Origin of the sequence: Clostridium guangxiense, assembly GCF_021043395.1 — a bacterium.
Lineage (GTDB): Bacteria > Bacillota > Clostridia > Clostridiales > Clostridiaceae > Clostridium_S > Clostridium_S guangxiense.
The window spans coordinates 1-45,694 of the sequence record NZ_JAJNKE010000035.1 but is presented as its reverse complement, the minus strand read 5'-3'; the positions used below and the strand labels follow the sequence as shown (position 1 = coordinate 45,694).

The window sequence follows — 45,694 nt, the reverse complement described above, 5'->3', positions numbered from 1 at the left end:
AGTAAAAATATTATTATAAACATCCGTTAGTAGATTTGGTCTAATCTTTATTGGTGGGTACAACTATATTATACGAGGTGAAGGGTTTTACCTTCGGTAAAAAGTTAATGTTGATTTTCCTCCGTTTTACTACGGAAAATCTTTAATTTAAATTTATAATTTTTCTGTAGCAAAGCGGAGGAAAAATAACCTTAACTTTCGGATTTATACGAAAAGTTCACCTTTAACGTGCGTAGCATCGTTAAACCCTTCACTTTTCGCGTAAGTGAAAAAGTTAGTCTTTTAAACAAGCAGGGCGAAGTTAAAACCCTCCACTTGATTTTGTTCGCAATATTTATATTATCTAATTACTATTTCTCCATTTATAAATTCCGGCACTACCTTTATAATGTCTTTTTTGCAGCAGTATTCAAAATCCTCTTCAAGATTTAATTCCATTATTCTTTTGTAGTGCTTTGCAAACTTTGCAAAACTTTTTATATCCTTGTTGTTTTCATATACATAATTTGCAGTAATGGCAACATCGGATAACTCTACAGCTGTCATTTCCTTTAGGCAACTTATTATGTATCCACTGCATATAAAGTCATCAATTGAAAACTGACCATATGTACCAGCATTTACTATAACAACATCATTTTTTAGTTCTATAAGCCTTTCTGCCACTGCGCTTGCATTTAGAACCGAACCTACGAGTACATTATTAGCCCCTATACTTCCTCTTATTGCTTTAGTACCATTTGTGGTTGTCATAACAAGAGTTTTTCTTTCTATTACATCCCTGCTATATTCAAGTGGAGAATTAGAAAAATCGAAACCATCTATTTTTAAGCCCTTTCTTTCTCCACCAAGAATAACATCCTCTTTAATATTTTTTGCTGTTTCAAGTGCTTCATCTATGGTAAGTACGGGAATAACCCTTTTACAGCCATTATTCATAGCTGTAGTTATTACTGAAGTAGCTCTAAGCATGTCTATTACAACAGCAGATTTATGAAGTACCTTGTCCTTTTTTATATCATCAGCAGATATTATTATATCTATTTTCATTATACACACCCTCTTATATATGGATAGACTACTTGAAATCTGAAAATTACAAGTGCCAAGTTTATCCTGTTAAATTGGAAGTTAACTCAATGCACAGTTCACAATGCTAGCGGAGAAAAATCATCCTTCATTGTGAATTGTGCACTGATGTGAGTATTATTGTGCTATGGATTGTTCATCAGTTCCATCTTTCCTTACCTTAAACATAGTCTTGTCTGTAGCATTGCAATAAACATAATCTCCAGCTGAAATTATAAGTGCTACAGGTATATCTGATATTTTTTGCTTATTATTACCGTCTAAATCAATACTGTATAATTTGCTGTTATCAGATCTATTTCTATAGAAAATTTTATTTCCATTAACATTAAAAGTTCCAAATTCATCATCGCATATCTTTATTTTATTGCTGCCATCATTTTTCATCTTGTAAAGTTTATTTTGAGAACTATCTGTAAAATACACTGTATTATCTTGTACAACAATAGTTGATATAGTATCCCCTATCTTTATTTCATCACCTGTTTTTAAATTTTTTCTTTTTAATATACCATCTTTAAGATAATATAAAAAATTAGAATCAATATTAAATAAATTGCACGGTCCAGAAACCTTTTCCTTAGCTGTTCCATCTTCCTTGATTTTGTATACCAGGCTTCCATCACTTTCATTTCTATAGTATATGTATCCATCAGCATATTCCAGGTATGAGCTCTTATCTTCACATATTTTTTTCCTACCAGAACCATTTGTGCTTATACTATATATCTTACCACCATCTGAATCATTAGTATAATATATATAATCTCCATTTTGAGTAAAATATCCACTGTCGTCATTGTTTAATTGTATTGGATTTGAGCTATCATAATTCATCTCATAAAGCTTGTACTGTTTTGTAAAATTAGAATAGTAAATAGCGCCATTTTTTTCAAAAACAAAACTACAATTTGTAAGATTACCAGATGTAGTACCTAACTTTATATTGTCCTCTTTATCGGTATCAACTTTTTTATTATTAGTCTTATTAACCTTTTTTGTACTAACTTTATTTTTAACCTTTACTGGCTGACTAGAAGAACTTGATCCAAAAGATAAAAAGCTAAATACACTACCTGGTTTAGCAAAAAATACACCATATACGATTATAACTGCAACTATAAATGCTATACATCCTAGTATAACTATAATAGAATTTTTATTTTTAGATTTCTTTATAGCATTATTTTCTTCTTCATAATGCTGCTCTATTATTTTATTATCATCTTGTACTTCGCTTTTTAATTGTACTGGAGTCCCGCACTTGTCACAAAATTTTGCTCCATCTTTCAACTTATTACCACACTTTGTACAAAACATAACCTACGCTTCCTTTAAATGATTTTCATTGTGCATTTGCTATACTTGTAAGTTGATAACTATTAATACTATCATTGTATTTAAAAGCATATTTATAGTTAAATGATTTTGTAGTAATATTACCACTATTATCCTCGATATCATAAACCTCATTTGTAATAACTGTTCCTGAATCATTATCATCATTTACATTTACAGATACAACATTGCAATTTCTAAGATACTCTTTTATTCCCTTTTCATATGTACTAGGAATATACTTCGTTTGTTCGTTATACAAGTCACTTCCAGGATATACGTATGATTGTATTTGGGAAATATCGTTTGAATTAACAGCTTGAGTAAATGCATTAGTATACCAATAGGCAAGATTCTTAACCTTATCTTGTACATCATTAAGTTTGTTTTCAGCATCACCAAAATCTAAATAAATTCTATCATCATCAGAAACATTATAATTATTGCTTCTTAATTTTGCGCCATCTTTTTGAACAACTCCATAAATTTGCGTATTTTTGCCAACAGGTCCGAAATTATTAGCCTCTGCTACCTTAACTCCGGTATCTTTATTGTTTACAAATATTTCAGCTTCTGGCCTATCACTATCAATACTTATGTATTTTAAATCATTTAAAGCCTCTATGCTCTCTTCATGGCTTGCCTTATCAAGATTAACATCATAGGCTTTGCTTAAAGACACATATTTTCCCTTATAGTCAGCCAAAAGAGTATACCCTATTGGCATAAAAGGTCCATATTTTTTCTTAAAGCTATCGCTATCACTTTTTCCTATTTCTTTATTATCTAATATAAATTTTATACCTTTAGTTGACGCCTTTATTTCTATAAATGCTGGCTGCATATTTATTTTATACTTTGGAAAAAATAAATATTTTTTTCCTACACGTTCAATATTAAAAGCCATACTTGAATCTTTCTGAAAGTTTTTTATTTCTGATGCTACTGCTGCTTGTTTATTTAAATTTGCCACAATACTATTTAAATTAGATGGATTTTTTTTAAAATATTTTAAAAGCATTGATACATTTTCGTCATTTATATTTAATTCACTATCATCACAAAATAATAAGCTTTTAAGTTCTTTCTTATCATTAGATGTAACTGCACTTTTAAATTTATCAACAACTACATCTGGCTTTGTAACATTGCTGCCTACAATATAAAGGAATATAGATAATATAACTAAAACTAGTACAACACAAGAAATAATTTTTTTTCTAAAACCAAACTTAAAATTGTGGTCTTGAAATTTAGATGACCCATCCTGTATAATTTCAATTTCACGTGTAGTATCATTCTTATGGTTATTGTCAATATCTTGGGAACCTACTTTACTACCGCACTTAGAACAAAATGTTTGTCCATCTTTCAATTCAGCACCACATTTAGGGCAAAACTTCAAATTAATCCTCTCCTATCTTATGTTAAAAATTAATACCTTTAAATGATGTTATTACTTGCTGCAAATCAGAATATATAAAATTTGATAAGCAAACCAAATAAGCAATGCATATAACTACAAAACAAATTGAAACAATAAATAAACTACAATCTTCTTTAACTCCCAATACATCCTTAATTAATATAAATAAGCACCCTATTGATACTATAATTCCAATTAATTGAATTCCAATTCCAACATAATTTGATCCATATGATATTAATATAGAAAGTGTTTTAAAATATAAAAATGGAATTAACACGATAAGAGAAATTTTATAGGTTTCTAATGCTGAAGTTTGTTTATGATTTGTAATATTGGTTGCAACACTTATAAATGCAAATATAATTATCAGTAACATTATAAAAACAATGCAGTTTTGAAAAAATATTTTTCCATAAGGTATAACAATAGACTGCCTTACTTTATTAATTGCAATCATAGCTTGATTAATATCCGATGTATCAGTACTTGAACCAATATTACCGAATAACCTATATATACTTTCTATTTTTTTCAACCCATTTATCATAATATTTTCTGCACTATAAAATAATTGCTTAATTCTCCAAATTCCTAAAATTCCATAAAATAAAATTGAGAATATACTTACTGCTATAACGGTATTATTATCTCTGTCCTCTATAAATCTTTTACTAGTACTTATTGGTTTCGTAAACATCTTTAACAAATTATCTATTATATAAGACAAATTTACGTTACTGCTTCTTCTATAGTTACTTAAATTCTCATGTTCTGTAGTTTTTTTCTTCATATCATTTTTATTATGGTCAAAATTTTCACCATTTGCACTATTATCTTGCATTTGCTTTTCTCCACAGTTGCCACAAAATAAATCATCATCTTCAAGTTGATATCCACACTTGTAACAATATTTCATAATTATCATCCTCCGTTTATAACCCTGTAGTTCACAAAAAAGGCATATTTTATTAATATAAAATTCATATACTAAACATTTTACCACTTACTAATAAAATTTTCATACAAAATTAATATAATATCTAATATTATTAAATTTTTTATTATTTTCGATAAAATTCGTAAAAAAAAAACAGCCCATATGCTGTTTTTTTATTTAACTTCTCTCCACACAAGAAATGCGGTTATAAATACTGTCGCCTCTTTAAAATTTCTTATATCAAAACCCGTTTCTTTTTTTATTTTATCAAGTCTGTATATCAAAGTATTTCTATGTATATACAGTTTTCTAGCGGATTCGCTTATATTAAGACCAGTTTTAACAAACTCATCTATAGTGTTTATCATTTCTGCATCAAATTGATTAAACTTTTCTTTGAATTTATCTAAGAATTCCTTTTTTAATTTAGGTTCAATGTTATAAACTATTTTCTCAAACAGTAATTTATTGTAGTCAAGAACCCCTTCCTTTAGGGAAAATTTCTTACCAAGTATTAATGCTTCTCTTGCCTCATCATAAGCTTCTTTTAATTCATATTTATCATGTATAGTTTTACTATAGCTTACAGTACATTCGCAAAATAAATTAGAAACTATAGCGTCTCTAATACTTACGGCATGTTCATATGGGTCCTCAAAGTATCCTATTACAATGATATTGCCCTTATATATTATACTTATAATATTTTCATCGTTGTACATTTGCTCTATTACGTTTATTCCCTCATACCTACTAGAACTTATATTTACAATAAAAAGACTAGAACCCTTAGATATAAAAAACTCTTCACTTTCAAATTTATCCTTATCAATTTCACTAGCTTCTAATAAATTAATTATAGATTGTTCCTTTACAGAATAAAGTTCTTTATATTTATTTTCTATAGTATACCTCAAGAGCTTTAAACAAGACTCATTTCCTTTATGTATACTTACAACATGCTTATTTTTTCCTAAATACACAGGAAAATAAATCTTATCACAGTTTTCTACGTAAGAATTACTAGTATATATTACTTTTCCATTTTCTCCAGTAAGCTTAAATGATATATTTGTATTTCCACTTAATTCTTGTAGAAAATCCTTAAATTCGTACATTTTTATTCCTCCTATGTTAACTTATATTTGTAAGTATAATTATATCATTATATATTGAAAAAGCTCCTATAAAACAGGAGCTTTTTCAATATATTTAAAATATATTTATTGGGAAACAAATTTTATTAAACTAAAGTTTGTTCAGTTTCTTTATCGAATATATGAATCTTAGATGTGTTCATACCTATCTTTAAAGCGTCTCCAGCTTTAGCTTGTGAAGTTCCAGCAACTCTTGCAGTAAAGTTAGATTTACCCTTTGTAAGATATATATATGTTTCTGAACCCATAAGTTCTGTTACTTCTACCTTAGCTTCTATTACTGCATCCTTATGTTTCTCTAGGAATTCTGGATCTTCATCTATATTTTCAGGTCTTATACCCATAATAACTTCTTTTCCAATATATCCACCTTTTTTAAGTACTTCTGCTTTATCTTGTGGAAGTGGAATAGTATCGCCTTCTACTATTAAAGTTATCTTACCATTACTTTCTGTTACTTTGGCATCTACAAAGTTCATTTGAGGACTTCCAATAAATCCTGCAACAAATATATTTATAGGATGCTCATATATTTTCTGAGGAGTATCAACTTGTTGAACTATACCATCTTTCATAACAACAAGTTTTGTTCCTAATGTCATAGCTTCTGTCTGGTCATGTGTAACGTATATAAATGTTGTCTGTAATTTAGTATGAAGTTTTGATATTTCAGTTCTCATTTGAACTCTAAGTTTAGCATCCAAGTTTGACAAAGGTTCATCAAGAAGGAATACCTTTGGATTTCTTACTATAGCTCTTCCCATGGCAACTCTTTGTCTTTGTCCACCAGAAAGTGCCTTTGGTTTTCTATCTAATAAGTGATCTATGTCAAGTATTTTTGCCGCTTCCTTAACTTTTTGATCTATTTCTGCTTTAGGTATTTTTCTAAGTTTCAATCCAAAAGCCATATTATCATAAACGGTCATGTGCGGATATAATGCATAGTTCTGGAAAACCATTGCTATATCTCTGTCTTTTGGTGAAACATCGTTAACTAACTTGTCTCCTATGTAAAGCTCTCCTTGGGAAATTTCTTCAAGTCCAGCAATCATTCTAAGTGTTGTTGATTTACCACATCCAGAAGGTCCTACAAATACTACGAATTCCTTATCTTCTATTTCAAGATTAAAATCTTTAACTGCTGTTACGTTTCCTTCATAAACTTTATAGATATGTCTTAATGATAAATTTGACATTGCTAACTCCTCCTCAACTTTTTTTCTCTCATTGCTTATATATTATCTTATTGAAAACCTTTTATCTATACATAAAAAACACAAAACTATTTTATCTTATTTGTGTAAAAGTACAAACCTTGATACAAGCCTTCTCGTACCATTTTGTTGTTTATTGCATTTAATACCTCCCACTTTTTAAGACTCCACATCGGTCCTATGAGTAAATTTCTAGGAGCATCCCCTGTAAGTCTGTGAACAACTATATCTTGGCGCAGCATCGCTATTGATGTACAAACTATATCTACATATTCTTCCTTGTCCATAAACTTAAACTTATTCTGTTCATATAAATTAGCTAAAGGAGTATCATAAAGTAAATGAAGCAAGTGAAATTTTACACCTTGGATATCAATTTGTGATATATATCTTACTGTGTCTAGCATATTTTCTCTATTTTCATAAGGCAGCCCAAATATAGTGTGAACTACAACATCTATATTTCTTTTTCTAAGCCTTTCTACTGCATCTTCAAAAACTCCCAAATCATAACCCCTGTTTATTATTTTTGCAGTTTCATCATTTACAGTTTGCAAACCCAATTCTACCCAGACATAAGTTTTTTTACTAAACTCTTCTATTAAATCAAGTACATCTTCTTCCAAACAATCTGGACGTGTAGCAATAGCAAGTCCAACTACTCCTTTCTGCTGAAGTGCCTCACTGTATTTTTGTCTAAGAATGCTGCAGGGTGCATAGGTATTGGTGTATGCCTGAAAGTAAGCTATATATTCTCCATTCTTCCACTTTTTATTCATCATAACTTTTATATCTTCAAACTGCTTTGATATGGAATAATTTCTGTTTCCGGCGAAATCACCAGAACCTCTCTCGCTGCAAAATATACATCCACCGCTGCTTATAGTGCCATCTCTATTAGGGCAAGAAAAGCCTGCATCCAGTGATATCTTAAAAACTTTTTCTCCAAACTTATTTCTTAGGAAATAGTTTAAATTGTAATAAGGCTTATCTCCCCACATATTTCTATTATTAACGTTATCCAACTTAGTTTACCTCCTCTAAAAAGCAACAATATAATTATACCACCTGTATTGCAAAAATTAAGGCGTTATTTATTGCACTAATAATTATTTCAGCTACAATTTATAAACACCAGGAACCTTAAATCAGAGTAGAGAGTAAAGAGTACAATGCTGAAGGAACGATTTAAAAAAGCCATAATAAATCTTAGATTTATATGACTTTTTTAACGTGACGAAGCATTGTTACTTCGCATTATTTTACTCATTTTGTCTTTCTACTTTTTGAGTTTTTATGTTCCATTTCCACATTCCTGCTAATTTCTTCACAGAATAGTCATTTGCATACTTATCCTTAGGAGAACTTTCAAATATAAGATTTTCATCATCAAACATATTTACTTTTAAATCAACTTTTTCCTTTTGAAACCTTTTTTCTATATTCTCTGATAAAGGTTTCCCAGTCTGTATAGCATATATTTTAAAATTAGTACCATCACCACTTTTATATTGAACAGCAATATTTTTTTCATCTCTTGAAAATGCCATTTTTTGTACTTCTGAATCCTTATATACATCAATAGCCGTCAAAGCTTGTGCGGATACCTTCAATGGCTGCAAATCATCTTGAGTACTTCCCATTCCTTCAATTTGACTCACACCACTGGTTCCACCTTGACCTCCGCCACCTCCTTGATCTGAGCCACCAGACTGCTGCTGCAAATCAGTTATTGGACATACTGCTACAAATGCATTTGCTCCCTGCGTAGATATGGCTATATTATCACCTGTATATGATAGATTTATATTTTTAAAACCATCTTTAGATACCTTTAACTTATCTATATTAGCAATATCGCTTTTTTGAAAATAATATTCTGGAATACCTCTTAAATTAATAAGAACATTGCTCATTGCCTCATCTCTTGCTCTTACCATCAAGCTTCTTTTATATATATATACTTCTTTCTCATTATTTGTCTCTATGCTATCTATAACATAAGCACCTTTTTCTTTTTTTACTTTAAAAGTATAAACATCTGTGCTGGAATATGGTGATGTTTCATCAACACTAATCACATTGGCCTTTATATTTGCCTTTGTTCCCATTTCAGTCGAATCCATAATCTTATATCCAGTTATCTTAAGGCTAGGTTCATTTTGCTTTTTAACCTTGCTTTTAAAATCCTTACTATACATATAATCCATACTTGTAAAATCATTTTTCATGTAATACTTAATATAACTCTCAACCAATTTATTGGCTTTTGTAATTTCAAATTCATTTACGTTTGTAATTTTATCTTTTTTCTTAACACATCCTGTGAGATTGAAGATAAAAAACAAAGATATAAAAAAACAAATTATTTTTTTCATATATACTGCCTCCAATATATATTTTTAAATTCCATTAATGACATAAATTTTTATCAATATTTCTTTAATTACGGTTATATTTTTATATATAGTTTGTCACAAAGTTTATAATCGTAATCATTATTTTCTTTTAAATCTATATACATATATAGAAACATTTTCTTTGGAGGATATATTGGGTTATGAACAGCCTAAAAAGTAATTTAAAAGTAATTTTCCAAATTGCAGCTGTCTTTATAGGTACAATCGTTGGAGCTGGACTAGCTTCTGGACAAGAAATCTCTCAATTTTTTACCATATACGGAAACAAAAGTTTTTTAGGTCTTGTAATATGTACATTACTATACATAGTTTTAGGAAATATAATAATAAAGTTAAGTAAAAATTTTAAGCTTAATTCCTATAAAGAACTGATAAGTCTTGTTAGTCCTGGAATATTAGGAAATATAATTACTATCATTGTAAGTTTTTTCATGCTTAGCAGTGCAGCTATAATTCTAGCCGGAAGCGGATCTTTATTAGCCGAATTTTTTAAAATTCCAAAACTATTTGGAACTATTATAATGATAACTTGTACTCTATTTGTTCTATTTAGAAATACTGCAGGAATTATTGAAATAAATTCAATAATAGTTCCTATATTAATTACAGTTATATCATTAGTATTTATACTCTATTTTCTATTTTCAAACAATATAGAGCCCATTCATGCCTCTCAATTTATTGTTTACAAAAAAAACTGGCTTATTTCTAGTATTCTATATTCAGCCTTCAATATACTATGTTGTTCTGGTGTTCTTGTACCTTTAAGTACAGAAAAAGAATACAGCAGTTTTATTCATTTAATTTTAGGCATAGCTTTAGGTTCTTTGGCACTTTTACTCATTTCTTCAATGATAAATCTAATGTTAATACTAAATTTGCCTTACACTTTAAAATATGAAATACCTTTGCTGTACATCTCAAGCAGGTTTGGCAAAATGATTCAATTCATACTCCTTATTACAATATGGTGTGAAATGCTGTCCACTGAAATTTCAGATATATATAGTATTGCCAAAAGCATAGAAAATAGTTTTTTAAAATTTTCATATAAAAAATCTATAATAATAGTAATAATCATTGCACTCCCTATTTCACAAATAGGTTTTAAAAATTTAATTTCAGTTTTATATCCTGCTTTTGGCGTCGTAAGTGTATTTTTTATGATACAATGTAGTTATTTCTATGTTAAGCATAAATAAAAATTTACTACCTATAAGCTTTAAATATGATAAATTTTTTAAGCATTTAAATTTGTCAATTATAGAGTAGAGAGCAAAGAGTAGAGTTTAAAGCTTTCATGTAGTTTACTATATACCATAAAAAGAGGAGTTGTTTTAAATTGACCGATTTACTTTCAGAATGTAACTTATGTCCTAGAAAGTGTGATGTTAATAGATTAGATGATAAATTAGGCTTTTGCTTATCGGGAAAAAACATAAAAATTTCAAGAGTTTCTCTTCATAACTGGGAAGAGCCTTGTATTTCTGGAACAAAAGGATCAGGCACCGTATTTTTTTCAAACTGTAACCTTAGATGTGTATTTTGCCAAAATCATACTATAAGTCAGGAAGGCTTTGGAAAAGAAGTTTCAATAGAAAGACTTAGCGAAATTTTTTTGGAACAGCAAGCAAGAGGTGCTCATAATATAAATCTTGTAACACCAACTCATTATGCTTATCAAATAATTAAAGCAATAAAATTATCAAAGAAAAATGGTTTATCAATACCTATTTTATATAATTCAAATGGATACGAAAATGTTGAAACACTAAAAATGCTCAAAGGCTATATAGACGTTTATCTTCCTGATTTGAAATACTTTAATGACAAGTATGCTATTAAATATTCAAAGGCACCAAATTATTTTAAAATAGCTTCTAAAGCTATAAACGAAATGGTATCTCAAGTTGGTACTCCTGTATTCGATGAGAACAACTTAATAAAAAAAGGCGTTATTATAAGGCATTTAATGCTTCCCGGTCTTCTTTTTGATTCAAAAAAAGTAATTGACTATATTTATAATACCTTTGGGGATTCCGTTTATATAAGCATAATGAATCAATATACGCCTATGTTTAATGCTGAAAAATATCCAGAAATAAATAAGCCACTTAACCCAAAACACTACGATGCACTTATAGATTACAGTTTATCTATTGGTGTTAAAAATGGCTTTATACAAGAAACAGGAACAAACTCAAAAGACTTTGTACCTGAGTTTGATCTCCGCGGATGTTAATTTGATCAAATTAAGTTAATACTACACGAACACAAGTGAAGGGTTTTAACTTGCTTCGCTTGCCAAAGATGAATTTTTCGGCTAAAGCCAAAAGTGAAGGTAATTTTTCCTACGTTTCTCTACGGAAAAATAAATAAATTAAAAATTTTCCGTAGAGAAACGTAGGAAAATCAACCTTCACTCTACTCTTTACTCTATATTTTATATTTTTTAAGGTCTCCCTTAAAGTTTTCTGCAATCTTTTTAAACTCATCTATACCCTCAGTAAGCTTTCCTATCTGAGACATATATTCTGTAACACTAGCACTTACCTCTTCTGAAGAAGCTGAATTTTCTTCTGATATAGCTGCAATGGCCTCTATATTTTCATAGATTTTTGATATTGAATTTGCTTCATTGTTTAACTTTTCAACAGTTTCAATCATTGAATCTGCAACTGACTTAGCTGAAGCATTTGCATCCTGGCTTAATTTTCTTACATTTTCTAAGTTTGAAGTTTCATTTTCAAGTACATCATATTGTGTTTCTATTTTTCCAACAAGTTCACCGATGTCAGTTACAAAGCTTTCAAGATTAGAGTTTATCTTTTGAACTGCGTCTTTGGTCTCTTCTGCAAGTTTTCTTACTTCTTCTGCTACAACTGAAAATCCTTTGCCCATTTCCCCTGCTCTTGCTGCCTCTATAGATGCATTAAGTGCTAAAAGATTTGTTTGATCTGATATTTCAGCTACTATAAGCACAATATTATTTATATCTTTAGCTTTGCTTGAAAGTTCTAAACCTTTGCTTTTTACTTCTTGGAATTTTGTAAGACTTTCAAGAATATTTTTACTTGTAGTATCAACACTCTTATAACTATTATTTATCTTATCTATTGTTTCCTCAAGCTGCCTCTTGTTTGTATTTTCATTTTCAACTACTTGATTTAATGATTCAATATTGCCGTTAAGAACTGTTACACTATCCTGAGTATTTTCAGCTTGACTTACAAATGATTCTGATACCTGTTCAACAACTGTGGATATTTGACCTGAAGTTTCTTTCATAGAATCAGATATGCCGCTAACATTGCCTACAAATGCATTCATTTCATCTGTTAATCCTTTAAAGCCAACAAAATTAGCAGTCATAGCTTTTATGTAATTTCCTAATTCATCATATAGCTGTTCCCAAAAATCACCGGTGACTATGTTACCATTAACAGTAAAATTATTATTTTTTAAGTCTTGTATAGTTTCGCTTATAATTTTTTTAGGCCCTGTCATAATTTCAGCAGCAACAAATGCTGATACTGAAGATATTAAAGCTGCTATAATTGCCTTTATGTAATTATTCAGCCCCATTATAGGAATAAACGTTACTATGGATACAATAAATGTAAATATTCCAACCTTAGCACCAAAACTTTTTATAAATCCAAATGATAAAAGTTTATTAAATCTAAAAGTTTTCTTATAGTAAATATCTTTATCAAAAGTTATTTTTATTTTTACAAAATCATCACCTTGCTCCAAGATATCGCATTTAATTTCCTCATTAAAAAATTTAGCGCTTCCTTTTAGCATTCCTTGAAGGTAGTCAAACATTCCGCGTTTTGATTTATACAAAAAAACTGCTTTTCTTTTTGATATTGGATTTATAGTTATTAAAGGTGGCTTCGCACCAGGAAACTTTTTTGTCATGACAACATGGACATCAAACATGGATTTTAAAAATGAAAACAAATTTTCATGCTCAAAGAAAGCAGGAAAGCTATCAAAAAAAGCATTTATATTATCTTCTCCTATGCTTTCCCATATTTCCTTTTTATCTTTATCAACCCTGCTAGATATAATTTCAATTAATTTATAAACCGTACTATCCTGTACATCCTCCATTGGAGAAAATATCTTGTCTCTTCCAAGTCCACACTCCTCAAGTGCATTCTTAGCAATATCTTCACCATACAGTTTTTTACATGTATTAACCCATGTACCAACTACAGTACCTTTCATTAAATTCCCCCCAATCAATTTCTTCTTACTTAAATTATACATATAATCACTTGTTTTTTGAAGCCTTTTATTTCCAAGTAAACGTTTCCTTCAAATAATTAATAATTTTTTTTATCTAATAATAAATCTCAAAAGCAAAGAGCAAAGTACAGAGTACAATGAAGGTTAATTTTCTACTACTGCACAAGATTTTTAAACTTAATGCTGCAGCCTGTTTATAAGTATGGCTAAATAATTACATTTGAAGATTTCCACAGTAAAACGAAGAAAAATCATCCTTCACTCTACCCTGTACTCTTAATATAAATTACTTGTAAGACCTTGTTAAATAGATTTTAAAACTTTCAATCAGTTTCCCCATAATATAATTAGTCTTCTGGATACTTCATAGTTGGTACACGACCGTTTCTATATATATACGGTGGGACAAAAATTTTTTCATGATATTCTTCAAGTTTTTCACTTCTTCTAAGTTCCCCTATTTTTGTAACTGCAACATATATATCTGAAATTCTATACCAAGTAGGATAATCAACAACGCCAATTGCAGGCATTGAAAATATCTTTTGAAATTGTGTTACTGCATTCTTAGTTGCTTCATTATAATATGCGCTAACTGCAACTTTAGGAATGGCTGGATAATTTACAGAAATCCTATTTAAATAGGTTTGAATGGTTCTTACCGGCTGCCCTGTTGATCCAATTTTCAAAACATATCCAGGATAAGATTCTGGTATTCCTGTTACCTTTTTAGCAGTAACAAACTGGACATCCGAGCCATAAAAGTTTCTAATTATTTCTGGAGCCTTTTTACCTTGATCACCTAAATACTTACTTCCCCATTGAGTGAGCCATCCAGGACAACTTACATTTTTGCCATCACAAAACTGAGTTAAAAGTGGCTGCTTTGCCCCAGGTCGTTTTATATAAGTTGAAAATATCTCATCGACTACGTTGCTAATGCTTTTATATATGTTTCTTCCATAATTAAAAGCCTGATCAAAAGCTGTTGAATTAGTTATTGTAAAATTCTTACCTTTGCCTCTATACCATTCTGTATACACTCTATTTAGAACAAAAGATATTATACAAAGCACGTTAGCTCTTATTGTGCTTTCTGGCCAGGTTGAAAATATCTCACAAGATGCAACATTTTTTATATAATCCATAAACCGTAATGTATAATTAGGTGCTGCCTCATCTGGTCCCCCAGTATGCACTACAATATACTGTGGAACAACAGGCTCTGGCAATACAACAAAACCACTTGGTGGAGGTGGCAGCGGCTTATTAGGATCTTCCGGTATCTTTGGAGGATACTTTCCAACCAATGTATTAGGTTTTATATCTATAATTTCTTCCTGCCTACTTTGCATAGGCGTTTGAGGTGTTAAATTACAATTTTGAATTGCTAAACTGTCTGGCATGATTTGACAGCCCTTTACAAATAATGTTTTAAAATTTGGCGCATCTACCCTTATGTCACAAAAACTATATGGCACTTTATCGGTTGGATTCATTGAATATTCTAAAGGCGGTGTAGTAAGTTCAACATTCCCTGTAAGTCCTGAGCTATCCGTATTTGCAACCTGCTGCTTTGTTGGTTTTGCAACGCCATCTGTTTGTGTTATAGTAACTTTAGCCTTATCTATAGGTACATAATTATCTCCTCTAAATACTTGTATTTGAAGTTGACCATTAGCCATTTATTTACATCCTTAATATTATTTATATTAATAGTATACACAGGTATCATATTATATGTCACATTACTTTTTTCGGATATCTTATAAATACACCTCTTGATATTCTTCCTCTTTGGCTTTGAAAAACGCCATTTAAATCTAAAATTCCATAGCCTATATCCCTATTAGGATATGTTTGCCCTGGCATTTGATATGCACCTCTTATAATATAGGTTCTAATTTCTGCCGCATGCATATTTCTATTATTTCCATCTACTATTCCCCATTGTAAAATTAGTGCTACTGCACCAGCTAAAACAGCAGAAGCCGCACTACTTCCACTTAAAGTTTGAGTGTTCCCTTCAGTTCCAACACATGGAACCTCATATCCTCCAGTAGCAACATCTGGTTTTATTCTGTCATCCCTTGTATACCCCCTACCTGACGCTGCCATAAGTGTTTTATTATCTTGATTATAATAACTGCAGGTTATTACTTGATTACTAGTCGATGGAAGAGTAAGTGTAGTATACTGAGATGGATTTAAAAATCTAGTGTCTTGCTCAATCAAAGGTCTTTGTGGTATCCATGCATCATATCTCCCATCAGTTATAACATCTCCTATAAGATTTAATTTCCATATACCAGGTTTTATATCTCCTATAAATATTCGTATTAATTCATCCCCTGTAAGAGATTCTGGAAAATAATATCTAACATTGATAGTGCTTCCTTCATAAACTAATTTATTTATGATATCTCCTTTTGACTTTGCTGGTATTTTTTCTATGATTTCTCCCGATGGAGATACAATGCTAATTGATAATTTATCTGGTTTATGTCCCCATATTTGAACTACTATTGAATTTTCATTATTAGCTACTTTAAGTTCAATTGTTTTTTGATCTCCAGTTTTAGCTATTGTCCCTGAAGTATGAGTATCAGCATCCCCTTCATTTCCTGTACCTGTAACAACTGCTACTCCTTTAATTTTAGATATTTCATCTATATACCTTTCAATAATTGAATTTCCATCATGTCCTCCCATATTAGCGCCTAGAGGTATATATATAACTAGTGGTTTATTAAGCTTTGAAGCTCTTTCAAATAAATATCTTATTGCTTGAATTAAATCGGTACTGCTAAACACTTGACACTTTGGATTTGTAACTCCTTCTCTAGCTAACGTGCTTGCTTTTGCAGTTTTAAGTTTTACAACCATAAAAGCACACTCTGGAGCTGCTCCTATATATTTTCCTCTTCCGCCTATTATACTTGCTGTACATGTACCATGGCCTATATCATCCTTCATTGGAACTTTACTGTATGGATCACCTTTATTTTTACTTAATTGTATAGCAGCATTCATATCCTCATAACTATATTCTGTGCCAAAATTAAATCCCTGTGGCTTATTTCCTGAAGTTCCTGTTTGATCCCATGCATTTAAAATTCTTGTAGTTCCATCTTCATTTATAAATTCCTCATTTAAATAATCTATGCCTGTATCTATTATTCCTGCTACAACTTCTCTTCCTGTAAGCATTAGGTATGGATTATTGTGAAATGAACTTATATTCGAGGTATCCAAAGGTGAAATTGCACATAATGTATACAGCACAGCTCTTTCTGCATACGTTATTTCAGTAACAGTGTTTAAAAGATCACTTATTTTATCTTGCCTAACAGTAATAACTGCATAATTATTACCAAGTGGAAATTGACATGCATAGTCTATCCTTGAAAATTCAGATGCTAAATCTCCTTCGTATTCAACTATAAAACTTTCGTAGTTTTCCGCAAGGTACAGTGCTCCGCAGTCAATCCTTGTAAGGCTTCTTTCACGTCTACTTCCAGAAGCTAATGCAAGACTTCTGCCCAAACACAAATTTCCATATCCAAAGGTTGGGTCTGGATACTTAACATCATTTCTATTTCTTGCTGAACCTTTTAACATATAATATTTCAGCCTATCGCCATACATGTATGGATCATTTTTAAGTACGATTCCCCACTGCATTAAAAGAGCTGATGCCCCAGATACTGAAGGTGTAGCCATAGAAGTTCCCGATAATTTATCATATCCACCACCCGGAATTGATGATTCTATTTTTTCACCAGGAGCCAATAAATCTGGTTTTGTAAAGCATCCTACTTGGCTTCCTCTTCCAGAAAAACTTGAAACAGCTCCAGTTAAATAATCATAGCTTCCAACAGTAAGTGCATTTTGAACAGTTCCTGGTATCCCTAAAGTATTATATACATCTGGTCTTAAAAATTTAGTTTGGGAGCTAAGCCCCTCTGATATGGGCATCCACATGTCATATCTATTTCCAATTCCAGAGGAAGTATATATAGTAATACTCCAGGTACCTGAAAGAAGATAATTGCCACTAGATATTAAGCTTATTAAAATTTCACCGTTCATGCTAAAAGGTTTTGGTCCACTATTATATATAAAGTAATTATCTGCCTGAAGCTTTCCATCTTTATATCCTTCCCTAACTTCAAAAACTCCCGTTGTATTTCCAGCAGGATTTTTCACTTCAATACTTATATCGGATATGAAGCTTTTATAAAGCTGCACTAATATATTTCTTTCTTCAGAAGCAACACTCATGGATATGGTCTGTCTATCTCTTAAAGTACCTCCAACATGATGAGCTCTATCTCCCTCATTTCCTGCTGCTATAACAAAGGTTATCCTTTCCAAATTGCATATAGTCTGTACATACTGTTCAAGAAGACTTGCTCCATCATGAGCTCCATCATTAGTGCTAAAACTAAGATTTATAACAAGAGGCAGGTTTTTTTCATTTGCTCTATCAACTAAAAATTTTACTCCCCTCATAAGTTGAGTACTCTTACCATAGTTTACCTTACCTTCTCCTGTCATTTTAACCATGGCTATTCTACTTTCATAGGCAACTCCATAATATCTTTCATTTATATTTCCATTACCACAAGCGATTCCAGCAACATGAGTTCCATGTCCTACGTCATCTCTTTCCGTGACTATAGTATAAGGATTTGGCGATGCTATAGCTTTATTTATATCATTATTATTCCACACTTTTCCTCCAGAACTTAAATCATAAATATAATCTATTCTGCTTTTTTTATTTTTATCTATAAAGGCTGGATGTGTATAATCTATTCCCGAATCTATAAAGCCAACAAGAACCCCACTGCCAGACAATTTATATACTTTCCATGCTTCATCTATGCAGCTAGCTCTATTGCTTTCTGAAAAACCCGTATACAAATTTTTAGGAAGCTCTGCATATTCTATTTGTGTTATTGTATTAACACTCTTAAGTTTATCTATTGGTATTGTTATTATCCCAAAGCTAAAACCTAAGTCTTCAAATGTTCCTCCAATGTTATTCACAGCTGAGTTCAATTTTGTTGGGTTATCCACATATTTTATTATTAATTCTACATTTTGTGGATTATTTTCATTTTTAAGCGAAAATAACTGGTTTCGTATTGGCGCAGGTACGTTTAAAAATAGGTCTAGAAAGGCATCATTATTTCTCACAACAACACTTCCTTAAAGTATTATAGATATACAACTTAAAAGGTTAAAATGACTAATACCAAATTTACCCTGCTAAACTGGAATTTATAAAGCAGAGTAGAAAGTAGAGAGTACAGAGAATGTACTCTTATGTTACATATATAATTTCTAGTTAAGCCAGTTTCACTATAATAAAATATATGAATTATAAATGAAAAAAAAGACTGTGCATAGGTACTTTTTTCAATACATATGCACAATCAATTTCTACTTTATTGCATACCCAATCAAATATAGCGCTGTCATTTTCTAACAGTTTAAAATCATTTATTTCTCTTCTCAAGTAAACTGAAATCCTTTGTAACGAGAAACTTCCAAGGCTCAAAACCAAAGGAATTAAGAGATAATCTTAGCACATAATGATATACTCTTTAAGTAGGCACATTATTGATATATAATATATATGATTGTATATAAGTATAAAATTTTATACCTGGATGTGATATTATGAGTAAAGATAAAAATATACGTATTTGCGTTGAATACGAACTTACTGAACTCGGCATGTCAATGGAAAAAATTGTTCAAGCTATGTATGATTGGTGAAAGATATATAAGGAGAATAATCTTATTACTTAAATTATAGTAAAAAAATAAGATTTCAGATAGTATTATAAATAAACCTTCTGAAATCTTAAATGAATTTTTAATAAGATTTTAGTTTTAATATAAATTATAGATTAAATTCAACCTTCTCTAACTTGCCTATAACTTTAATTTCCTTTATGTTTACAGTTTGTGTTTGAACATTTCCATTGTTACTTATTAAAAGTGCCTTAGTGTTATCTAATTTTTTAATTTGTCTTATAAATCTTTCTCCATTAAATTCCAAAAGGCATATTGAATTATTTTCAATTTCATGTATTATATGACCAAAGGCTATATCGTCCTTCATCATTCTAAATCCAGCCATATCATTATTTTCTATTTTAACAAAGAACACCTTATCGTGATTATAACCTTCAATTTTATTTGACACTACCGGAAGCTGCTTTGAACCAAGCTTTTTATTAAAATTATAATCATATATTGAAACTTCCTTCAATATTGAACTCATAGCATTTGTCCAAGTTTCATTAGCTTCAGTGCTTTTATTACTAAACGCAGTGTTTTTCTTCTCTTCTACTATTTCATCATTTAAGTCGTTCATGTTAATATCATTTATATCTTTTCCAAATACCTTTTTTATTCTTGCTATCAAGCTGTCATTTATAACTTTTTTTCCATTTTCTATTTCTTTAATAAAATTTTCATTTACTCCAAGCTTTTTTCCAAACTGCTTCTCACTAAGTTTAGCTTCTAATCTTATGTTCTTTACCTTTTCTCCTACTCTACTCATCTTATCATCCCTCTTACTTTGCGTTATATACATAATTTGCCTATAAGATTTAATTTAGTTAAAATATTTTTATTCCATTTAACTTTTTGTACAGAGTAGAAAGTAAGGAGTATTCACTCCACTTTTTACTCTCTACTGTGGTTTAAGGTTCTTAATATTTTCAAACTGCAAAAACTAAACAATTACTTATAACCGTTATCAATGTACCACTGTCTTTCTTCAATCATGTGTTCTATAAGATACTTTAATGACCAATTTTGAGAAACTGGTGTGACCTGTGCAAATATAGGTCTTTTATCTGATATGTCTTTTATAATTTGTATTCCCTTATCTATTTTTTTATCAGGAACATTATTAAACAGTACCAACTTTTCATCTGGCAATTTAACATCATAAGTTAAAATCTCAAGACCTTTTAATATATCACATATTTTCATTTGTGACATATTCTTATTTATTACCAATAAATCAGGCATCCTGTTTTTATGCAATAAATCTTTAATCTTTTGAATTTCTTCTTCAGTATAACCATATATTAGTATTTTACTGTTGTTCTCCATAAAGCCCCTTCTTTCTTTAATACATATTTTTTACTGGTGAATAGTTTCTTCATGCCATACTATATTTACCTCTAGGCTTTTAACTTTACTATCAAAATTTAATATTATACATCCACCTGGCAAAACAAAAATTCTTTGTTCTTTAAATATCTCTTTTCTATTAGATTTTACCACACAAAAATTTTTAATTTCAATACAATCATCGAAATTTTTAGTAAAACTACAACTTATATTTAAATCATCATTCTCAGCTTCATAGTTTTCTTCTCCTATGAGCACTTCTAGCTTATTATCATTATCACAAAGAATTACTTCAAGTTTTTCAATAATATATATTAAATTTCCATTTTTAGGATTCACAAATTTTAAAGAGTTATATAATTCATCATATGAAATTTTTATGGACTTTTCTTTTATTTCACTGTTATTTAAGTACATATTACACTCATTAACTTTTCCACAAGCAAAAACTTTCATTTTTTAAATCACCTTATTTCCATAGTTATATTATATAGTTTGTAGTTGAGCTAGTTTCACTATATACAAATAAACCTCTAATACTAATAATTTATTCAAACAACTATGTTATGGTGAAATAAAATTGAATGCTATGATTTAAATATGCTGCTATTTGCTAAGCAGCTTGTAACTCAATTCAACCATCTCATTATTAAGAGAATTAAATATTTCAATCGCTCCCTTTTCTTCTTTATTATTTAGTATATTACAAGATTGAAGTTTTCTTTTAAGCTGTTTTATAGTTCCTTCACTTCCATCTATAATTGGAATACTATCATTCACAACTTTAGAAATTTCCTCTTGAATAAATGGATAATGAGTGCATCCAAGTACAATAGCTGCAATTTTATCATTTTTGTATGCAGCCAATTTCGTTTCAATATAATTATTCACAATTGGTCCATCAAAATACCCATGCTCTATTATTTCCGCAAGCCCTGCGCAAGGTACTGGAATCATTTCAGCAGTATCCTCATATCTTTTCATCAAATTCATAAATTTATTTTCTTTTAAAGTTACAGGTGTAGCCATAACTATTACCTTTCCGTCTCTTTTAAGCTTTATTGCGGGTTTAAGTGCTGGCTCAATCCCTATAACTGGCATGTTTTTATATCTTTCCCTAAGATCATTTATTGCTGCACTTGTAGCAGTATTGCACGCAACGACAATTGCCTTAACTTGTCTATTTATAAGCTTCTCTGCAACTTCAAATGCTAATTTTTTTATTTCCTCAACACTCTTTTCTCCATACGGTGCATTTTTAGAATCTCCATAATATATAAAATCCTCATTGGGTAGCTGCTTAACCGCTTCTTTAAGAACACTTATACCACCAACACCAGAATCAAAAACACCTATTGGTTTATATTTATTTTCCAAGAATATCACCTCTAATAGAGTGAGACCACCGCAAATCTTAAACTATATATGCTTCAAAATCCAAAGCTTAAAAGAATTATGGTGCATATATAGTTTTCAGTTACACTGATTTCACTATAATTCATACCTCATAATTATACAACATATATCACCTTTTTCACTACATAATAATAACCTTTTTAATATTTTTGTTTCCATATATTGAAAACTATTCAATATTATATTAATATTAGTATATACATACTTTACTTACCTATTAAAATTAATTTAATTAGTCTTTATATGTACTAAAATCATGGCTTAAGCAGATAAATATATATAAATTCATAATAATTTTGTATAAATTAAGTCATTCTAGTCTATAATTTTTTAATAATATTTCGAATATTATATAAGTAATAGTTTAGTTACTAAGATAGGCAATAGATAAACCATTGAATGAGTAAACCTACAAACCCAACATATGGGAGGGATTAAATTGTATAGAAATACTAAAATCAAATACTTGAAAGTATTAATTATAAGCAATTACAATATAAACCAAGATTATCTAATAAAATTATTATCGCATATAAAATTTAATAATATGTACCTAGAAACCACCTCACTAAACCTAATAGAAGATTGTAAGGAATTTATAAATAGTAATCCTGATACTGCTTTAAGTATTATAGATTTAGATGATAATGATGATGTAAAGGCTTTCAGATTAGAACTGATTAATTATATAAGAAATGTACTAAAAAACAAGACAATGCGAATTATATTAAAAGGAACCTTTTCCAAAAAAGATGCTTCAACAACATACGCTTTAAAATACAATATTAATGGTTTTATAAATAACGAGGCGTTAGATAATGATTCAGTTACGGCTTGCATATTAACATGCCTTAGAAATTTTCAAGATTTATATACCATGAATAAAAACAGAAAGGGTCTTGAACAAATAATAAAATCATCGTCTACGCTTTTTAGGACTCAGTCTATGAAAAAACTTTCACTCATGGTATTAAATCAATTATCTTCCATAATATCCTCAAAAACATTGTCTTCTTTTATGTTAACTAAATCACAAAACAATTTTTACTTTCTCTGTGGAACTGGTAAATATGGTTCACATCTTATAACAAATAATATACCCTCAGATATTATTGAAAAGTTATACGATGCTGAAAACTTTAAAAAAAATAGATATTTTGATGATTACTTTATTATCTTTTTGGGAGAAGATGAAGCAAACCAGAACATAATTTATTTTGAAATTCCGCAGCCATTATCTTCAATTACAATTGATTTAATAGAAATATTTTGCACAAATATCTCCGCTGCTATAAATAATATGCATCTTAATCAAGAATTAGAAACAACTGAAAAAGAATTAATTTTTACTCTTGGTGAAATATCCGAAGCACGTTCAAGAGAAACAGGTCATCATGTAAAGCGTGTAGCAGAATATTCTAAAATTTTGGCTCTTAGCTATGGCTTGTCACACAAAGAAGCAGAACTAATACGTATGGCTTCTCCTATGCATGATGTTGGCAAGCTTGCAATACCGGATTCTATCCTTAACAAACCTGCAAAACTAACAAAGGAAGAATTTGAAATTATGAAAACCCATTCAAGAATAGGATATGAAATGTTAAAGAAATCCAATAAAAGACTAATGAAAAGTGCTTCAATTATCGCACTCGAACATCATGAAAAATACAATGGTACTGGCTATCCTTATGGACTATCTGGAGAAGACATTCACTTATATGGTAGAATAACTGCTGTAGCTGATGTATTTGATGCTCTTGGAAGTGACAGAGTTTATAAAAAGGCTTGGGAACTAAGCAAAATTATAAACTATTTCAAAGAAGAAAGCGGCCAGCACTTTGATCCTAAAATAGTTAAAATATTTTTTAAGAGTTTACATCAGATATTAGAAGTAAGAGACAAATTTCCTGATATTTAACTCTTTCACAACTAAAATTCCGTAGGTACGGAGGAATTTTTTACTTGAACTACCGTGTGGGAGAAGAAATAGTGCTGAAGAAATGATTTAAAAAAATTCTAATAAATCTTGATAAAAAAATCGTAAAATACTTAGATATTTCAATTGTCTCAGCATCTTTTCAGCGAGTATAAACATATACGAGGTTTGGGCTTTGCCCTTATCCTTCTATAACCCAAAGCAAGCACTATTTTAAAATAGCCACCAAGATTTATAGAATTTTTTTAATATTTCAAAGCACTATTTCTTCGCCATTTCTTTTGATTTTTCAGTGCATTTATCAACGGCTCCCATAATGGAGGCTCTAAAATTACTTTTTTCAAGATAATATACAGCTTCTATTGTAGTTCCTCCAGGAGAGCATACTTGATCTTTAAGTTCTCCTGGATGTTTCTTTGTTTCAAGTACCATTTTTGCCGCACCTAAAACAGACTGAGCTGCAATTTTATATGCCTTTTCCCTCGGCATTCCTTGAAGCACAGCACCATCTGCCATGGCTTCTATAAACATGTAAACGTAAGCCGGTGATGAACCACTAAGCCCAGTTATAACGTCCATTAATTTTTCATCTATAACCTCTGTTCTTCCAAAGCTATCAAACAATTCTCTTATCAAGTCAATTTCCTCATCGTGCACATTATCTGATGCACATAAAGCCGTCATGGCTTCGCCTACAAGCGCTGGAGTATTTGGCATAGTTCTTATTACTTTTACATCATCACTTTTGAAAAACAATCTTACCTTATCTATAGATATACCTGCTGCTATAGTAACAATTATTGCTCTTGGACTTACCTCTTCCTTTATTTCTTTAATAACATCTCCGTATTTATTTGGTTTCACTGATAAAATTAATATATCTGAATTTAAAGCAACTTTCTTATTATCCTTAGTTACATTTACACCGCATTCCCTTTTAATGTTTTTAAGCTTCTCTTCCGATGGATTGCTTACAATTATATTTTCAGGTGAAACTTTTTCCGATTTAACAATTCCCTTTATCATTGCCTGCGCCATGTTTCCGCATCCAATAAAACCTATTTTCTTATACATAGTTTATCACTCCTTGAAAATCATCAATTTTTTGTGCTATAATCTAAAAATAATATATACATGATTATACACCTACATAGAGTTTATATAAAACTTATTTTACAAATACATTTAAATAATAAAGGGGGCGTCAGTTATCTGAGGGCTAAAGATATAGCATCTAAAACTTAGAATTTATCTGTAATAAAATACTATCTTCTCAACATTTTATTGCACATAAATTTTCTTAGTTGAAGTAATATATCCTAACTATAGAATTATATTATTTCATAAAACAGTATAATTTATGCAGCCACTTACATAACTAATTTAAATGAACGATAGAGAAAATTATCTCGGCAGAGTACGTAAGGTAGTAATAAAAGTAGGCAGTTCAACTATAACACATCCAAATGGTCTCCTAAATCTATACAGAATAGAACACCTTGTAAGACAAATTTCGGATTTAAACAATAGAGGACTAGAAGTCGTTTTAGTAACCTCTGGAGCTATAGGGGCTGGTTTTAGGAAACTTGGTTTTAAAGAAAAACCCAAAAGTATTCCAGAAAATCAGGCTGCAGCTGCTGTTGGGCAAGGAATTTTAATGCATACATACGAAAAATTCTTTTCTGAATACGGTCAAACTGTAGCTCAAATTTTGATAAATAGAGAAGATATTTTTAATGAAGAACGATTTGAAAATGCTCAAAATACCTTTTCCGAACTTCTAAAAAAAAGCATCATTCCTATAGTAAACGAAAATGATGCCACAATAGTAGAAGAAATTAAATTTGGAGATAACGACACTTTATCAGCACATGTTGCCTCATTAATCGGCGCGGATCTCCTTATTTTACTATCAGACATTGATGGCTTATACAATTGCAATCCTAGAACTAATCCAGATGCAATTCTTATAAGCAAAGTAGACGAAATAACAACTGAAATAGAAGATTCTGCTGAGGGAGCAGGCTCTAATCTAGGAACTGGTGGAATGTTTACAAAAATTAAAGCTGCTAAAATTGCAACTGAAGCAGGTGCATCAATGATAATAGCTAACGGTGAAGCCCAAAATGTAATAGTAGATCTACTTAATTATAAGAATATAGGAACCTTATTTATTTCACATCATAATTAAAATGGGAGGAATTTAAATGGAATTAAAAGATCACATTATAAAAATGGCTTCCTTATCAAAGTTGTCAGCGAAAAAGCTATCTTATGCGGATACAAACACTAAAAACAAAGCTCTTTTAATGATGAGTGATGCTATCTTAAAAAACAAAGATTATCTAATATCTGAAAATGCAAAAGATATTAAATTGGCTAGAGAAACTGGACTTTCCGAATCTTTTATTGACAGATTAACTCTCACCGAAAAAAGAATAAATGAAATGGCTCAAGGTCTTAAAGATACAGCCACTCTTCCTGATCCTATTGGTGAAGTAGTAAAAATGTGGAAAAGACCTAATGGACTTCGAATAGGTCAAACAAGAGTTCCTATTGGAGTAATAGGCATAATTTATGAATCAAGACCAAATGTAACTGTTGATGCTGCTGCCTTATGCATAAAATCAGGAAATGCCGTTATACTTAAGGGTGGTAAGGAAGCTTTAAACTCCAATTTAGCAATTGCTAAAATCATAACTGAAGCAGCAACTAAGGCTGGTCTTCCTGAGGGAAGTATACAACTTATAGATGCTGGTGGCAGAGAAGCAGTAAACATATTAATGAAGTTAAATGATTATATAGATGTAATTATACCAAGGGGCGGCGGAAACCTCATAAAAAACGTTGTGCAAAATTCAACAGTTCCAGTTATACAAACAGGAGTTGGAAACTGCCATGTTTATGTGGATAAAGATGCTGATTTTTCAATGGCAGAAAACATAATTGTAAATGCAAAAGTACAGCGTCCTTCTACCTGCAATGCTATGGAAACTCTTCTAGTTCACAAGGATATTGCAAAGGAATTCTTACCTCGCATATGTGAAAAGTTAAATTCCTTCCATGTAGAAATAAGGGGTTGTGCTAAAACTAGTGAAATAGTTAAAACAGTTAAAATAGTACCTGCTTCAGACGAAGACTTCGCAACAGAATTTTCAGACTTAATCTTATCTATAAAAGTAGTTGACTCTATAGATGAAGCTATTGATCACATATTTAAATACGGTACAAAGCACTCAGAGGCAATAATAACAAATAATTATGCTAACTCTCAAAAGTTCTTAACTGAAGTTGATGCTGCTGCCGTTTATGTAAATGCTTCGACACGTTTCACCGACGGCGGACAATTTGGTTTTGGTGCAGAAATTGGAATAAGCAATCAAAAGCTTCATGCAAGGGGACCTATGGGACTTAACGAACTTACAACTCTTAAATATATTATATATGGGAACGGACAAATAAGGGAATAGGAGATAATTATGCAAAAGGTTAAACTTGGTCAAATGATTAGATTTCAAAGTGATCATTACATTTCACTAGAAAAAGGTGGAAAAATATTAGTAAAAAAAGGCGATACTGCAAGAGTCATAAAAAAAGTTGATGAAAAAACTGGTGAAATAATGTACCTTACAGGAGAAGCGAAAGGTAAATATCAAAACCTAATGCTGCAGGTAGAAGACGACTTAGATGCAGATGCTATTGCAAAGCAGATTTTAAATGACATTCAAAATGGTTAACTATAGATTTTAAGTTCATCCCTACAAACTGGAAGTTGTAAAGCAGAGTACAGAGTACAATGAAGGTGGATTTACCTTTTGCTTCGCTTAGGTAAATCTTATAACTTGATAGTGTCAGCTGCGCTGAACACTATATTTTAAGCGCTTTGCGCGTATTAAGTTTTAAGATTTTTCGAAGCATAGCGGAGAAAAATCATCCTTCACTGTACTCTGTACTTTGTACTCTGTGCTCTGAGTTAAATTCCAGTTTATCAATATAAATTTGGCATTAGTAATTTAATTATTTCAGCTTGCTTATCTATACTTAATTAAGCTTTTTATATATTTCTTTTACATCTTCTAAGCCCTGTATTATCTCTTTTTTCGAAAAATTACATTTAGAAAGCCTATCTTCACTCCAATTATTTATCTCTTCATAAAAAGATACTGCTGTCTTAAAATTTTCCTCTGATTTATTTGCTTCTATTGCTTCAAATATCATATCTTCCGCTTCATTAATTTTACCGTCACTTATGTATTTATTAACCATAAACTGAAGTAAATCATCCTCAGAAACCTTCACCTTGTGATTTACTTCATCGATACAATTACCTATAGCGTTTTTCTTTGAAAAAACAGCAACCATAAAATCTATAGTGGATTTTATTAATCTCAGTATATAATCATTTTCTTCATTCATGCAATTCCCGTTACCAAAACTATATAAAACTTTATAAGAAAATTATAAAACCTTACTATTTGTTTCTTTCCTACTTCATAATATCCCATTTTGCCAAGGCTACTTTGGTTTATATAACACTCCATAGGCTTTGCTACTTTCTCAGTAGTGGGGTATAACGAATCCCCAATTTAGAAAATCTTTAAAGTGATATTTCCAAACCATATTTTGCAAGATTATAGGCTGCATTTTTATCTTTATCAACTATAAAACCACAACTACATTTATATTTCATCTGATTTATAAATATGTTAAAACCTTGCTCTGCTATTGCCTTTGATAAATGCTTATTTTTCATCATACCAGTTACATTTAAATCCTCCATAACTACTCTAAAAGGTTTGGCTTTCACTATTTTAGAAGTAGCTTGATGTATATGATTTAATCTGATATGTGTTATTCTACTATGAAGTTTTTTAATCTTCTTTTCAAGTTTTGCAATGTTCTTAGTCTTTTGGTAACTCCCCCCTTTTTTATTTAATAAATATTTTGTGTTTGAACTTCAATGCCTACTGAAAGTACCCAAACTCTACCGTTAAAACTTACTCTAGGATTGTTAAACTTTTTTATAATAGTTAAATCTATATTATAATCTGCTTTGTATTTAACTTTTCCTATCTTTTCAAGATTAGCAAAATCATTTTTAAAATGCATTCTATCGTATACTCTATAAAAACTTAACCTTGATTTTTTCTTGCTTTTGAATTTAGGAAATCTACTTCCATTAAAGAAATTTTTATAAGCCTTCTCTAAATCTCTAATGCTTTCTTTAAGAGTTGCATTTGATACTTCATAAAGCCATTTAAAATCATCTGTATTCTTTAATACAGTTAATTCTTCACCTAACTCTGTGGTAGATAGCTTCTTTTTGGTATTTTTATAGTATTTGATTTGCTTATCTAAAGCCCAGTTATAAATAAATCGCATTGAACCAATGTGTTTATACATCAGAATTTCTTGTTCTTGAGTTGGATATAATCTAATGTTTAATGCTTTTATCATTGATATTCACCTCTCTTTCTAAAGATAAAACACCTTGAAACTTGAAATTTATTTGTACCAAAATACCAGTGTCTAAATTATTAGATAAAGCTATTGAGCATTTTCTAAAGTCTACTAGAAAATAGTAGGCTTTTATACTGTTTTATAAAGTCTTGTTAACTGCTGTTTTGCCTCCATAAATTATCCCATACAATGCAATAACATAAGTTGTCCATATAATTGCCTCAGAATAAGGTACTTTTATTGCATAACTCATGCCTATGAAGCTGTCAGAAATAATAAAAAACACCGCTCCAACTGCTGTTTTTAAATATTTTTTCTGATTTTTACATAAAGCTGCCGCCAATGAAGCCATGGTTGTTAGGCATATCCCATAAACAAAAATACCAATTTGTAAACCACCATTATTCTGCATATATCTAAGCTTTAATATCCATAGTACTATTAAAATGGCATAATAAAATACTGCACTTATAAAAAATTCTCTATTAAAAACAATACCATTTTGAGCTCTTATAGTTTTTATATAACCTATTATAAAAATTATATGTGCAATTGCAAACATGCTTCCACCAACCATAAAACCGCCATTAATGAAACCCGCAATTGTTATGTCTCCTAAAAAGCAAAATAGCATTCCCCAAAATATAAATTTACTGTACACACTTTTTCTTTTAAAAAAAATATATAACGCTGTTATTAAAAAAGTTATACTTATTAATATAACTATATACTTATTCATGTGTTTCCCTTGGCCCAATATTATTCCAACTATAAGCACTAATATTTGAAATATGAATACTAAGCTAATCCTATGATTTTTTAATTTTAACGTCAAAAACATAAATATCACTATCCTAAAAAATTTAAATAAATTGTAACATATAATCCAGTAACATACAATTTAATTATAAATAAATATGTTGTTAAGGATATATCCTTATGCTAAACTATCCTTATATTATACTAAATAGTAAAAATGTAGTTCAACCAGACATCTCCGTTATATGTGATAAAAATAATTTAACTGATAAAGGCTGCACTGGCTCACCAGATATGATTATTGAAGTCGTGTCACCCTTTAATCTTGCTAGTGATTATATAAGAAAATTAAACCTATATGACCAATATAAAATACGCGAATACTGGATAGTAAATCCAATGAAAGAAACTGTATTAGTTTATAGACTTGATAATGGTACAAATCAGTATGCAGCACCTGAAAGTTATACCTTTAAAGACAAGATAAAAGTTGGAATATACGATAATTTAGAAATTGATTTTAATGAATCAGCCTTAATATAAATGTACACTATGTAAATAATACGAACTAAAAATAGAGTACAGGTGACAGAGTACAAAGTACAATGAAGGATGCTATTTCAATATAGGATTTATATATAATGAACTGTACAAATTTTTTCCTTGCACTACCGTGAGAGCGAAGTAACAATGCTGAAGGAACGGTTTAAAAAAATCCTAATAAATCTTAGTGAAAAAATCATAAAATACTTAGATATTTCAATCTGCTTGAGCATTTTTTCAGCGAGTAAACATACACGAGGTTTGGGCTTTGCCAATTATCCTTCTATGCCTCAAGCAAGCACTCGCTTAGAATCACCACTTTAGATTTATAGGATTTTTTTAATGTGACGAAGCATTGTTACTTCGCATTGTGTTTAAAATTCAGCGCTTCCTGTAGTTCTTGGGAAAGGAATAACATCTCTTATATTTGACATACCTGTAAGATACATTATCATTCTTTCAAAACCAAGTCCATAACCTGCATGCTTAGTTTCTCCATATTTTCTAAGCTCCAAGTACCACCAGTAATCTTCTTTCTTAAGTCCTAACTCTTCCATTCTCTTTTCAAGAACATCAAGTCTTTCTTCTCTTTGGCTTCCACCTATTATTTCTCCTATTCCAGGAACGAGAAGATCTGCTGCTGCTACTGTTTTATTATCATCATTCATTCTCATATAAAATGCTTTTATATCCTTTGGATAATCAGTTACGAATATTGGCTTTTTAAATATCTTTTCAGTTAAATACCTTTCATGCTCTGTTTGAAGATCTATACCCCATTCAACAGGATATTCAAATTGTTCTCCAGACTTTTTTAGTATATCAACAGCTTCAGTATATGTAACTCTTCCAAAATTATTGTTTATAACATTGTGAAGTCTTTCAAAAAGTTCCTTATCAATAAACTTATTAAAGAATTCCATTTCTTCAGGTGCTTTTTCCATAACATAATTTATTATGTACTTAACCATTTCTTCTGCAACATCCATATAATCCTTTAATTCTGCAAAAGCCATTTCAGGTTCTATCATCCAGAATTCTGCCGCATGTCTTGCAGTATTTGAATTTTCTGCTCTAAATGTTGGACCGAAAGTATATACATCTCTAAAAGCAAGTGCAAAAGTTTCAGCAGATAACTGACCACTTACAGTAAGATTTGTTTTCTTTCCAAAGAAATCCTTTGAATAATCTATTTCTCCCTTGTCATTCTTAGGCACATCATTTAAATTCAATGTTGTAACCTGAAACATTTCTCCAGCACCTTCCGCATCGCTGGCAGTCAAAAGGGGAGTATTTACATATACGAAATCTCTATCTTGAAAAAACTTATGTATTGCATAAGCAGCTAGTGAACGTACTCTAAATACTGCTGAAAATGTGTTACTTCTTGGTCTTAAATGTGCAATTGTTCTTAAATATTCTAAAGTATGTCTTTTTTTCTGAAGAGGATAATCATTATTTGAATTACCTAAAAGTTCAACTTTAGATGCATGAATTTCAAAGTCTTGCTTTGCATCTGGAGTAAGCACGAATTCTCCTTGTATGTACACAGTAGAGCTTATAATAAATTTCGAAACTTCCTTAAAATTTTCAAGTTTATCATCAAAAACCACTTGAATGTTTTTAAAAAAACTTCCATCGTTTATTTCCATGAATCCAAAGGACTTAGATGCTCTTATAGTTTTAACCCATCCAGAAATTTCAATATTTTTTCCTGAATAAGTTTCCGGTGATTTATAAATTTCTTTTACAATTAAGTTTTTCATTGCATTTCCTCCAATTTAATGTATATATAAATTTTCATCAAAATTTTTTAATCCATATAGTCTAATTTTATTACACGAATTATAATATCACAACCGTATCGTATGTCAACTCAATTATAAATGAAAACCTTATTTTATAATTAATGTAATTTTTTACTTTATAGTAAAGTATACTTATATAGGAGAAATTTTTTTGTTTTAGAAAGGAGTTTTGAATTTTGTGAAGAACATTAATATTGCATAAATAATAAATTTTCAAAATCTTTCAATAAGGGAGTGTGATACTTTTTTAACGAAATTTTCCGGAATAATTAAAATGTTTTAACAAAGGAGTGTGTATAACATGAATTCTTATTTTGTTATCTATGGCGTTGTAATTATTTCTATTTTAGCTATTATTTATTTTGCTAAATTTATCTTTAACCAAGACAAAGGCACAAAAAGTATGCAAGAAATCTCAAATGCAATAAGCGAAGGTGCTATGGCTTTTCTTAAAAGACAATATAAAACTATTGCAATGCTTTCTGTACTATTATTAGTTGTAATCGTTTTGGCGAATTACTTAGGGAACTCCTCTAAAGGCTCTTCCTCTGCACTCAGTATAGCCCTACGTACAGGTGTTGCTTTTATAGTTGGTGCGTTGTGTTCAGCACTTTCTGGATACATTGGTATGTACATGGCTGTTAACTCTAACATAAGAGCCGCCGCTGGTGCAAAAAAAGGTCTTAATAAAGCCCTTCAAATAGCCTTAAAAGGCGGTGCTGTTACAGGACTTGCTGTTACTACTCTTTCTTTATTTGGTGTAGCCACTTTATTTTTACTTTATGGTGGTATGTCAAGCGATGTTAATATCATTAAAGAAGCTCCATCTCTAATTGTAGGTTTTGGATTTGGTGCCTCCTTTGTCGCTCTTTTTGCACAACTTGGTGGTGGAATATATACAAAAGCTGCCGATGTAGGTGCCGATCTTGTTGGAAAAGTAGAAGCTGGAATACCTGAAGATGACCCTAGAAATCCTGCCGTTATAGCCGACCTTGTTGGCGATAATGTTGGTGACTGCGCTGGTAGAGGTGCTGATCTTTTTGAATCTACCGCTGCAGAGAACATAGGTGCAATGATCTTAGGTGTTGCCTTATATCCTGTATTTGGAATAAAAGGCATATTATTTCCACTTGTTGCTCGTGCCTTAGGTATAATTACATCTATAATAGGCATATTTCTTGTTAAGGTTAAAGATGACAATGACGACCCTATGAAATCACTTGAAGTTGGATATGTTATAACCTCTATATTAAATTTGATTTTGTTAATATTTGTTGTTAAATTTATGCTAAGTGGACTAAATGGTAATGTTAATTATTGGCTGCTGTACGGATGTGCTGTGACAGGTATAATTTTAAGTATCATATTTGTAGTAGTTACAAATTACTATACTTCAATAAACAAAAGACCTGTAAAAGAAATATCAGAAGCATGCGAAACAGGTGCAGGCACAAATATTATTAAAGGTATATCTGTAGGAATGGAATCTACTGCATTACCGGTAGTATTTATATCTTTAGCTATATTTATAGCTTACAAGTTAGGTTCTGCTGCACTTCCTGGAACTGCAAATGCTGGTCTTTACGGAACAGCTATAGCTACTATGGGAATGCTTTCAAGCTGTGCTTATATACTTGCAATGGACACTTTTGGACCTATTACAGATAACGCAGGTGGAATAACTGAAATGTCTGGTGCTCCAGAAGAGATAAGAATTGTAACCGACAGATTAGATGCTTGCGGTAATACGACAAAAGCTCTTACAAAAGGATATGCCGTTGGTTCAGCTGCTCTTGCTACCTTCTTATTATTCTCTGCTTATCTAGATGAAGTAAAAAAAATACTTGGCAAACCTTTAAGCTCTTGGTTCGCTATAGATATTGGAAAACCAGAAGTATTTATAGCTGCTTTTATAGGTGCCATGATAGTATTTCTCTTTAGTTCCACTGCCATAAGAGCCGTTGGTAATGCAGCACAATATGTAATTTTAGAAGTAAGAAGACAATTTAAAGAAATACCTGGAATAATGGAAGGGAAAGCAAAACCTGATTATGCTAAATGTGTTGACATAGTTACTAAAGGTGCTTTAAAAGAGATGATTCTTCCTGGAATAATAGTTGTAATTACTCCTATTATTATAGGTATTCTTTTAGGTAAGGAAGCAGCTGGTGGTTTTCTTCTCGTAACTACTATAGCTGGTGTAGTTATGGCTTTATTCTTAAACAACGGTGGTGGTGCATGGGATAATGCAAAAAAACTTATTGAACTTGGAGCGCATGGAGGTAAAAACTCTGAAGCTCACAAGGCAGCCGTTGTTGGAGATACTGTAGGCGATCCATTTAAAGATACTGCTGGTCCTTCACTTCACGTATTAATCAAGCTAGTAAGTACTTTGACATTAGTATTTATTTCGTTATTTAGATAACGAAAAAGGGATGTATGGAATTAAATTTTTCCATACATCCTTTTTTCGCATGTTAATATTATCGAAATGCAATTTGAGCATTTTAACTGCTTATTTTAATGATATTACTGTAAATCGCTATAATTTTCTTGCTTTGATTACAAATGTTACAGGAAGCATTTTGGCTTTTTTAGCAAAGTCATTATCCTTATATAATTGAATAATCTCATCATCAGATTCTTCAATCATTTCATCAATGACAAATCCTGCTTTTGCTAATGCATTGACATAAGTTGATAGCTTGCGATCCGATAAAGATATTGCACCTCCTTCAAGAGGTACAGAGTACCAAGATTCATCAAAATAACTTTTTTTAAAAGAAAGCAAATCATTTTCGATAGCAACGCATTTATGTATTGGGTGAGACCAACTAAAAATAAATACACCATCTTTTTTTAGGTAAGAAGCAATCCTGCAAAAAGTACCTTCAAGATCAGTAGTCCAACCCACACCGTAAACAGAATAAACATAGTCAAAATAATCTACAGGTATTCCACAATCTTCTTCCATTGGTGAACAGATCAACTTTGCAGAAAAACCATTCAATGATAAATACTTCCTAGCTTTTTCTATTTGCTTTTCAGAAATATCTATCCCCCATAGTTCAGAAGCTTCGCGGTCTCCATGATATTTTAGAGAATGCCCAGTTCCGCAGCATATCTCTAACAACTTTTTGCCTGCTACATCGCCAAAAAGATGACATTTTTCCTCCGAAACAAATGCTCCATATTTAGGAAGTGCAGTTGTACCTATAACTTCATTTCCTTTAGTGTCCCAAAAAGAACTGTTAGTTTTATGAATATTGTTTTTATCCATATCAACCGAAATGGCATAGCCAACCTCTCCAGCACCTATAATGTTAGTTCTATGATTAGGATTCTTTTTCATACCGTTTCCCTCCATCAATATTAGTTTAAAGGTCAGGCGTGGAAATGTTTTTATAGCTCTCTCCTCGTTCCGAACCAAAGATGGCGCTATTCCGTGAAATCTGCTGAATACTCTTGAAAAAGCTGCTTGAGAATCATATCCATAACGTATAGCAACATCAATTAGTCTTTTTTCTATCAACGTAAAACCACTTGGTAAAGCCAATGCATCACATAATTGTATCAGCTTGTCATAATCATTTAACTTAACCTTATTAAAAAAATCATAAGCAAACTTATACTCATTATCCCTGCAACTTTTATTTATAATCTCTTCAATATCGTTAATACTGTTAGATGGACAAAAATGTGTCATACAAATTTTTGCTAACAAAGTATATCCTAATTCTTCATAATACTTATATCCACCTATCTTCCCATTTATATGCACCATCTTATTACTATTAATGAGTATCAATTATTTATTTGTACTTAGTTTATAAAAATTTATGCCTAAAATTCCGTAGGTACGGAGGAATTTTTTCCTTGTACTACCGTGGGAGCAAAGTAACAATGCTGAAGGAACAGTTTAAAAAAATTCTAATAAATCTTGGTTCAAAAATTGGAAAATGCTTAGATATTTCAATTGTCTGAGCATCCCTTCAGCGAGTTATTGAAATATCTTAGTATTTTATAATTTTTGAACCTTAGATTTATAGAATTTATTATTAAAAGTCCTTCTATATTATTCTAGAAGGATAATGGGATTACATCCCAAACCCCGCGTATGTGTATGTGACGAAGCATTGTTACTTTGCATTATCTTTTTTTCATGCCGCAACAGCCACTCTTTTCTCCACAGTCCCCCTGCATATCCAACAAGTTTTCCACTGGAACCTATAACCCTATGACATGGTATTACTATTGCTATTTTATTTTTATTATTTGCATTTCCAACAGCCCTTGACGCTTTTTCATTTCCAATAAGCTTTGCAATTTCACCATAAGTTGCAACCTTTCCATATGGTATTCTTATAAGCTCCCCCCATACTTTCTTTTGAAAATCTGTGCCATTCAAAAATAAATTCAAATTAAATTCTTTTCTTTTTCCTTTAAAATACTCATCAAGTTCCTTTAAAGCTTCTAAAATCAAGTCTGATTCTGAATAATCATTTTCCTTTTGCGATACAAAGTCTAAACCTAACAAGCTTTTTTCATCTGTCGATATTTTTATTATTCCAATTGGTGATTCATAATAAGCAAATTTCATAATATTTTATTACCTTTCTCATAAAAATTAATATAATTATATACTATTTTAAAAGGTTATTCTATAATATAAAAAAACTACTCTTAAATCAGTGCACAGTTCACAATGCACAGTGATGGTTGATTTTCTTCCGTTCCACTACAGAAAATCTTAAACTTAATGCTGACGCCAGTTAGAGAGAGCACATAAATTCCTTCGTTCACTAAGGGTGAACAGCATTTGTTTTTATATAATTTTAGATTTGTCTGACGTGAGGAAGATAAATCATGCTTCACTGTGAACTGTGCATTGTGAATTGTGAACTAAACAAACATTACTTGTAAATCTTACTATACAGATTTTAAAACTTTCATGTAATTTTAATATACCTATAAGAAGGGGGCATTCCAATGAATAATTTATCAGTAAAAGAATTTGGGGCAAATTTAAACAAATTAGTCGTATACAGAAATCTATTAAAAGATCCTGTTTTCACTATTTTAAAAAAATTAATTGATGAGGTTTGTTTAACTAATGGAAACAAAGATGAAATTATAAATCTTTATTATGAATTAAACTATAATTTAATTTCTTGCTCAGAAAAGTCAGGTTTAAACGGAAACTTATTAAAAGCATACATAATAGATTCCATAATAAAATCTAAAAATTTCTTTACAAAGGCTTGTGAGAAATATGGTGCAAATCTAGAAATAAGCCTTTATAGTGCAGCATTAAACGATATGGAAATACTCTATAACCTTACTAAATTAGATATTAAAAGTACATTAGATTTAGATGATAGTTTAACTCAAAATTATATTCCAACTTTAACAAAACCATCTATAAACATGTTTGAGATCAAAAAGAATAATATATTAAATTCCACTTCTCCTAGGGATATGCTTGAAAACATCGTAGAGTACTACTTTGAAATAGGTTCTGGTGAAATGTGCGATAACATAGCTTTTATGTGGAAAGATGGGCTTGTTGGTGTTAAGGATTACGATTATGTTGAGTTTTCAGATATTGTTGGATATAAATATCAAAAAGAAACTCTTATAAAAAACACAGAAGCTTTTATAAGTGGACACTCTGCAAATAACGTTCTTTTAATAGGTGCTCGTGGTACTGGAAAATCGTCTTCTGTTAAAGCACTAGCTACAGAATACTATGAAAAAGGTCTTAGACTAATTGAAATAACAAAAAACCAACTTTTATGCTTTCCTGAAATACTTACGGAACTTAAAAGCCGCGGAAAATACTTTATTGTATTTATAGATGATCTTTCCTTTGAAGAAGGCGAAATTGAATATAAACAAATGAAATCCTTCTTAGATGGCGGAATAGAAAAAATTCCTTCTAATGTTTTAGTTTATGCAACTTCAAACAGAAGACACTTAATAAAGGAAACCTGGAGTGATAGAAATCAAGTTGGTGAAGAAGAAATCCACAGTTCTGATACTGTAAATGAAAAGTTATCTCTTTCAGATAGATTTGGCATAAAACTCACTTATATATCTCCAAACCAAAATGAATATTTTAAAATAGTTGAAGAATTAGCTAAAAAACATAATCTTAATATTCCTGTGGAAACTTTAAGAAGTGAAGCTGTAAAATGGGCTGCTTCTCAAAATGGACGCTCTGGAAGAACAGCTAAACAATTTATAAATTCGCTGTCAGAATAAGTAAATAACAGTATAGGGATAGCTAACTTGGAATATTAAAATTAGTACCATCAAATTCATCCCGTTAAACTGGAATTTGTGAAGTAATATTAGAACTAACCCAAAAGGTAAAAGCTAACAACTATTTTTTGTTAGCTTTTACCTTTGATACTATCTCTGGAACCATTTTAAGAATTTTGTCTAAATTGATTTTATCATTTACAGGAAGAGTATTTACCTCATCATTTCTTATTACCACAATGGCATTTGGACTAATTCTTGCACCGGTACAAAATCCACTGCCCTTTTTATTATTGTGAATTACTCTGTTAGTGTTATTGGACCTGCCACAACCTAAAATAACTTTACTTATGGGCACTAATATAACTTCCCCTATGGCTATTGGTTTTCCTGCAATTATTTCTGTTTTTAAGGATTTTTCAAGTCCTGTAAATAAATTATCTAAATCTCCTTTTATATTCATTTCCATTTAAAATTCCTCCATGAATTCCACTTATATCCCCTTAGCCTTTTTATCTATTAATTATATCCACAAAATATATATTTATCCTAATAAATTGCAAATTGTACTCTGTACCCTGCCCTAGCTATTATACGGTTTAACTGCAAACCTAACTATGCTTATTATAAGTAGTATTCCTCCTATAGAGAATAAACAAATTACATCTCTAATGAGATATTGAAATCCAACACCTTTTGTTATAATACCTCTTAATATATCTATAAAATAAGTCAGTGGTAGTATGCTGCTTATAATCTGAACAAATTTAGGCATAGCTTCTATTGGAAATACAAAACCAGAAAGAAGAACACTTGGAAGTAAAACTAATATTGTAAGCTGCATAGCTTGAAGCTGTGTTTTTGAAACAGTGGATATTAAAATTCCTATAGCAAGTGCACATATTACAAACCCTGCACCAAGTAGTAGCAGCAGTGGCAGACTCCCATTTATAGGTACATTAAACCATACAAGTCCCAAAGCAAGTGAAAATAAGAAATCTACAAATCCTATAAAAATATATGGAACAAGTTTACCAAAGATAATTTCCGGAGATTTAAGTGGTGAAACCGTCAACTGTTCAATTGTGCCCCTTTCACGCTCCCTTACTAGTGCAAATGCTGTTAAAAGTATAGTTATATTTTGCATTATAAGTCCTATTAAACCTGGTATCGTAAAGTTTTGATTCTTTAAATCTGGATTATACAATACTTTTGTATTTACACTAACCCCTTCATTTGATACCTTGAAATTAGCCTTTTCACTTAATTCTTGAAGCTTGCTTACCCCATACTGCTGACCTGACAAAACTCCACTGCTAAAAACGGTCCTTGCCGTTGTAGGATCTGATCCATCAACAAGAAGCTGCACATCCGTTTTTTCTTTGTTTTGAAGTTTTGTTGAAAAATCTGGTGGAATAATAAGAGCTGAGTGCACCTTGCCTTCATCAATACTTTCATTTACTTTATCAATGCTGTGTTCCCTTGAAACAATATTAAAATAACCTGTATTTTCAAAACTTTGTATAAGTTCTCTGCTCTCTACTGAATTACTCTGATCAATCACCGTCATTGATATATTATTTAACTCTGTATTGACTGCATATCCAAATAAAAGTATCATAACTATTGGCATCATAATTGCAATTCCAAAGCTTGCTTTATCACGTTTAAGCTGAATTACTTCCTTTTTTATTATAGAAAGAAATCTTTGCATATTCATATTTAAGCCCCCTTTCTTATTTCCCTATCATCTTTTTGAGCTCTTCAAAGGAGTTTTCTACTTTTTCATTAGTCGTTCTTTCTACATATCTTATAAACACATCTTCAATATTTTTAACTCCTTCTCTTTCAATTAGTTCCTTTGGAGTTCCTGTAGCCATAAGTTTACTATTAAATATAAAAGCAAGCATATCACAGCTAGCAGCTTCATCCATATAATGTGTTGTCACAAGTACTGTTATTCCTTCACGAGCAAGTGTAAATATCATCTGCCAAAATATTCTCCTAGATACAGGATCAACTGCTGAAGTTGGTTCATCTAAAATTAAAATTTCTGGTCTGTGAATAAGTGCACATCCTAAAGCAAGCCTTTGCTTCCATCCTCCGGATAAAGTGCCTGTAATATTTTTTTCTCTTCCATTTAGTCCAGCCATGGTTACAATATATTTTTTTCTTTCTTCCCTTTCCTTTTTACCAAGCCCATAAATCCCAGCATAGAAATTTAAATTTTCATCCACAGTTAAGTCTTCATATAAACTAAACTTCTGAGACATATATCCTATCTTAGCCTTTACCTCTGCTTTAGATTTTCTAACATCATTTCCAAGCACATAGGCTGTTCCTTCAGTAGGTGATATAACTCCACAAAGCATTTTTATAACTGTAGATTTCCCGGAACCATTAGGACCAATAAATCCATATACTTTACCCTTGGGAACATTGAAACTTATATTATCAACTGCAGTAAGGTTTCCAAACTTTTTAGTTAGTCCCTTTATCTCTATTGCATTCATTTTTATCATCTCCCTCTACTTAACTTCAACATCCATTAAAGTTCCAGGAGTATAATTTAGATCACTAGGGATTTTAACTTTAACTTCAAATACCATTCCTTGTTTATCTTCTTTTGTCTCTGTATTCTTAGGCGTAAACTCAGCTTCAGGAGATATAAAAATCACCTCACCTGTTCCAACTTTTTTATCATTATAATACAAATTTAATTTGTTATTTAGCTTTATATCACCGCGCTTTGACTGTTCAACATATATTTTTATATACCTATTATCAACATCAAGAACCTTTGCTATATTTCCACCCTGCTGAACTACTTCCCCTTCGTTAACAAGTACATCTGAAATCACACCACTTTGATAATTTTTAACCTCGCATTTTGATATATTTAAATTTACTAAATCCAATGTTGCTTGTGCCTGTTTTACTGCACCTTCCACTTGTTTTTTCTTATTATCATCAACGCTTTGTGGCAAACTATCAAAATTTGCCTTTGCAGTTTCAAGGGAGCCTTCTGCCTGGCTCCTCTGAATTTTATACGCATCAGAATTTATATTAGCTACAACTTCATCCTTGTTAATTTTATTTCCTTCTTCAACATTCAATTTATCAATTTTTCCGCTAACTTCTGAAGTTACATAAACACTTTTACATTCTACTGTGCCTGTATACTTATTTTTGTCACCTGTCTTATTTGTGCATGCTGTTAAGCTAAAACATACAATTACTGCAAGGGCAAATACTACCTTTTTATTTTTCATTCCCTTCATCACCTTTCCTTACTATTCCATTTAGAAATACCTCTACCATTTCATCTACCTGCTGTTCTTTGCTAATTGTTATTAATTCAGGAAAAACCGTACTTTGAACTACATATGCAAATACGCTAGCAATCATAGTTCTTCCAACTACCATTGGATCGACATCCTTAAACAAATCTTTGAGCTTACTTTTATCAATATAATCAAATAAAATATCTTTGCCTACTAAGATTATATTTTCTTTAAAAGCTTCTTTTAAGTCATCTTGATATTGAATTTCAGTAAACACAATTTTGAAAAGTTCTTTATTCTTTTCAAGTAAATCAATTCTATCTAGCATTATTAATTTAAGTATTTCCTTTAAATCTTTATCTTTATTTTTTTCTATTAACTTACCTAATCTTCTAGCTATAATATTTTTACCTATAGTTTTTGAAGAAAGTATTACTATCTTAGCAAGCAAAGTTTTTTTGTTTTTAAAATACCTAAATAAAGTTCCCTCAGCTATACCAGCCTCCTTGGAAATTTCGCTTGTTGTTGCCGCATTATATCCCTTTTCAGAAAAAATCTTAATTGCGGCATCTAATATTTGCTGCTCCCTATTTTCTGATGCTTTTCTTACCATAAGCAATTATCATCCCTACTAAAATTTTTTATTAATGAGTGAGTGCTCACTTATATTATATTCCTCCTTTGGATAATGTCAACCAGCTTTAATGCAATTTTACAATTAACTTTTATATTTTTTCAATATATTAAGAAAATATGACAATAACCCACATCTTAAGATGCAGGCTATTTTAAATTATTATATAATTTAATCCACAAGTTTTAAAATTTTCAGTTAATTATGCACATTTTTCATAGCTTATCCACATTTGTTGTGGATATCTCATAATAGCATGTGAATATCTAAAAATCTATACACATTTTTTTCTATGATAAAACACATTTTTCCCGGAAATACACCATTATTTGACCATATTATATAGACACAGCCTGTGGATAAAATAATGCACAAATTTGTCTATATTCCTGGAACTCATTAATGATATAAATTTTATCAATCTTCTCTTAAAACATAGTCTTCACTCCAATGACAACCATTTCAACACATCTTGTATTTTTTTATCCCAAAAGCCCCATTCATGAATTCCTCTTTCTTCTTTGTATGTGTAATCATAATTAAGCTGCTTCATAAATTCTCTAAACTTAACATTGTCTTGATATAAAAAATCTTCTGTACCACAGCATTGATATATTCTTGGTTTTTCACAGTTCTTTTCTGAAAGTTCCTTAGCCAAATGAAATAAATCATGCTTACTTCCCTTAATATTAGTAAAATCTCCTAAAATACTCTGAATCTCATCTGCCGTCATAATAGAATTATGCGGATCTTTTTTCGTATCTTCATAAGTCCTAACGATATCAGTAACTCCAGATAAGCTTGCTGCTGCAGCATACTTTTCTGGACAACTCAAAGCAATTTTAAGTGCACCATACCCACCCATTGAAAGACCAGCTATAAATGTATCTTCTCTCTTATCGGATATATGAAAAAACTGCTGCATTAATTCTGGAAGCTCCTCAGTAATAAATGTGAAATACTTACATCCATGTGCCATGTCCGTATAGAAACTTCTTCCTCCATTTGGCATAACAACAATCAAGTTTTTTTCTGAGACATATCTTTCTATAGAAGTTCTTCTAATCCAAGTGCTTTCATCATCTGACAATCCATGCAAAAGATATAAAACAGAAGAATTTCCATTAGCTTTTGCTCCACCCATACCTATTTGAGTTTTAGTATTCTGAGGAAGTATAACCTTAGCAGATGTCGATAATCCCAAAATCTCAGAATAAAATTTGCAATCAATAAGTGCCATAAATTTTCACCTCATTTATATATTTAACTTAAGTACTATTTATAATATACCATAATTATAAATCATCTACCAAAGTACTTGCCTTCGCATATGCTGTAGATTTTGCTTCAAAAAAGTCAGTCTTTACTGAATTTGCATCAGAATAAGTATCCACCCAAACGGCTGGATTTTCATCATATCCTTCATACAAAGATTCAAATCCAATTGCCTCAAGTCTTTTATTTCCAAGATATTTTATATAATCCTCTATAAGCTTTTTGTTTAACCCCTGAATTTCGTCACCTATTACATAGTGTCCCCATGCAATTTCATGTTCTACACCAGTTTTAAGCATATCTCTTAATTCCTTTTTAATTTCCTTTGTGAACATCTGTGGTTCTTCCCTTTGGAGTTCTTTTATAATATTTCTGAATAGCCATAAATGCGTATTTTCATCCCTGTTTATATACCTTATTTCCTGTGCTGAACCTGGCATTTTACCATTTCTCTCAAGATTATAAAAAAACATAAAACCTGAGTAAAAATAAATGCCCTCAAGTATGTAATTTCCCATTATTGTTTTTAAAAAATTCTTCTCGTTAGGGGTTTCAACAAAGTTATTATATATATCTCCTATAAACTTATTTCTATTAAGTAGTATATTGTCATCTTTCCACTGAAATAATATTTCATTTCTCTTCTCTGGAGAACATATTGTGTCAAGCATATAACTGTAGCTTTGAGAATGTACTGCTTCCTGAAATGCCTGAATAGTAAGACATAAATTAACCTCACTTGCTGTAATGTAATTATTTATATTTCCAAGATTGGCCGTTTGAACAGAATCAAGGAATATAAGAAATGAAAGTATTTTATCATAAGCTGTTTTCTCCCCTTCGGTAAGCTTCCCATAGTCCTTTAAATCCTGAGCTAAATTCACCTCTTCTGGTATCCAAAAGTTATTCATAGCCTGCCTATACCAGTCTGAAACCCATGTATATTTCATATTATTAAAATCATTTAAATTAGTAGTATTTCCATTCACCATTCTCTTTTTAGCTGTTTCCGTATCACCATTTTCATTGAACAACGGTTTTCTATTTATATACACTTAATCTACCTCCTTATTTATAATAAACATTTGAAACTTAAAAATTGCAAACTTAAATTTTATCCTGACAAACTGGAAGTTGTGAAGTAATAATGCTTCGTCGCGTTAAAAAAATCCTATAAATCTAAGGCTTAAAAATTGTAAAATACTAAGAAATTTCAATAACTCGCATACGCTCAAACAGATTGAAATATCTAAGCATTTTACAATTTTTAAACCAAGATTTATTAGAATTTTTTTAAACCGTTCCTTCAG

At 30.6% G+C, this 45,694-nt stretch carries 40 protein-coding genes and 1 pseudogene; 11 read left to right on the top strand and 30 right to left on the bottom strand.

Going from position 1 to position 45,694, the window contains the following annotated elements:
* Positions 1-339: 339 nt before the first annotated feature.
* The 8 genes from LQK79_RS16425 to LQK79_RS16390 form a co-directional block, all read right to left on the bottom strand.
* Complete coding sequence (locus LQK79_RS16425) at positions 340-1,050, bottom strand: 2-phosphosulfolactate phosphatase family protein (protein ID WP_231017212.1); 711 nt, start codon at positions 1,048-1,050, stop codon at positions 340-342.
* 156 nt (positions 1,051-1,206) lie between these two features.
* Complete coding sequence (locus LQK79_RS16420) at positions 1,207-2,409, bottom strand: zinc ribbon domain-containing protein (RefSeq protein ID WP_053241314.1); 1,203 nt, start codon at positions 2,407-2,409, stop codon at positions 1,207-1,209.
* 25 nt (positions 2,410-2,434) lie between these two features.
* Complete coding sequence (locus LQK79_RS16415) at positions 2,435-3,832, bottom strand: zinc ribbon domain-containing protein (RefSeq protein WP_053241313.1); 1,398 nt, start codon at positions 3,830-3,832, stop codon at positions 2,435-2,437.
* 22 nt (positions 3,833-3,854) lie between these two features.
* Entirely contained in the window at positions 3,855-4,772 is a 918-nt protein-coding gene (locus LQK79_RS16410) for a zinc ribbon domain-containing protein (protein WP_053241312.1), read from the bottom strand.
* A gap of 194 nt (positions 4,773-4,966) precedes the next feature.
* Positions 4,967-5,911 carry a PucR family transcriptional regulator gene (locus LQK79_RS16405; RefSeq protein ID WP_231017211.1) on the bottom strand — a complete coding sequence of 315 codons (945 nt, stop codon included), beginning with the start codon at positions 5,909-5,911 and terminating at the stop codon, positions 4,967-4,969.
* Positions 5,912-6,036: 125 nt separating this feature from the next.
* A complete protein-coding gene (locus LQK79_RS16400) occupies positions 6,037-7,146 on the bottom strand; it encodes an ABC transporter ATP-binding protein (RefSeq protein ID WP_053241311.1) in 1,110 nt (369 codons plus the stop codon).
* Positions 7,147-7,232: 86 nt separating this feature from the next.
* Positions 7,233-8,165 (bottom strand): TIGR01212 family radical SAM protein, encoded by a 933-nt coding sequence (locus LQK79_RS16395; protein WP_053243277.1) that lies wholly within the window; start codon positions 8,163-8,165, stop codon positions 7,233-7,235.
* A 261-nt stretch (positions 8,166-8,426) separates the two neighbouring features.
* On the bottom strand, positions 8,427-9,542 hold the full coding sequence (locus tag LQK79_RS16390) for a hypothetical protein (protein ID WP_053241310.1): 1,116 nt from the start codon (positions 9,540-9,542) through the stop codon (positions 8,427-8,429).
* 182 nt (positions 9,543-9,724) lie between these two features.
* Between LQK79_RS16390 and LQK79_RS16385 the strand changes: the two genes are divergently transcribed.
* Together LQK79_RS16385 and LQK79_RS16380 are read left to right on the top strand one after the other, a co-directional pair.
* Positions 9,725-10,786: a YkvI family membrane protein gene (locus tag LQK79_RS16385; protein ID WP_053241309.1), complete on the top strand. Its 1,062-nt coding sequence runs from the start codon at positions 9,725-9,727 to the stop codon at positions 10,784-10,786.
* Positions 10,787-10,926: 140 nt separating this feature from the next.
* Complete coding sequence (locus tag LQK79_RS16380; RefSeq protein ID WP_231017210.1) at positions 10,927-11,826, top strand: radical SAM protein; 900 nt, start codon at positions 10,927-10,929, stop codon at positions 11,824-11,826.
* A 194-nt stretch (positions 11,827-12,020) separates the two neighbouring features.
* Here the strand turns inward: LQK79_RS16380 and LQK79_RS16375 are convergent, their stop codons facing one another.
* The 3 genes from LQK79_RS16375 to LQK79_RS21100 all read right to left on the bottom strand — a co-directional run bounded on the left by LQK79_RS16375 (position 12,021) and on the right by LQK79_RS21100 (position 19,046).
* On the bottom strand, positions 12,021-13,820 hold the full coding sequence (locus LQK79_RS16375; RefSeq protein WP_053241308.1) for a heme NO-binding domain-containing protein: 1,800 nt from the start codon (positions 13,818-13,820) through the stop codon (positions 12,021-12,023).
* 368 nt (positions 13,821-14,188) lie between these two features.
* A complete protein-coding gene (locus tag LQK79_RS16370; protein WP_053241307.1) occupies positions 14,189-15,526 on the bottom strand; it encodes a peptidoglycan-binding domain-containing protein in 1,338 nt (445 codons plus the stop codon).
* Between the two features lie 58 nt (positions 15,527-15,584).
* Positions 15,585-19,046, bottom strand: coding sequence for a S8 family peptidase (locus LQK79_RS21100; protein WP_198149938.1), 3,462 nt, complete (start codon positions 19,044-19,046; stop codon positions 15,585-15,587).
* 486 nt (positions 19,047-19,532) lie between these two features.
* On the opposite strand from LQK79_RS21100, the gene LQK79_RS16350 reads away from it, so the two are divergent.
* The gene (locus LQK79_RS16350; RefSeq protein ID WP_157055662.1) at positions 19,533-19,631 is read left to right on the top strand and encodes a winged helix-turn-helix transcriptional regulator; all 99 of its coding nucleotides are present in this window, start codon (positions 19,533-19,535) and stop codon (positions 19,629-19,631) included.
* Between the two features lie 127 nt (positions 19,632-19,758).
* Here the strand turns inward: LQK79_RS16350 and LQK79_RS16345 are convergent, their stop codons facing one another.
* The 4 genes from LQK79_RS16345 to murI all read right to left on the bottom strand — a co-directional run bounded on the left by LQK79_RS16345 (position 19,759) and on the right by murI (position 22,382).
* The gene (locus LQK79_RS16345; RefSeq protein ID WP_053241306.1) at positions 19,759-20,424 is read right to left on the bottom strand and encodes an XRE family transcriptional regulator; all 666 of its coding nucleotides are present in this window, start codon (positions 20,422-20,424) and stop codon (positions 19,759-19,761) included.
* A gap of 182 nt (positions 20,425-20,606) precedes the next feature.
* Positions 20,607-20,984 (bottom strand): DUF3783 domain-containing protein, encoded by a 378-nt coding sequence (locus LQK79_RS16340; RefSeq protein WP_053241305.1) that lies wholly within the window; start codon positions 20,982-20,984, stop codon positions 20,607-20,609.
* 30 nt (positions 20,985-21,014) lie between these two features.
* Entirely contained in the window at positions 21,015-21,461 is a 447-nt protein-coding gene (locus LQK79_RS16335) for a hypothetical protein (RefSeq protein WP_231017209.1), read from the bottom strand.
* A gap of 150 nt (positions 21,462-21,611) precedes the next feature.
* A complete protein-coding gene (gene murI / locus LQK79_RS16330) occupies positions 21,612-22,382 on the bottom strand; it encodes a glutamate racemase (protein ID WP_053241303.1) in 771 nt (256 codons plus the stop codon).
* Positions 22,383-22,860: 478 nt separating this feature from the next.
* Between murI and LQK79_RS16325 the strand changes: the two genes are divergently transcribed.
* On the top strand, positions 22,861-24,339 hold the full coding sequence (locus LQK79_RS16325) for a DUF3369 domain-containing protein (RefSeq protein ID WP_053241302.1): 1,479 nt from the start codon (positions 22,861-22,863) through the stop codon (positions 24,337-24,339).
* A 279-nt stretch (positions 24,340-24,618) separates the two neighbouring features.
* On the opposite strand, the gene proC is transcribed toward LQK79_RS16325, so the two are convergent.
* The gene (gene proC / locus LQK79_RS16320; RefSeq protein ID WP_231017208.1) at positions 24,619-25,431 is read right to left on the bottom strand and encodes a pyrroline-5-carboxylate reductase; all 813 of its coding nucleotides are present in this window, start codon (positions 25,429-25,431) and stop codon (positions 24,619-24,621) included.
* Between the two features lie 313 nt (positions 25,432-25,744).
* On the opposite strand from proC, the gene proB reads away from it, so the two are divergent.
* The 3 genes from proB to LQK79_RS16305 are packed head-to-tail and all read left to right on the top strand — an operon-like array spanning position 25,745 to position 28,094.
* Positions 25,745-26,548 carry a glutamate 5-kinase gene (proB, locus tag LQK79_RS16315; RefSeq protein ID WP_053241301.1) on the top strand — a complete coding sequence of 268 codons (804 nt, stop codon included), beginning with the start codon at positions 25,745-25,747 and terminating at the stop codon, positions 26,546-26,548.
* Positions 26,549-26,564: 16 nt separating this feature from the next.
* Positions 26,565-27,827 (top strand): glutamate-5-semialdehyde dehydrogenase, encoded by a 1,263-nt coding sequence (locus tag LQK79_RS16310; protein ID WP_053241300.1) that lies wholly within the window; start codon positions 26,565-26,567, stop codon positions 27,825-27,827.
* Positions 27,828-27,836: 9 nt separating this feature from the next.
* Positions 27,837-28,094, top strand: coding sequence for a hypothetical protein (locus tag LQK79_RS16305; RefSeq protein ID WP_053241299.1), 258 nt, complete (start codon positions 27,837-27,839; stop codon positions 28,092-28,094).
* A gap of 304 nt (positions 28,095-28,398) precedes the next feature.
* On the opposite strand, the gene LQK79_RS16300 is transcribed toward LQK79_RS16305, so the two are convergent.
* The 3 genes and pseudogenes from LQK79_RS16300 to LQK79_RS16295 all read right to left on the bottom strand — a co-directional run bounded on the left by LQK79_RS16300 (position 28,399) and on the right by LQK79_RS16295 (position 29,814).
* Positions 28,399-28,773 (bottom strand): DUF6483 family protein, encoded by a 375-nt coding sequence (locus tag LQK79_RS16300; protein ID WP_231017207.1) that lies wholly within the window; start codon positions 28,771-28,773, stop codon positions 28,399-28,401.
* Positions 28,770-28,898: a hypothetical protein gene (locus LQK79_RS20945; protein ID WP_269144183.1), complete on the bottom strand. Its 129-nt coding sequence runs from the start codon at positions 28,896-28,898 to the stop codon at positions 28,770-28,772. The genes LQK79_RS16300 and LQK79_RS20945 overlap by 4 nt, the downstream gene beginning before the upstream one ends.
* A 56-nt stretch (positions 28,899-28,954) precedes the next feature.
* A pseudogene (locus LQK79_RS16295) lies at positions 28,955-29,814 on the bottom strand (RNA-guided endonuclease InsQ/TnpB family protein).
* Between the two features lie 41 nt (positions 29,815-29,855).
* Between LQK79_RS16295 and LQK79_RS21225 the strand changes: the two are divergent.
* The gene (locus tag LQK79_RS21225; protein ID WP_084757221.1) at positions 29,856-29,939 is read left to right on the top strand and encodes a ribbon-helix-helix domain-containing protein; all 84 of its coding nucleotides are present in this window, start codon (positions 29,856-29,858) and stop codon (positions 29,937-29,939) included.
* A gap of 17 nt (positions 29,940-29,956) precedes the next feature.
* Here the strand turns inward: LQK79_RS21225 and LQK79_RS16290 are convergent, their stop codons facing one another.
* Positions 29,957-30,556, bottom strand: a complete 600-nt coding sequence (locus tag LQK79_RS16290) for a lysoplasmalogenase family protein (protein WP_231017206.1) — start codon at positions 30,554-30,556, stop codon at positions 29,957-29,959.
* A 200-nt stretch (positions 30,557-30,756) separates the two neighbouring features.
* Here LQK79_RS16290 and LQK79_RS16285 point away from each other — a divergent pair, with 200 nt between their 5' ends.
* A complete protein-coding gene (locus LQK79_RS16285; RefSeq protein WP_331000761.1) occupies positions 30,757-31,119 on the top strand; it encodes a Uma2 family endonuclease in 363 nt (120 codons plus the stop codon).
* A gap of 374 nt (positions 31,120-31,493) precedes the next feature.
* Here LQK79_RS16285 and asnS read toward each other — a convergent pair whose 3' ends face one another.
* Entirely contained in the window at positions 31,494-32,885 is a 1,392-nt protein-coding gene (gene asnS / locus LQK79_RS16280; protein WP_053242969.1) for an asparagine--tRNA ligase, read from the bottom strand.
* Positions 32,886-33,228: 343 nt separating this feature from the next.
* Here asnS and LQK79_RS16275 point away from each other — a divergent pair, with 343 nt between their 5' ends.
* Positions 33,229-35,352 carry a sodium-translocating pyrophosphatase gene (locus LQK79_RS16275; protein ID WP_231017205.1) on the top strand — a complete coding sequence of 708 codons (2,124 nt, stop codon included), beginning with the start codon at positions 33,229-33,231 and terminating at the stop codon, positions 35,350-35,352.
* A 117-nt stretch (positions 35,353-35,469) separates the two neighbouring features.
* Here the strand turns inward: LQK79_RS16275 and LQK79_RS16270 are convergent, their stop codons facing one another.
* Both LQK79_RS16270 and LQK79_RS16265 read right to left on the bottom strand, forming a co-directional pair.
* A complete protein-coding gene (locus LQK79_RS16270; RefSeq protein WP_231017204.1) occupies positions 35,470-36,711 on the bottom strand; it encodes a methyltransferase domain-containing protein in 1,242 nt (413 codons plus the stop codon).
* Positions 36,712-37,002: 291 nt separating this feature from the next.
* Entirely contained in the window at positions 37,003-37,527 is a 525-nt protein-coding gene (locus tag LQK79_RS16265; RefSeq protein WP_231017203.1) for a methylated-DNA--[protein]-cysteine S-methyltransferase, read from the bottom strand.
* A 389-nt stretch (positions 37,528-37,916) separates the two neighbouring features.
* Between LQK79_RS16265 and LQK79_RS16260 the strand changes: the two genes are divergently transcribed.
* Complete coding sequence (locus LQK79_RS16260; protein ID WP_053242968.1) at positions 37,917-39,191, top strand: ATP-binding protein; 1,275 nt, start codon at positions 37,917-37,919, stop codon at positions 39,189-39,191.
* A 121-nt stretch (positions 39,192-39,312) separates the two neighbouring features.
* Here the strand turns inward: LQK79_RS16260 and LQK79_RS16255 are convergent, their stop codons facing one another.
* From LQK79_RS16255 to LQK79_RS16225, 7 genes are all read right to left on the bottom strand, one after another.
* The gene (locus LQK79_RS16255) at positions 39,313-39,660 is read right to left on the bottom strand and encodes a GerW family sporulation protein (protein ID WP_053242967.1); all 348 of its coding nucleotides are present in this window, start codon (positions 39,658-39,660) and stop codon (positions 39,313-39,315) included.
* Positions 39,661-39,774: 114 nt separating this feature from the next.
* Entirely contained in the window at positions 39,775-40,911 is a 1,137-nt protein-coding gene (locus tag LQK79_RS16250) for an ABC transporter permease (RefSeq protein WP_053242966.1), read from the bottom strand.
* A 16-nt stretch (positions 40,912-40,927) separates the two neighbouring features.
* On the bottom strand, positions 40,928-41,704 hold the full coding sequence (locus LQK79_RS16245) for an ABC transporter ATP-binding protein (RefSeq protein ID WP_053242965.1): 777 nt from the start codon (positions 41,702-41,704) through the stop codon (positions 40,928-40,930).
* 15 nt (positions 41,705-41,719) lie between these two features.
* Positions 41,720-42,463, bottom strand: coding sequence for an HlyD family secretion protein (locus LQK79_RS16240; protein WP_231017202.1), 744 nt, complete (start codon positions 42,461-42,463; stop codon positions 41,720-41,722).
* Positions 42,453-43,088, bottom strand: a complete 636-nt coding sequence (locus LQK79_RS16235; protein ID WP_231017201.1) for a TetR/AcrR family transcriptional regulator — start codon at positions 43,086-43,088, stop codon at positions 42,453-42,455. Before LQK79_RS16235 ends, LQK79_RS16240 begins: the two co-directional genes overlap by 11 nt.
* 463 nt (positions 43,089-43,551) lie before the next feature.
* On the bottom strand, positions 43,552-44,349 hold the full coding sequence (locus LQK79_RS16230) for an alpha/beta hydrolase (protein ID WP_231017200.1): 798 nt from the start codon (positions 44,347-44,349) through the stop codon (positions 43,552-43,554).
* A 55-nt stretch (positions 44,350-44,404) separates the two neighbouring features.
* The gene (locus LQK79_RS16225) at positions 44,405-45,439 is read right to left on the bottom strand and encodes a ribonucleotide-diphosphate reductase subunit beta (protein WP_231017199.1); all 1,035 of its coding nucleotides are present in this window, start codon (positions 45,437-45,439) and stop codon (positions 44,405-44,407) included.
* Positions 45,440-45,694: the final 255 nt, after the last annotated feature.

Coding starts and splice junctions, on each gene's coding strand:
- LQK79_RS16305 (WP_053241299.1), top strand. CDS start 27,837: ATGCAAAAGGTTAAACTTGGTCAAATGATTAGATTTCAAAGTGATCAT.
- LQK79_RS16395 (WP_053243277.1), bottom strand. CDS start 8,165: ATGTGGGGAGATAAGCCTTATTACAATTTAAACTATTTCCTAAGAAAT.
- LQK79_RS16420 (WP_053241314.1), bottom strand. CDS start 2,409: ATGTTTTGTACAAAGTGTGGTAATAAGTTGAAAGATGGAGCAAAATTT.
- LQK79_RS16345 (WP_053241306.1), bottom strand. CDS start 20,424: ATGAGTAGAGTAGGAGAAAAGGTAAAGAACATAAGATTAGAAGCTAAA.
- LQK79_RS20945 (WP_269144183.1), bottom strand. CDS start 28,898: ATGGAGTGTTATATAAACCAAAGTAGCCTTGGCAAAATGGGATATTAT.
- LQK79_RS16290 (WP_231017206.1), bottom strand. CDS start 30,556: ATGAATAAGTATATAGTTATATTAATAAGTATAACTTTTTTAATAACA.
- LQK79_RS16240 (WP_231017202.1), bottom strand. CDS start 42,463: ATGAAAAATAAAAAGGTAGTATTTGCCCTTGCAGTAATTGTATGTTTT.
- LQK79_RS16230 (WP_231017200.1), bottom strand. CDS start 44,349: ATGGCACTTATTGATTGCAAATTTTATTCTGAGATTTTGGGATTATCG.
- LQK79_RS16335 (WP_231017209.1), bottom strand. CDS start 21,461: ATGAAAGTTTTTGCTTGTGGAAAAGTTAATGAGTGTAATATGTACTTA.
- LQK79_RS16255 (WP_053242967.1), bottom strand. CDS start 39,660: ATGGAAATGAATATAAAAGGAGATTTAGATAATTTATTTACAGGACTT.
- LQK79_RS16265 (WP_231017203.1), bottom strand. CDS start 37,527: ATGAAATTTGCTTATTATGAATCACCAATTGGAATAATAAAAATATCG.
- LQK79_RS16405 (WP_231017211.1), bottom strand. CDS start 5,911: ATGTACGAATTTAAGGATTTTCTACAAGAATTAAGTGGAAATACAAAT.
- proB (WP_053241301.1), top strand. CDS start 25,745: ATGAACGATAGAGAAAATTATCTCGGCAGAGTACGTAAGGTAGTAATA.
- proC (WP_231017208.1), bottom strand. CDS start 25,431: ATGTATAAGAAAATAGGTTTTATTGGATGCGGAAACATGGCGCAGGCA.
- LQK79_RS16350 (WP_157055662.1), top strand. CDS start 19,533: ATGAGTAAAGATAAAAATATACGTATTTGCGTTGAATACGAACTTACT.
- LQK79_RS16310 (WP_053241300.1), top strand. CDS start 26,565: ATGGAATTAAAAGATCACATTATAAAAATGGCTTCCTTATCAAAGTTG.
- LQK79_RS16385 (WP_053241309.1), top strand. CDS start 9,725: ATGAACAGCCTAAAAAGTAATTTAAAAGTAATTTTCCAAATTGCAGCT.
- LQK79_RS16270 (WP_231017204.1), bottom strand. CDS start 36,711: ATGGTGCATATAAATGGGAAGATAGGTGGATATAAGTATTATGAAGAA.
- LQK79_RS16250 (WP_053242966.1), bottom strand. CDS start 40,911: ATGAATATGCAAAGATTTCTTTCTATAATAAAAAAGGAAGTAATTCAG.
- LQK79_RS16425 (WP_231017212.1), bottom strand. CDS start 1,050: ATGAAAATAGATATAATAATATCTGCTGATGATATAAAAAAGGACAAG.
- LQK79_RS16400 (WP_053241311.1), bottom strand. CDS start 7,146: ATGTCAAATTTATCATTAAGACATATCTATAAAGTTTATGAAGGAAAC.
- LQK79_RS16300 (WP_231017207.1), bottom strand. CDS start 28,773: ATGAATGAAGAAAATGATTATATACTGAGATTAATAAAATCCACTATA.
- LQK79_RS16245 (WP_053242965.1), bottom strand. CDS start 41,704: ATGAATGCAATAGAGATAAAGGGACTAACTAAAAAGTTTGGAAACCTT.
- LQK79_RS16375 (WP_053241308.1), bottom strand. CDS start 13,820: ATGAAAGGTACTGTAGTTGGTACATGGGTTAATACATGTAAAAAACTG.
- asnS (WP_053242969.1), bottom strand. CDS start 32,885: ATGAAAAACTTAATTGTAAAAGAAATTTATAAATCACCGGAAACTTAT.
- LQK79_RS16275 (WP_231017205.1), top strand. CDS start 33,229: ATGAATTCTTATTTTGTTATCTATGGCGTTGTAATTATTTCTATTTTA.
- LQK79_RS16370 (WP_053241307.1), bottom strand. CDS start 15,526: ATGGCTAATGGTCAACTTCAAATACAAGTATTTAGAGGAGATAATTAT.
- LQK79_RS16285 (WP_331000761.1), top strand. CDS start 30,757: ATGCTAAACTATCCTTATATTATACTAAATAGTAAAAATGTAGTTCAA.
- LQK79_RS16260 (WP_053242968.1), top strand. CDS start 37,917: ATGAATAATTTATCAGTAAAAGAATTTGGGGCAAATTTAAACAAATTA.
- LQK79_RS16390 (WP_053241310.1), bottom strand. CDS start 9,542: ATGAAAAAAATAATTTGTTTTTTTATATCTTTGTTTTTTATCTTCAAT.
- LQK79_RS16235 (WP_231017201.1), bottom strand. CDS start 43,088: ATGGTAAGAAAAGCATCAGAAAATAGGGAGCAGCAAATATTAGATGCC.
- LQK79_RS16340 (WP_053241305.1), bottom strand. CDS start 20,984: ATGGAGAACAACAGTAAAATACTAATATATGGTTATACTGAAGAAGAA.
- LQK79_RS16410 (WP_053241312.1), bottom strand. CDS start 4,772: ATGAAATATTGTTACAAGTGTGGATATCAACTTGAAGATGATGATTTA.